General features: G+C 72.5%; 53 protein-coding genes and 1 pseudogene (1 of these 54 cut by a window edge). 23 read left to right on the top strand and 31 right to left on the bottom strand.

Annotated features, from left to right (window positions below; translation table 11 throughout):
- The 3 genes from ACGWYJ_RS20815 to ACGWYJ_RS20805 all read right to left on the bottom strand — a co-directional run.
- Positions 1-897, bottom strand: partial view of an RNA polymerase sigma factor gene (locus ACGWYJ_RS20815; protein ID WP_395107841.1) — the 5' portion only. 351 nt of this gene lie to the left of the window's left edge; the window shows 897 of its 1,248 coding nt (coding positions 1-897); its start codon is at positions 895-897; its stop codon lies beyond the left edge, outside the window.
- Positions 822-1,175: a YciI family protein gene (locus tag ACGWYJ_RS20810; protein ID WP_395107840.1), complete on the bottom strand. Its 354-nt coding sequence runs from the start codon at positions 1,173-1,175 to the stop codon at positions 822-824. The genes ACGWYJ_RS20815 and ACGWYJ_RS20810 overlap by 76 nt, the downstream gene beginning before the upstream one ends.
- Before the next feature lie 72 nt (positions 1,176-1,247).
- Complete coding sequence (locus ACGWYJ_RS20805; RefSeq protein ID WP_395107839.1) at positions 1,248-2,390, bottom strand: ROK family protein; 1,143 nt, start codon at positions 2,388-2,390, stop codon at positions 1,248-1,250.
- Positions 2,391-2,540: 150 nt separating this feature from the next.
- On the opposite strand from ACGWYJ_RS20805, the gene edd reads away from it, so the two are divergent.
- The 3 genes from edd to ACGWYJ_RS20790 all read left to right on the top strand — a co-directional run bounded on the left by edd (position 2,541) and on the right by ACGWYJ_RS20790 (position 5,718).
- The gene (edd, locus tag ACGWYJ_RS20800) at positions 2,541-4,421 is read left to right on the top strand and encodes a phosphogluconate dehydratase (RefSeq protein ID WP_395107837.1); all 1,881 of its coding nucleotides are present in this window, start codon (positions 2,541-2,543) and stop codon (positions 4,419-4,421) included.
- Between the two features lie 79 nt (positions 4,422-4,500).
- A complete protein-coding gene (gene eda, locus ACGWYJ_RS20795) occupies positions 4,501-5,124 on the top strand; it encodes a bifunctional 4-hydroxy-2-oxoglutarate aldolase/2-dehydro-3-deoxy-phosphogluconate aldolase (RefSeq protein ID WP_395107836.1) in 624 nt (207 codons plus the stop codon).
- A gap of 6 nt (positions 5,125-5,130) precedes the next feature.
- Complete coding sequence (locus ACGWYJ_RS20790) at positions 5,131-5,718, top strand: LuxR C-terminal-related transcriptional regulator (RefSeq protein ID WP_395107892.1); 588 nt, start codon at positions 5,131-5,133, stop codon at positions 5,716-5,718.
- 20 nt (positions 5,719-5,738) lie between these two features.
- On the opposite strand, the gene ACGWYJ_RS20785 is transcribed toward ACGWYJ_RS20790, so the two are convergent.
- Both ACGWYJ_RS20785 and ACGWYJ_RS20780 read right to left on the bottom strand, forming a co-directional pair.
- Entirely contained in the window at positions 5,739-6,182 is a 444-nt protein-coding gene (locus tag ACGWYJ_RS20785; RefSeq protein WP_395107835.1) for a DUF1707 domain-containing protein, read from the bottom strand.
- 2 nt (positions 6,183-6,184) lie between these two features.
- Positions 6,185-6,898, bottom strand: a complete 714-nt coding sequence (locus ACGWYJ_RS20780; RefSeq protein WP_395107833.1) for a PadR family transcriptional regulator — start codon at positions 6,896-6,898, stop codon at positions 6,185-6,187.
- 352 nt (positions 6,899-7,250) lie between these two features.
- Here ACGWYJ_RS20780 and ACGWYJ_RS20775 point away from each other — a divergent pair, with 352 nt between their 5' ends.
- The 3 genes from ACGWYJ_RS20775 (at position 7,251) to mug (ending at position 11,399) form a co-directional block, all read left to right on the top strand.
- Entirely contained in the window at positions 7,251-10,031 is a 2,781-nt protein-coding gene (locus tag ACGWYJ_RS20775) for an aconitate hydratase (protein ID WP_395107832.1), read from the top strand.
- Positions 10,032-10,116: 85 nt separating this feature from the next.
- A complete protein-coding gene (locus tag ACGWYJ_RS20770) occupies positions 10,117-10,836 on the top strand; it encodes a sulfite exporter TauE/SafE family protein (protein ID WP_395107830.1) in 720 nt (239 codons plus the stop codon).
- On the top strand, positions 10,836-11,399 hold the full coding sequence (mug, locus tag ACGWYJ_RS20765; protein WP_395107828.1) for a G/U mismatch-specific DNA glycosylase: 564 nt from the start codon (positions 10,836-10,838) through the stop codon (positions 11,397-11,399). Before ACGWYJ_RS20770 ends, mug begins: the two co-directional genes overlap by 1 nt.
- On the opposite strand, the gene ACGWYJ_RS20760 is transcribed toward mug, so the two are convergent.
- From ACGWYJ_RS20760 to idi, 6 genes are all read right to left on the bottom strand, one after another.
- Positions 11,383-12,066: a Uma2 family endonuclease gene (locus ACGWYJ_RS20760; RefSeq protein WP_395107826.1), complete on the bottom strand. Its 684-nt coding sequence runs from the start codon at positions 12,064-12,066 to the stop codon at positions 11,383-11,385. The two genes, mug and ACGWYJ_RS20760, sit on opposite strands and share 17 nt — an antisense overlap.
- Before the next feature lie 29 nt (positions 12,067-12,095).
- Entirely contained in the window at positions 12,096-12,527 is a 432-nt protein-coding gene (locus ACGWYJ_RS20755; protein ID WP_395107824.1) for a hypothetical protein, read from the bottom strand.
- Positions 12,528-12,695: 168 nt separating this feature from the next.
- Positions 12,696-13,334 carry a class F sortase gene (locus ACGWYJ_RS20750; protein WP_395107823.1) on the bottom strand — a complete coding sequence of 213 codons (639 nt, stop codon included), beginning with the start codon at positions 13,332-13,334 and terminating at the stop codon, positions 12,696-12,698.
- A 1-nt stretch (position 13,335) separates the two neighbouring features.
- Complete coding sequence (locus ACGWYJ_RS20745; protein WP_395107821.1) at positions 13,336-13,956, bottom strand: hypothetical protein; 621 nt, start codon at positions 13,954-13,956, stop codon at positions 13,336-13,338.
- Between the two features lie 236 nt (positions 13,957-14,192).
- Positions 14,193-14,645, bottom strand: a complete 453-nt coding sequence (locus tag ACGWYJ_RS20740; protein WP_395107818.1) for a hypothetical protein — start codon at positions 14,643-14,645, stop codon at positions 14,193-14,195.
- A gap of 53 nt (positions 14,646-14,698) precedes the next feature.
- Positions 14,699-15,274 carry an isopentenyl-diphosphate Delta-isomerase gene (idi, locus tag ACGWYJ_RS20735; RefSeq protein ID WP_395107817.1) on the bottom strand — a complete coding sequence of 192 codons (576 nt, stop codon included), beginning with the start codon at positions 15,272-15,274 and terminating at the stop codon, positions 14,699-14,701.
- A 217-nt stretch (positions 15,275-15,491) separates the two neighbouring features.
- Between idi and dxs the strand changes: the two genes are divergently transcribed.
- On the top strand, positions 15,492-17,402 hold the full coding sequence (gene dxs / locus ACGWYJ_RS20730; RefSeq protein WP_395107815.1) for a 1-deoxy-D-xylulose-5-phosphate synthase: 1,911 nt from the start codon (positions 15,492-15,494) through the stop codon (positions 17,400-17,402).
- 173 nt (positions 17,403-17,575) lie between these two features.
- Positions 17,576-18,202 (top strand): hypothetical protein, encoded by a 627-nt coding sequence (locus ACGWYJ_RS20725; RefSeq protein WP_395107814.1) that lies wholly within the window; start codon positions 17,576-17,578, stop codon positions 18,200-18,202.
- Positions 18,203-18,211: 9 nt separating this feature from the next.
- Here ACGWYJ_RS20725 and ACGWYJ_RS20720 read toward each other — a convergent pair whose 3' ends face one another.
- From ACGWYJ_RS20720 to ACGWYJ_RS20695, 6 genes are all read right to left on the bottom strand, one after another.
- Positions 18,212-18,577, bottom strand: coding sequence for a hypothetical protein (locus tag ACGWYJ_RS20720; RefSeq protein WP_395107813.1), 366 nt, complete (start codon positions 18,575-18,577; stop codon positions 18,212-18,214).
- Positions 18,578-18,692: 115 nt separating this feature from the next.
- Positions 18,693-20,039 carry an FAD-dependent oxidoreductase gene (locus tag ACGWYJ_RS20715; protein WP_395107812.1) on the bottom strand — a complete coding sequence of 449 codons (1,347 nt, stop codon included), beginning with the start codon at positions 20,037-20,039 and terminating at the stop codon, positions 18,693-18,695.
- A gap of 34 nt (positions 20,040-20,073) precedes the next feature.
- Positions 20,074-21,594, bottom strand: coding sequence for an amino acid permease (locus ACGWYJ_RS20710; protein ID WP_395107891.1), 1,521 nt, complete (start codon positions 21,592-21,594; stop codon positions 20,074-20,076).
- A 152-nt stretch (positions 21,595-21,746) separates the two neighbouring features.
- On the bottom strand, positions 21,747-23,837 hold the full coding sequence (locus tag ACGWYJ_RS20705; protein ID WP_395107810.1) for a 3-hydroxyacyl-CoA dehydrogenase NAD-binding domain-containing protein: 2,091 nt from the start codon (positions 23,835-23,837) through the stop codon (positions 21,747-21,749).
- On the bottom strand, positions 23,834-25,036 hold the full coding sequence (locus tag ACGWYJ_RS20700; RefSeq protein WP_395107809.1) for a thiolase family protein: 1,203 nt from the start codon (positions 25,034-25,036) through the stop codon (positions 23,834-23,836). Before ACGWYJ_RS20700 ends, ACGWYJ_RS20705 begins: the two co-directional genes overlap by 4 nt.
- 36 nt (positions 25,037-25,072) lie before the next feature.
- Positions 25,073-26,053, bottom strand: coding sequence for a helix-turn-helix transcriptional regulator (locus ACGWYJ_RS20695; protein ID WP_395107808.1), 981 nt, complete (start codon positions 26,051-26,053; stop codon positions 25,073-25,075).
- A gap of 61 nt (positions 26,054-26,114) precedes the next feature.
- Here ACGWYJ_RS20695 and ACGWYJ_RS20690 point away from each other — a divergent pair, with 61 nt between their 5' ends.
- Positions 26,115-28,346: an ATP-binding cassette domain-containing protein gene (locus tag ACGWYJ_RS20690; RefSeq protein WP_395107807.1), complete on the top strand. Its 2,232-nt coding sequence runs from the start codon at positions 26,115-26,117 to the stop codon at positions 28,344-28,346.
- Here the strand turns inward: ACGWYJ_RS20690 and ACGWYJ_RS20685 are convergent.
- From ACGWYJ_RS20685 to ACGWYJ_RS20675, 3 genes are read right to left on the bottom strand one after another with little or no spacing between them, the layout of a single operon-like run.
- Entirely contained in the window at positions 28,283-29,557 is a 1,275-nt protein-coding gene (locus tag ACGWYJ_RS20685) for a sensor histidine kinase (protein WP_395107806.1), read from the bottom strand. The two genes, ACGWYJ_RS20690 and ACGWYJ_RS20685, sit on opposite strands and share 64 nt — an antisense overlap.
- Positions 29,554-30,216: a response regulator transcription factor gene (locus ACGWYJ_RS20680; protein WP_285695249.1), complete on the bottom strand. Its 663-nt coding sequence runs from the start codon at positions 30,214-30,216 to the stop codon at positions 29,554-29,556. The genes ACGWYJ_RS20685 and ACGWYJ_RS20680 overlap by 4 nt, the downstream gene beginning before the upstream one ends.
- A gap of 51 nt (positions 30,217-30,267) precedes the next feature.
- Positions 30,268-31,167, bottom strand: coding sequence for an SMP-30/gluconolactonase/LRE family protein (locus ACGWYJ_RS20675; RefSeq protein WP_395107805.1), 900 nt, complete (start codon positions 31,165-31,167; stop codon positions 30,268-30,270).
- A 202-nt stretch (positions 31,168-31,369) separates the two neighbouring features.
- Between ACGWYJ_RS20675 and ACGWYJ_RS20670 the strand changes: the two genes are divergently transcribed.
- The 6 genes from ACGWYJ_RS20670 (at position 31,370) to ACGWYJ_RS20645 (ending at position 35,741) form a co-directional block, all read left to right on the top strand.
- The gene (locus ACGWYJ_RS20670; protein WP_395107804.1) at positions 31,370-31,891 is read left to right on the top strand and encodes a hypothetical protein; all 522 of its coding nucleotides are present in this window, start codon (positions 31,370-31,372) and stop codon (positions 31,889-31,891) included.
- Between the two features lie 5 nt (positions 31,892-31,896).
- Entirely contained in the window at positions 31,897-32,946 is a 1,050-nt protein-coding gene (locus tag ACGWYJ_RS20665) for a peptidoglycan-binding protein (RefSeq protein WP_395107890.1), read from the top strand.
- A complete protein-coding gene (locus tag ACGWYJ_RS20660) occupies positions 32,939-33,646 on the top strand; it encodes an ABC transporter ATP-binding protein (RefSeq protein ID WP_395107802.1) in 708 nt (235 codons plus the stop codon). The genes ACGWYJ_RS20665 and ACGWYJ_RS20660 overlap by 8 nt, the downstream gene beginning before the upstream one ends.
- The gene (locus ACGWYJ_RS20655) at positions 33,643-34,851 is read left to right on the top strand and encodes an ABC transporter permease (RefSeq protein ID WP_395107801.1); all 1,209 of its coding nucleotides are present in this window, start codon (positions 33,643-33,645) and stop codon (positions 34,849-34,851) included. Before ACGWYJ_RS20660 ends, ACGWYJ_RS20655 begins: the two co-directional genes overlap by 4 nt.
- A 162-nt stretch (positions 34,852-35,013) precedes the next feature.
- Positions 35,014-35,376: a hypothetical protein gene (locus tag ACGWYJ_RS20650; RefSeq protein WP_395107800.1), complete on the top strand. Its 363-nt coding sequence runs from the start codon at positions 35,014-35,016 to the stop codon at positions 35,374-35,376.
- A gap of 41 nt (positions 35,377-35,417) precedes the next feature.
- Entirely contained in the window at positions 35,418-35,741 is a 324-nt protein-coding gene (locus ACGWYJ_RS20645) for a tetratricopeptide repeat protein (protein WP_395107799.1), read from the top strand.
- A 7-nt stretch (positions 35,742-35,748) separates the two neighbouring features.
- Here the strand turns inward: ACGWYJ_RS20645 and ACGWYJ_RS20640 are convergent, their stop codons facing one another.
- From ACGWYJ_RS20640 to ACGWYJ_RS20630, 3 genes are all read right to left on the bottom strand, one after another.
- On the bottom strand, positions 35,749-37,095 hold the full coding sequence (locus tag ACGWYJ_RS20640; RefSeq protein WP_395107889.1) for a ribonuclease D: 1,347 nt from the start codon (positions 37,093-37,095) through the stop codon (positions 35,749-35,751).
- 235 nt (positions 37,096-37,330) lie between these two features.
- Complete coding sequence (locus ACGWYJ_RS20635; RefSeq protein ID WP_395107798.1) at positions 37,331-37,957, bottom strand: DUF3000 domain-containing protein; 627 nt, start codon at positions 37,955-37,957, stop codon at positions 37,331-37,333.
- Between the two features lie 136 nt (positions 37,958-38,093).
- A complete protein-coding gene (locus ACGWYJ_RS20630) occupies positions 38,094-38,327 on the bottom strand; it encodes a hypothetical protein (RefSeq protein ID WP_395107797.1) in 234 nt (77 codons plus the stop codon).
- 184 nt (positions 38,328-38,511) lie between these two features.
- On the opposite strand from ACGWYJ_RS20630, the gene hemE reads away from it, so the two are divergent.
- Complete coding sequence (gene hemE / locus ACGWYJ_RS20625; protein WP_395107796.1) at positions 38,512-39,570, top strand: uroporphyrinogen decarboxylase; 1,059 nt, start codon at positions 38,512-38,514, stop codon at positions 39,568-39,570.
- Between the two features lie 34 nt (positions 39,571-39,604).
- Here the strand turns inward: hemE and ACGWYJ_RS20620 are convergent, their stop codons facing one another.
- Complete coding sequence (locus tag ACGWYJ_RS20620) at positions 39,605-40,468, bottom strand: DUF4349 domain-containing protein (RefSeq protein ID WP_395107794.1); 864 nt, start codon at positions 40,466-40,468, stop codon at positions 39,605-39,607.
- Positions 40,469-40,650: 182 nt separating this feature from the next.
- Here ACGWYJ_RS20620 and hemG point away from each other — a divergent pair, with 182 nt between their 5' ends.
- The gene (gene hemG / locus ACGWYJ_RS20615) at positions 40,651-42,117 is read left to right on the top strand and encodes a protoporphyrinogen oxidase (protein ID WP_395107793.1); all 1,467 of its coding nucleotides are present in this window, start codon (positions 40,651-40,653) and stop codon (positions 42,115-42,117) included.
- Entirely contained in the window at positions 42,071-42,775 is a 705-nt protein-coding gene (gene hemQ / locus ACGWYJ_RS20610; RefSeq protein ID WP_395107792.1) for a hydrogen peroxide-dependent heme synthase, read from the top strand. The genes hemG and hemQ overlap by 47 nt, the downstream gene beginning before the upstream one ends.
- Before the next feature lie 21 nt (positions 42,776-42,796).
- Here hemQ and msrB read toward each other — a convergent pair whose 3' ends face one another.
- Complete coding sequence (gene msrB, locus ACGWYJ_RS20605) at positions 42,797-43,198, bottom strand: peptide-methionine (R)-S-oxide reductase MsrB (protein WP_395107791.1); 402 nt, start codon at positions 43,196-43,198, stop codon at positions 42,797-42,799.
- Between the two features lie 89 nt (positions 43,199-43,287).
- Between msrB and ACGWYJ_RS20600 the strand changes: the two genes are divergently transcribed.
- Both ACGWYJ_RS20600 and ACGWYJ_RS20595 read left to right on the top strand, forming a co-directional pair.
- Entirely contained in the window at positions 43,288-44,376 is a 1,089-nt protein-coding gene (locus ACGWYJ_RS20600) for a DNA polymerase domain-containing protein (RefSeq protein WP_395107789.1), read from the top strand.
- A gap of 21 nt (positions 44,377-44,397) precedes the next feature.
- Positions 44,398-45,171: an MBL fold metallo-hydrolase gene (locus ACGWYJ_RS20595; protein WP_395107788.1), complete on the top strand. Its 774-nt coding sequence runs from the start codon at positions 44,398-44,400 to the stop codon at positions 45,169-45,171.
- 75 nt (positions 45,172-45,246) lie between these two features.
- On the opposite strand, the gene ACGWYJ_RS20590 is transcribed toward ACGWYJ_RS20595, so the two are convergent.
- Complete coding sequence (locus tag ACGWYJ_RS20590) at positions 45,247-47,220, bottom strand: Xaa-Pro dipeptidyl-peptidase (RefSeq protein WP_395107785.1); 1,974 nt, start codon at positions 47,218-47,220, stop codon at positions 45,247-45,249.
- A gap of 268 nt (positions 47,221-47,488) precedes the next feature.
- Between ACGWYJ_RS20590 and ACGWYJ_RS20585 the strand changes: the two genes are divergently transcribed.
- Positions 47,489-47,683: a DUF4236 domain-containing protein gene (locus tag ACGWYJ_RS20585; protein ID WP_395107784.1), complete on the top strand. Its 195-nt coding sequence runs from the start codon at positions 47,489-47,491 to the stop codon at positions 47,681-47,683.
- Between the two features lie 14 nt (positions 47,684-47,697).
- Here the strand turns inward: ACGWYJ_RS20585 and ACGWYJ_RS20580 are convergent, their stop codons facing one another.
- The 3 genes from ACGWYJ_RS20580 to ACGWYJ_RS20570 all read right to left on the bottom strand — a co-directional run bounded on the left by ACGWYJ_RS20580 (position 47,698) and on the right by ACGWYJ_RS20570 (position 52,949).
- Positions 47,698-49,140, bottom strand: a complete 1,443-nt coding sequence (locus ACGWYJ_RS20580) for an aldehyde dehydrogenase family protein (protein WP_395107782.1) — start codon at positions 49,138-49,140, stop codon at positions 47,698-47,700.
- Between the two features lie 78 nt (positions 49,141-49,218).
- Positions 49,219-51,654 carry a HelD family protein gene (locus ACGWYJ_RS20575; RefSeq protein WP_395107781.1) on the bottom strand — a complete coding sequence of 812 codons (2,436 nt, stop codon included), beginning with the start codon at positions 51,652-51,654 and terminating at the stop codon, positions 49,219-49,221.
- A gap of 209 nt (positions 51,655-51,863) precedes the next feature.
- Complete coding sequence (locus tag ACGWYJ_RS20570) at positions 51,864-52,949, bottom strand: ATP-dependent DNA ligase (RefSeq protein WP_395107780.1); 1,086 nt, start codon at positions 52,947-52,949, stop codon at positions 51,864-51,866.
- Between the two features lie 63 nt (positions 52,950-53,012).
- Between ACGWYJ_RS20570 and ACGWYJ_RS20565 the strand changes: the two genes are divergently transcribed.
- On the top strand, positions 53,013-53,714 hold the full coding sequence (locus ACGWYJ_RS20565) for a dihydrofolate reductase family protein (RefSeq protein ID WP_395107778.1): 702 nt from the start codon (positions 53,013-53,015) through the stop codon (positions 53,712-53,714).
- Here ACGWYJ_RS20565 and ACGWYJ_RS20560 read toward each other — a convergent pair.
- The gene (locus tag ACGWYJ_RS20560) at positions 53,693-54,451 is read right to left on the bottom strand and encodes a pyrimidine reductase family protein (protein WP_395107777.1); all 759 of its coding nucleotides are present in this window, start codon (positions 54,449-54,451) and stop codon (positions 53,693-53,695) included. The two genes, ACGWYJ_RS20565 and ACGWYJ_RS20560, sit on opposite strands and share 22 nt — an antisense overlap.
- A gap of 222 nt (positions 54,452-54,673) precedes the next feature.
- Between ACGWYJ_RS20560 and ACGWYJ_RS20555 the strand changes: the two genes are divergently transcribed.
- The gene (locus ACGWYJ_RS20555) at positions 54,674-55,030 is read left to right on the top strand and encodes a hypothetical protein (protein WP_395107774.1); all 357 of its coding nucleotides are present in this window, start codon (positions 54,674-54,676) and stop codon (positions 55,028-55,030) included.
- 26 nt (positions 55,031-55,056) lie between these two features.
- On the opposite strand, the pseudogene ACGWYJ_RS20550 reads toward ACGWYJ_RS20555, so the two are convergent.
- Positions 55,057-55,519 (bottom strand): annotated as a pseudogene (locus ACGWYJ_RS20550) (glycogen debranching enzyme); the annotation flags it as partial.

Below are 55,519 nucleotides of genomic sequence, written 5' to 3'. Positions count from 1 at the left end.
GCCGGGACGGCCGCGGCGCAGGCAGCGGCGGACGAGCGCGCGGCCCTCGGCGATCTGGTCCCGGTCCCACAGCCGGCGGTCCTGGTCGGCCAGCAGCACCAGGCCGCCGTCGGGCGCGGTGCGGGCGTCCCGGCGCGAGTCCTGGAGCAGCATCAGCGCCAGCAGGCCGATGACCTCGGGCTCGTCGGGCATCAGCCCGGCCAGCAGGCGGGTCAGCCGAATCGCCTCGGCGCACAGCGCGGGACGGTGGTCGGTGTACCCCGCGTTGAAGATCAGGTACAGCACGGCCAACACCGTGCGGAGCCGGTCGGGCAGGTCGGCCTCGCGCGGCACCCGGTACGGGATCCGGGCGTCCCGGATCTTGTTCTTGGCGCGGACCAGGCGCTGCGCCATGGTCGGCTCCGGCACCAGGAAGGCCCGCGCGATCTCGGCGGTGGACAGCCCGCCCAGCAGCCGCAGCGTCAGCGCGACCTGGGTCTCGGGGGCCAGCGCCGGATGGCAGCAGGTGAAGATCAGCCGTAGCCGGTCGTCGCGCACCGGGCCCTTCTCGATGGGGTCGCCGGCGGCGTGCAGGAGGGCGGCCCGCGCGTGCCGGTCCGCGCGGGACGCCTCGCGGCGGAGCCGGTCGATCGCCCGGTTGCGCGCGGTGGTGATGATCCAGCCCGCGGGGCTGGGCGGGATCCCGTCGGACGGCCACCGCGCCGCGGCCACCGCGAAGGCGTCCTGGACCGCCTCTTCGGCGATGTCGAGGTTGCCGAAGTGGCGGGCCAGGACGGCCACCGCGCGCCCGTACTCCTCGCGGTAGACGCGTTCGATCTCGGTCAGCGGGGGTCCCCGTCGTGCATGGGCCGCACCTCCACCGGCAGCGTGGTCGCGCGGGACAGCCTGCGGCCCCATTCGAGGGCGGCGTCCAGGTCGGGGGCCGAGACGATGGTGAACCCGCCGAGGACCTCCTTGCCCTCGGTGAACGGGCCGTCGGTCAGCAGCGGCTCGCCGTCCTTGGTGCGGATGACGGTGGCGGTGCTCGGGTCGTGCAGGCCCCCGGCGAACACCCACGCGCCGGCCTCCCGCATCTCGGCGTTGAGCGCCTCCAGATCCCGCATGATCGGCTCCAGCACCTCGTCGGAGGGCGGGGGCCCGGCGGGCTGGTAGATGCTCAGCATGTAGTGCGTCATGGTTCCTCCTTCTTCCACCCTCTACACGAACGGCCCCCGCCCGTATCGACAGCGGGCGCAAAGAATTCGTGGTCAGGAGCCGCGGAGGCTTCCGGAGGCGAGGAGGGTGTCGACGGCCTCGGGGGCCAGGACGTGGTCCAGGACGAGCGCGGCGCACCCCGCCAGGCCCGCCTCGTCGCCGAGCAGGCTGGGCTCGATGCGCAGCCGCCGGGTCGCCGCGGCGGTGGCGCGCTGGTAGACGGCCTCGCGGACGCCCGCCATCAGCGGCTCCTCGGCGCCGGTGAGGTCGCCGCCGAGCACCACCACGGCCGGGTTGAGCAGGTTGACGGCGCCCGCGACGACCTCGCCGATCCGGCGGCCCGCGTCCCGTACCAGGGTCACGGTGGCGGGGTCGCCCGCGCGGGCGAGCGCCGCGAGCTCGGCCAGGTCGGCGGCGGGGGAGCGGGCGAGGAGCGCGGCGCCGCCCGCGACGGCCTCCACGCAGCCGAGGTTGCCGCAGCGGCAGCGGACGGTCCCGTCGTCGTCGCCCGCCGGGATGTGCCCGATCTCGCCCGCGGCGCCCAGCGCGCCGCGCTGCACCCGGCCGCCCAGGATGATCCCGGCGCCGATGCCGGTGGACAGCTTCACGAACAGCAGGTCGTCCACGTCCCGCCGGAACCGCGACCGGTACTCGCCGAGCGCGGCGGCGTTGACGTCGTTGTCCAGGAAGCACGGGACGGCGGCGCCGAAGCGCTCGGCGATGGGCGGGCCGATCGGGGTGCCGTCCCAGACGCCGGTGCCGGGCTCGACGGTGTCGGGGACGGCGACGCCCGCGCCCCGCACCGGCGGCGAACCGCACGCGTCGAGCAGCGCGGACCACTCGGGGAGCAGCCGCCGCAGCGTGGCGCCGGGGTCGGGACCCGGCGTGATCGCGGTGGTGGCGAGGATCGTCCCGGACAGGTCGGTGACGGCGACCTGGCCGCGCGATTGGCCGAGGTTGGCGATCAGGACGGCGCCGCCCGAGGCGTCGAACGCCAGCCGGGACGGGGGACGGCCGCCGGTGGAGGGGCCGTCGGCGCGCTCGGTGACCAGCCCGTGCGCGATCAGCTCGTTGACCCGCAGGGCCACGGCCGGCCTGGACAGGCCGGTGCGGCGGCCCAGCTCGGCCCGGGTGGACACGCCGCCCTCGCGGATGAGGCGCAGCACGTCGCCGCTGGTCGAGGGCCGCCGGGTCATCGGGACAGTGTCGCATCGACGCCTGCCTGCCACAAGTGGGCCCTCTTTTGTTAGTTTGCGTGCATAAGTCGGTTGTGATTCTTGCCCTAAGAGCGCTAGTTTCGCCGGAGTCGATCAGGAAGTCACCCCGCCGAGAGCAGGAGCGTCCCGTTGACACCCCCACTCCATCCCGTCGTCGCGCGGGTCACCGAGCGCATCGCCGAACGCGGCGCCGACCGCCGCGCCGCGTACCTGCGACGCATCGCCGAGGCCGCGTCCGCGTCATTCTGGGGGGACGACCCCCCAGAGCCCCCGGCACAAGCCGGGCGGACATCCCTCGCTCCGCTGCGGATGTCCGCCGCTCCCGCCCGCAGCGCGCTCGGCTGCGCCAACCTCGCGCACGGCTTCGCCGCCTGTAGCCCGGCCGACAAGCTCCGGCTCAAGGGGACGGCGGTGAAGAACATCGCGATCGTGTCGTCCTACAACGACCTGCTGTCGGCGCACCAGCCGCTCCGCGACTACCCGGAGCTGCTCAAGGCCGCGATCCGGGACGCGGGCGGCACGGCCCAGTTCGCCGGGGGCGTCCCCGCCATGTGCGACGGCATCACGCAGGGACGGGCCGGCATGGAGCTGTCCCTGTTCAGCCGGGACGTCGTCGCCATGGCCACCGCGGTCGCGCTGTCCCACGAGCTGTTCGACGGGGCGCTGCTGCTGGGGGTCTGCGACAAGATCGTGCCGGGCCTGGTGATGGGCGCGCTGTCGTTCGGGCACCTCCCGGTGATCCTCGTCCCGGCCGGTCCGATGCCGTCCGGGCTGCCCAACGCCGAGAAGGCGCGGGTGCGCAAGCGGTTCGCCGCGGGCGAGATCGGACGCGACGAGCTGCTGGAGGCCGAGGCCGCCTCGTACCACGCCCCCGGCACCTGCACCTTCTACGGGACGGCCAACTCCAACCAGCTGCTCATGGAGGTCATGGGCCTGCACCTGCCCGGCGCGAGCTTCGTCCCGCCGGGCACCGGGCTGCGCCGCGCGCTCACCGAGGAGGCGGGACGGCGGGTGCTGCGGCACGCCGCCCCGATCGGGGAGGTGCTGGACGAGCGGGCGTTCGTGAACGGGGTGGTCGCGCTGCTGGCCACCGGCGGGTCCACGAACCACACGCTGCACCTGGTGGCCATGGCCGCCGCCGCGGGCATCGAGCTGACCTGGGACGACTTCGACGAGCTGTCCACCGTGACGCCGCTGCTGACCCGCCTCTACCCGAGCGGCACCGCCGATGTGAACCACTTCCACGCGGCGGGCGGCACCGCCTTCCTCATCGGCGAGCTGCTCGACGCGGGCCTTCTGCACGAGGACGTGCGGACCGTCGCCGGGGAGGGCCTCGCCGCGTACCGGAGGGCCCCGGTGCTGACCGAGGACGGCCTGGACTGGCGTCCCGCCCCGGAGACCTCGGGCGACCTCACCGTGCTGCGCCCGGCCGCCGACCCGTTCGACGAGCAGGGCGGCCTGCGCACGCTGCGCGGCAACCTCGGCCGCTCCGTGATCAAGGTCTCGGCCGTCCGCGAGGAGCACCGCGCGATCGAGGCCCCCGCCCGGGTGTTCGACTCCCAGCACGACCTCCAGGACGCCTTCGCGGCCGGAGAGCTGGACGGCGACGTGGTCGCGGTCGTCCGTTTCCAGGGGCCGCGCGCCAACGGCATGCCCGAGCTGCACAAGCTCACCCCGCCGCTGTCGGTCCTCCAGGACCGGGGCCATCGCGTGGCGCTGGTCACCGACGGCCGGATGTCGGGCGCGTCCGGCGCCGTCCCCGCCGCCATCCACCTGTCGCCCGAGGCGGCCGACGGCGGGCCGCTGGCACGCGTCCGGGACGGCGACCTCATCCGCCTCGACTGCGGCAAGAACCTGCTGGAGGTGCTCGTCCCGGACGAGGAGTTCGCGGCGCGCGAGCCCGCGTCCCCGCCCGCCGGTGGCCACGACGGCACCGGAAGGGAGCTGTTCGGCGCCTTCCGGCAGGCCGTGGGCGCGGCCGAGCGCGGCGCCGCGGTGGTCCTGTCATGATCGTTACGGTGGGTGCGGGTATCCTGCCGCAGGCTTTCCCGCGGCCCGTGCCGCCTACCCGACCAACGCTGGAGTTCGCATGAAGGCCGAAGAACTGGTGGACCTCGCCCCGGTCATCCCCGTCGTGGTGCTGGACGACCCGGACGCCGCCGTCCCCCTGGCGCGGGCGCTGCTGGCGGGCGGCCTGCCGGCGATCGAGGTGACGCTGCGCACCGAGTCGGCCCTGGAGTCCATCGAGCGCATCGCCGCCGAGGTGCCGGACGCCGTCGTCGGCGCGGGCACGATCGTCACGCCGGAGGACGCGGAGCGGGCGGCGGGCGCCGGGGCGCGGTTCCTGGTCAGCCCCGGCGTGACCGACACCCTGCGGCGCGCGATGAACGCGACGGGGCTGCCGTTCCTGCCCGGGGTCTCCAGTGCGTCCGAGGCCATGGCGTTGCTGGAGCACGACGTCACGGTGATGAAGTTCTTCCCCGCCGAGCAGTCCGGCGGAGCGGCCTGCCTCAAGGCGCTGTACGGGCCGCTGCCGCAGATCACGTTCTGCCCGACCGGCGGCATCACCACCGACAACGCCCCCAAGTATTTGGAGCTGCCCAACGTGGCCTGCGTCGGGGGAAGCTGGCTGACCCCGCCCGACGCCGTCCGCAAGGGCGACTGGGGCCGCATCGAGAAGCTCGCCAAGAACGCCGCCGCGCTCACCCGGTAGCTCACTCTGTGGCTACTCGGTGGCCATGGCGCGGAGGATGTCCATGCGGGCGGCGCGGCGTGCCGGCACGGCGGCGTCGACGGCCTGACCGCCATCGAACGCATCGCCGCCCACCGCGACCCGCCCGTCATCGTCGCGCTCACCACCTTCGACGCCGACCACTACGTCATCAGGGCGCTGCGCGCGGGCGCCGCCGGATTCCTGCTGAAATCCACCCCGCCCGACGACCTCGTCGACCTCGTCCGCGTCGCCGCCGACGGCCACACCGTGATGTCCGCCGCCGCCACCCGCCGCCTCGTCGCCACCGTCACCGGACAGCAGACCGCACGCGACCGCTCCCGCGCATTACTCGACGACCTCACCGAACGTGAAACCGACGTCCTCGCCTGCCTCGGCGAAGGACTCACCAACGCCCAAATCGGCGAACGCCTCTGCCTCAGCGAGGCCACGGTCAAGGGGTACGTGTCGCGCCTGCTGGACAAACTGCAATGCGCGAACCGAACGCAAGCAGGACTACTAGCTGTTTCATTGTGGGGGAGTGACCCCCCACACCCCAGGCGGGGCCAGCGGCCCCCGCCCGGGGATGACCGCTGACCCCTGCCTTCCGAGGGTGGTCAGCGGGAGTGGGATCGGGCTGCTTGGGCTGCCTTCACCACTGCTCTGACCAGGAAGATCAGCAGGGCCACCTTGAGGACCGCCAGGACGGCGGCGCCGACGCCGCCTGTGAAGGCGACCACCGTGAACACGATCAGCAACAGGGGGAAGGCCGAGAACGCGCCGGGGCGGTGGTGGCGCGTCGGCATCCCGTGGTGGTGAGCGTGGTGGGGGTGGCGGTGCCCGTGCTTGGTCTTGGGCGCTGGTTCGGGCAGGCCGTTGGAGCCGGGCAGGTCCCCTACGATCGCCTTCAGGTCGCCCTGGGTCTTGGACGCCAGGGTCGCGTCCAGCCGCTCGTCGAGTTCCTCGCGGTCGAGGCGGCCCGCCGCGAAGTGCTCGTGGAGGGCCGAGGCCACCGCGTCCCGTTCGGCGTCGCCGATCCGCATGTCGTCCGGCTGGGTCACCGTCACTCCTCGGGTGCTTCGCGGGTCGTGGGGCCCGCGTCCTCGTCGTCCTCGGCGAGGATCAGGTAGAGGCGCCGCCGGGCGTCCGCCAGCGCCGACGTGGCCCGCGCGACCTGCTCGGGGGTGCCCGAGTGGACGATCTGCATCACCGCGGCGCCCGTCCGGGCCGCCTCCTTGAACAGGTCGGGGACGCCCTCGCCGAAGTCGGGCGCCATCGCCGCCCACGGCTCGTCCACCTCGTCGGGGTGCTCGGCGATGTGGGCGCGGCCCTCGTCGGTCAGGTGGAAGGTGCGGCGGCCGCCGTCCTCCTCGCCGCGGATCAGGCCCTCGTCCACGAGCTGCTGCAAGGCCGGGTAGACCGCGCCGGGGCTGGGCTTCCAGCCGCCGCCGCTGCGTTCGTTGATCTCCTGGATGATCTGGTAGCCGTTGCGCGGCTCCTCGGCCAGCAGCGCCAGGATGGCCGCGCGCACGTCCCCCTTGCGGGCCCTCGGTCCGCGTCCCTTGCGGCCCTTCGCCCACGGCGGGGCGCCCCGTCCCCAGGGGCCGGAGGGCGAACCCCATGGACCTGCGCCGCCGAAGAACCAGCCGGGAACCTCGCCGCGCGGGCCGCATCCCCAGCTCCAGTCGTGGGAGCGCCTGTGCGCCATCTTCGCCCCGAGCGCCGCCGCGGCGAACGCCCAGCCCAGGTCCGGTCCAGGACCGTGCCGCGTCCCCATGTGCTCCACCGCCTTTCAAGATCTCTCTTTGATCTCTCGCGATACGACAACGATATATCGAAGACGTACGGAGCGGCCAGGGGGTTCCCGGCAAAGTAACTTGATATCAAGACAAATCAGGGATAGCTTGATGTCGAGAGAAAACCTGCGGAAGTTAGGCGGCCCCGATTCTCGAGCAAGGCCGTCACTAGGGCAGGATTCAGGGGGATGGTGCACCGCCCCGCCCGGGTCTCCGCCCGCCTTTCCCCCCGCGACCGGCGTGGCGCTGGATATCCGGGCATATCGGAATATGAGGCAGTACGTCGCGCTCCCGTGCAGCACCGGACGCGCGGCGGTGACGGAGGAGGAGTCCGTGTCCGCGAACAGCTTCGGCAGCCGCAGCACGCTGCAGGTCGGCGAGACGTCGTACGAGATCTACCGGCTGGACGCCGTCGAGGGCTCGGCCCGGCTCCCGTACAGCCTCAAGGTGCTGCTGGAAAACCTGCTGCGCACCGAGGACGGCGCCAACGTCACCGCCGAGCACATCCGCGCGCTGGCCGGCTGGGACCCCAAGGCCCAGCCCAGCAAGGAGATCCAGTTCACCCCCGCCCGGGTCATCATGCAGGACTTCACCGGCGTGCCCTGCGTCGTCGACCTGGCCACCATGCGCGAGGCCGTGCGCGACCTGGGCGGCGACCCGTCCCGGATCAACCCGCTCGCGCCCGCCGAGATGGTCATCGACCACTCCGTCATCGTCGACTACTTCGGGTCGCCGGACGCCTTCGAGCGCAACGTCCAGCGCGAGTACGAGCGCAACGGCGAGCGCTACCAGTTCCTGCGCTGGGGCCAGACCGCCTTCGACGAGTTCAAGGTCGTCCCGCCCGGCACCGGCATCGTCCACCAGGTCAACATCGAGCACCTGGCCCGCGTCGTGTTCGACCGTGACGGCGTCGCCTACCCCGACACCTGCGTCGGCACCGACTCCCACACCACGATGGAGAACGGCATCGGCGTGCTCGGCTGGGGCGTCGGCGGCATCGAGGCGGAGGCCGCGATGCTCGGCCAGCCCATCTCGATGCTGATCCCGCGGGTGGTCGGCTTCAAGCTCACCGGCTCGCTGCCCGCCGGCACCACCGCCACCGACCTGGTGCTGACCGTCACCGAGATGCTGCGTCAGCACGGCGTCGTGGGCAAGTTCGTGGAGTTCTACGGCGAGGGCGTGGCCGCGCTCCCCGTCGCCGACCGCGCCACCATCGGCAACATGAGCCCCGAGTTCGGCTCCACCTGCGCCATCTTCCCGATCGACGGCGAGACCCTGTCGTACCTGCGCCTCACCGGCCGGAGCGAGGAGCAGATCGCGCTGACCGAGGCGTACGCCAAGGCGCAGGGCATGTGGCTGGACCCGTCCGTGGAACCGGAGTTCTCCGAGTACCTGGAACTGGACCTGTCCACGGTGGTCCCGTCCATCGCCGGGCCCAAGCGCCCGCAGGACCGCATCTCCCTCTCCGAGGCCAAGGAGACCTGGCGCCGGGACGTCCGCAACTACGTCTCCGCCTCCGACGTCTCCGACGGCATCGAGGGCCCGGCCGACGAGGCGTCCGCCGAGTCGTTCCCGGCGTCCGACTCCCCGGCCATCTCCCACGACGGCAACGGCGACAGGCCCCGCGAGCACGCCGCCAACGGCTCCTCGCGGCCGCACGACCCGACGCGGGTGACGCTCGCCGACGGCACGTCCTTCGAGCTCGACCACGGCGCCGTCGTGATCGCCGCGATCACCTCCTGCACCAACACGTCCAACCCGTACGTCATGGTCGGCGCCGGGCTGCTGGCCAAGAAGGCGGTGGAGCACGGGCTGACCCGCAAGCCCTGGGTCAAGACCTCGCTGGCCCCCGGCTCCCAGGTCGTCACCGGCTACCTGGAGCGCTCGGGCCTCGCCCCGTACCTCGACAAGATCGGCTACAACCTGGTCGGGTACGGCTGCACCACCTGCATCGGCAACTCCGGCCCCCTCCAGGAGGAGATCTCCAAGGCCGTGAGCGACGCCGACCTGGCCGTCACCTCCGTCCTGTCGGGCAACCGCAACTTCGAGGGCCGCATCAACCCCGACGTGAAGATGAACTACCTGGCCTCGCCGCCGCTGGTGGTCGCCTACGCGCTCGCGGGCACGATGGACATCGACATCCTCAACGACCCCATCGGCGAGGGCACCGACGGCCCGGTGTACCTGCGCGACCTCTGGCCCTCCCTTGAGGAGATCAAGGAGATCGTCGAGGGCTCGATCGGGCAGGAGATGTTCGTGCGGGACTACGCGGACGTCTTCAAGGGCGACGCGCGCTGGCGCGAGCTGGCCATCCCCACCGGCGACACCTTCGAGTGGGACCCGGACTCCACCTACGTCCGCAAGGCCCCGTACTTCGACGGCATGGGCATGGAGCCCGAGCCGGTCTCCGACATCCGCGGCGCCCGCGTCCTGGCCAAGCTGGGCGACTCGGTCACCACCGACCACATCTCCCCGGCCGGCGCCATCAAGGTGGGCACCCCCGCCGCCCAGTACCTCCAGGACCACGGCGTCGGGCCCAAGGACTTCAACTCCTACGGCTCGCGCCGCGGCAACCACGAGGTCATGATCCGCGGCACGTTCGCCAACATCCGGCTGCGCAACCAACTGCTGGACGGGGTCGAGGGCGGCTACACCCGCGACTTCACCCAGGACGGCGCGCCCCAGTCGTTCATCTACGACGCCGCGCAGAACTACGCCGCGCAGGGCACCCCGCTGGTCGTCATCGCGGGCAAGGAGTACGGCTCCGGCTCGTCCCGCGACTGGGCCGCCAAGGGCACCGCGCTGCTCGGCGTCCGCGCCGTCATCGCCGAGTCGTACGAGCGGATCCACCGCTCCAACCTCATCGGCATGGGCGTCCTGCCGCTGCAGTTCAAGGACGGCGAGTCCGCCGAGTCCCTGGGCCTGACCGGCACCGAGACCTTCGACATCACCGGGGTCGACAAGCTCAACGACGGCCCCGTCGGCGAGGTCACCGTCAAGGCGGACGACAAGGAGTTCAGGGCGATCGTCCGCATCGACACGCCGGGCGAGGCCGACTACTACCGCAACGGCGGCATCATGCAGTACGTCCTCCGCAACCTGCTCCGCAAGTAACCCGCGTCGCCATGGGCCGCCTCCGCCCCCCGGGAGGCGGCCCATGTTTTCTGGTCGGGAACTATGGGATGTAACGTCCCCGCACGTGCCCACAACGGACTTCCTCGTGGTCGGCGGGCTGGCCGCGCTGATCGGCTCCATCGTGCAGGGCAGCGTGGGACTGGGCGTGGGCCTGGTCGCCACGCCGATCGTCACGATGCTGTACCCCCACCTGATGCCCGGCGCCATCCTGGTCGCGGCGACCGTCCTGCCTCTGGCCACGCTGACCCGCGAGGTCCGGCACGCCGACCTCGGCGGCCTCGGCTGGGCCTTCGGCGGGCGCCTCATCGGCACCCCGCTGGGCGTCTGGGTGGTCGCCGCCGTCCCCACCCGCGTGCTCGGCGTCCTGGTCGGCGGGATGGTGCTGGCCGCGCTCGGCGCCGGCCTGTGGTCGGGACGGGTGCCGCGCAACCGGGGCACCCTCACCACCGCGGGGCTCGTCGCGGGCGCCACCGGCACCGCCTCGGCCATCGGCGGCCCCCCGCTCGCCCTGCTCTACCAGCACGAAAGCGGCCCCAAGGTCCGCGCGACGCTCGCGGTCTTCTTCACCATCGGCGCCGCCCTCTCCCTGACCACCCTCGCCGCCGCGGGCCAGCTCCCCGGAGAGCAGGTCACCGCCGGCCTGGCCCTCACCCCGTTCGTCCTGACCGGTTTCCTGATGGCGGGCCCGGTACGCCGGTACGTGGACGACGGCCGCATGCGCCAGGCCATCCTCATCGTGGTGGGCGCGTCCGCCGTCACCCTGATCGTCCGTAGCCTGATCTGATGCGCCCCACCAAAGAGGACCTGGAGGCGGCCCGGGACCGCGTCATCCCCGACGTCCTCCCACCCGACGGCGAACCCCTGCGCGTCCTGTTCTGCGGCATCAACCCGGGCCTCTACTCCGGCGCCACGGGCCACCACTTCGCCCGCCCCGGCAACCGCTTCTGGCCCGCCCTGCACCTGTCCGGCTTCACCCCGCGCCGCCTGGCCCCGTCCGAACAGCACCTGCTGCCCTCGTACGGATTGGGCATCACCAACCTCGCGCACCGCACCACGGCCCGCGCCGACGAACTCACCCCCGAGGAACTACGCGAAGGCGGCCTGCGCCTGCGCGCCCTCGTCGAACGCCACCGCCCCGCCTACCTGGCCGTCGCGGGCGTCACCGCGTACCGCACCGCCTTCGGCGCCCCCCGCGCACAGATCGGCCCCCAACCCGAAACCTTCGGGCCGTCCCGCCTGTGGATCCTCCCCAACCCCAGCGGCCTCAACGCAAGCTGGCACCTGACCAGAATCGCCGCCGAATTCACCCGCCTGCGCGCCTCCGCCACCCTCAGAACTCCACCATGACACCGGGGTCGAAGCTCACCTCGACGGGCACGTCCGCATGGATCACGGCCTGGAACACCGAGCCCCGCCTGGTCACCGAATCCGCCCGATAGGTGCCGGCCTCCTCGTCCAGGATCATGAGATGCACCAGGGGAACCGGCGTGAACTCGGCGATCCAGTACTGGGGGATGCCGAGCATGGCGTATTCCTTGAGCTTGCGTACCTTGTCCGTGCGCTCGCTGGAACTGCCGGGCGAGATCACCTCGATCGTCAGCAGCGCCTCGCCGCCCGGGATCGTGATGGGGTCGCGGTGGACGATGGAGGCGCGGGCCACGTCCTTGGGAACCACGAAGACGTCTGGCTTGCGAATGCCGGCGGGCGTGCTGATCTCCCATTCGCCGCCGCCGCCGGCGACGAAGGCGCCGGCGCCCGCCTCGCGCACGGCGTCTTTGATCAGATCTCGGAGCGTGTCCACCGCCCACTGGTGCGGCGCGCTCGGGGCCAACTCGACCAGCCACCCATCCTCAAGCTCAAGGCCCTTACCGTCATCCGCTCGGGCGTGCAGGTCCTCGATCGTGTACGGGCCGAAACCGCCATGGTCATGCACCCGCTGACTGCGCATGGCCCGCTCCCGTCGGTGGCGTGGTGGATCAACGTCGGTCGCGGACAACGTTACCCCTGCCGCCATGGCGACTTATCGTAGCTGATCGATTGCGCTCAGGAAGGGTGTTGGGTGGGGGTGAGCATGGATTCGACCTTGGTCAGCAGGGTTTGGGTGGGTTCCCAGAGTTCGGGGCGGCCGAGGGCGACGATGGGGCGGGGGAGGGGCCGGATGCCGGTCAGGCGCCAGTGGTGGGCGCCCGGCTGGGACCAGGGGCCGCAGTCGCAGGGGCCTTCGATCAGGGCCCTGGAGCAGACGTCGTCCAGGCGGGCGACGGCGATGACGGCGCCGATGGTGGCGAGCGGGTCGCGCGGGTCCCAGCCCGCGGAGCGGATCAGGGGATGGTCGCACGCCTTGAGGTCGACGCGCATGGAGGCGTGGATGAGCAGGGGGCCGCGGTAGGCGGTCGGCAGAGCCTGGTTGGCGATGGCCTTGCTGCTGCGGGCGATCCCGAAGGCCCAGGGCTGCTGCACGCTGATCGCCTGCACACGGACTCCAATCCGCTTCGGCCGTCTCCCGGTCGGGCCGCGACCGAGGACGGTACGGCGCGCGACGTAGAGATTTTCCCTCCATTCGCCCCGTTCGGCAAAACGGCTGCGGCCCCACCGGGTCGTTTCCCCTCCGGGAGGGGGGTGACCGGAGGGGAAACGGGCCGATCAGACGCCCTGGACCAGCTTGGCGTACACGATGATGTTGTTCCTGTAGTGGCCGCTGGACGGGTCGAAGGCGCCGCCGCAGGTCACCAGGCGCAGGGACGAGTAGTCGATCTGCTCGCCGAAGACCTTCTTGTGCGGGAACGCGTCCTTGTCCACGCTCTGGAGGCGCTCCACCGCGAACGTGGCGACGGAGCCGTTCTTCCGGGAGACCTGGATGAGGTCGCCCGGCTTCAGGTCCTTGAGCCGGTAGAAGACGGCGGCCTTCTTGTTGGCGTCGACATGGCCGAGGATCACCGCGGGCCCGGCCTCGCCGGGTGTGACCCCCTCCTTGTACCAGCCGGTGTAGTTGGGACGGCTCAGCGGCGGCTCCTCGATGCGGCCGTCGGGACGCAGCCCGATCGTGCCGACCGGGGCGGACACGCCGATCTTGGGGATCTTGATGGTCTCGGGCAGGGACTCCGCGAGCGGCGGCGCCTCCTTCAGCGTCCCCTGGGCGGCCGAGGCCGGAGGGGACGACGCGGAACCGCGGACGGTGGGCGTCCCATCACCGCCGCAGGCGCCGATCAGGAGCCCGGTGAGCAGCACGCCGGCCGCCGCGCACGCGGCGCGGCGACCGGCGATGGTGATGCGCTGGGGCAATTCAGGAACTCTCCCGCCCGGCCCGGCGGCGCAGCGCGAGCGCGCCCAGCCCCGCGGCGGCCAGCGCGGCGGCCGAGCCGCCGGCCAGCAGCGGCACGCCCGGGCCGCCCTGGGTGCTGCCGTCACCGGTGTCGATCCGCCCGCTGGGGATCTTGCCGGTCGGCTTGCCGGGCTTCATCTCGCCCTTCTCCGGGTTGGTGGTGAACGTGACCGTGCCGTGGTCCTTGCAGGTCACCCGCGCGATGGACGGGTTGGGCAGGGACGACTTGAAGGTGCCGGTGCCGGTCCAGGTGTCGTCGCCGGTCTTGCTGACCGGAAGCGGGTTCTGCGTGTAGGCGTTGCTGGTGATGGTGACCTCGGTCGGGCAGGTCACCGTGAACGTGGTCTTCCCGCCGGGCACGACCCGCGTCGTCGACAGCTTCACGTCATCGAAGCCGAACTCGAACGTCGGCGGCTCGCTCGGGTCCGGGTCCGTCGGGGTCGGGGAGTCCGACGGGTCGGGGGCCTCGGTGGTCGGCGGGCTGCTGGGGTCGTCGTTGGGCGTCGCCAGGGCAGGGCCCGCCATGCCCATGACCAGTAGTGCGGCGGCGGCGCCGGCGGCCGCCAGTCGGGTGGGATGCATCTCGCTCTCCTCGAAGAGGGAAGGGGCTTCCGCTCCCGCCCTCCACGATGCGTGTTGGCGGGGTTGCGCCGCGCTCGGCACGGGGAACACGCCCGGCCCTGCCGCGGTGTCGCGGAATCGCCGGGAGGGAGGGAACGAAAGCCAGATATCGGGCCGTGAGCCTATCCGCGTTTTCCGCCGGAAACACCGGTCGGAATGATCTCTGGCCTGTTCCGGCCGATCAGGAAACCAATGGGCTATTTCGCGCGTCGGGGGCGTTTTCCGCGTGTCATCCCTTGAGGGCTCCTGCCATCAGGCCGCGCATGAAGAACCGTCCGAGCAGCAGGTATACCAGCAGAGTGGGCAGTGAGGCGAGCAGAGCCGAGGCCATCCGCTGGTCGTACTGTACGGCGACCGCCCCCGACCCGGACGGCGCGGATGGTGCCGACCAGTTCCATATCGGTCAGTAAACCCGCCAGCGGGATCATCACCGCCTGGTACGGGATGAACATGCCGAAAAGGAACAGCGTGAACACCGCGTCCGCGCCGGGAAAGCGCCACTTCGACAGGACGTAGCCGTTGAGCGAGCCGAGCATCGCCGAGATCGGCGAGCCGGTGACGGCGATCTTGACGCTGTCCTCCAGCCCGCCGCGCAGCGACCCCCAGGCCGCCGACCAGCCCTGCGCCCTCCACTCTCCGGAAGGTTCCACGCGTCGCAAGAGCAGCAGCAGCCCGGGAAGCCGGCGCCGGGAACGTCCCGGCCCTACCAGGTCAGGAAGGGGGGAAGGCCCTCGACGCCCGCGTCGGGCCACTCCAGCGGGTCGCCGAGCGGCACCAGTTCGGCCATCTGCAGGCGGAACCAGGGGGACGCCTCGGGACGGGAGGCCAGTTCCTTGCACCGTTCCCACGTCCACCACTGGGCGTCCTCCACCTCGTCGGGGTCGAGGTGGACGGTGTCGGTCGCGGCGATGGCGCGGACCACCGGGCACCGTTCGTTCTCGACGGTGCCGTCGGCCGCCGTGGCCTGGTAGCGGAAGCCGGGCAGGATCGAGGTGAACTCCCGCGCCTCGACGCCCAGTTCGTCGCGGAGCCGGCGGGCCACGGCGGCGCGCAGACCCTCGCCCGGACCCGGGTGGCCGCAGCAGCTTCCGGTCCACACACCGGGGAACGTCCGTTTACCGAGCGCGCGACGGGTGATCAGAACCTTACCGGAGGTGTTCAGCAGGAAACACGAGAAGGCGAGGTGATAGGGGGTGGTGCGGTGGTGGCTCGGCACCTTGGGTGCCGAACCGATGGCCTCGTCGGCCTCATTGAGCAGCACGATCTCTTCGACACCCATGCCCCCTTCTTACCCCACGGCCCCCTTCCCTCGCGCGTGAGGATTTCGTGCGTGTGGCGCGAGGGAAATGAGGCCGGGCCACGCGGCGGGCAAACCGGGACTAAACTCGGAACGGCCCGCGGACCAGGGTCAGAGTCGCCCCTGGGGCGGACCCCCAGCCCTCGGGGGCTTCGCCCGAAGAGCGACGGCAGGGCCCCTGATGGAGGAGTTGACGCGCGTGTCTCTGCTGGAGTCGATCCGGAGTCCGCAGGACCTCAAGCGACTGGACGCCACGGAGCTGCCCCTGCTCGCCGAGGAGATCCGTGAGTTCCTGGTGGACGCCGTGGCGAAGACCGGCGGGCACCTCGGACCCAACCTGGGAGTGATCGAACTCACCATCGCGCTGCACCGCGTGTTCGACTCGCCCCGCGACAAGATCCTCTTCGATACCGGCCACCAGTGCTACGTGCACAAGCTGCTCACGGGCCGGCACGATTTCTCCTTGCTGAAGCAGCGCGGCGGGCTGTCGGGCTACCCGAGCGGAGCCGAGTCCGAGCACGACGTCATCGAGAACTCGCACGCCTCCACCGCGCTCTCGTACGCCGACGGGCTGGCCAAGGCGTTCGAGCTGCGCGGCGAGACCGACCGCGTGGTGGTCCCGGTGGTCGGGGACGGCGCGCTGACCGGCGGGATGTGCTGGGAGGCGCTGAACAACATCGCCGAGGGGCGCGACCGCCGCGTCATCATCGTGGTGAACGACAACGGCCGCTCCTACTCGCCCACCATCGGCGGGCTGGCCCGCCACCTGGCCGACCTGCGGGTCACCTCGACCTACGAGCACGCGCTGGAGCTCATCAAGAAGACGGTGCCGCGCGCTCCCGTCGTCGGCAACGCCGCGTACGAGACGCTGCACGGCATCAAGAAGGGCTTGAAGGACATCCTGCAGCCGCAGGCGATGTTCGAGGACCTCGGCCTGAAGTACGTCGGGCCCATCGACGGCCACGACGAGCAGGCCGTCGAGCACGCCCTGCGCAAGGCGCACGACTTCGGCGGCCCGGTGATCGTCCACTGCATCACGCGTAAGGGCAACGGCTACGCGCCCGCGGAGAACGACGACGAGGAGCAGTTCCACTCGCCCGGCCCGTACGACCGCAAGACCGGCGTGCAGAAGCCCAAGGGCCGCATCTGGACCAACGTGTTCAGCGAGGAGATGGTGGCGCTCGGCGCCGAGCGCGACGACATCGTGGGGATCACCGCGGCGATGCTGCACCCGGTGGGGCTGGCCGCGTTCGCCGAGGCGTACCCGGACCGGATCTACGACGTGGGCATCGCCGAGCAGCACGCGGTGACCTCCGCGGCCGGGCTGGCGCTGGGCGGCCTGCACCCGGTGGTGGCGATCTACGCCACGTTCCTCAACCGGGCCTTCGACCAGGTGCTGATGGACGTGGCGCTGCACAAGCAGGCGGTCACGTTCGTCCTGGACCGTGCCGGGGTGACCGGCGACGACGGCCCCAGCCACAACGGCATGTGGGACCTGTCGATCCTGCAACTGGTGCCGGGCATGCGGATCGCGGTGCCGCGCGACGGCGCCCGCGTGCGCGAGCTGCTGCGCGAGGCGGTGGCGGTCGAGGACGGCCCCACCGCGCTGCGCTTCCCCAAGGGCCCGGTGGCGGACGACGTCGAGGCGGTCGGCGCGCTCGGCGGCATGGACGTGCTGGCCCGGCACGACGGTGCCAACGGCACCCGGGTGCTGGTGGTCGCCGTGGGCGCGATGGCCACCCCCGCGGTCGAGGTGGGGGAACGGCTCGCCGCGCAGGGCATCGGCGCCACCGTGGTCGACCCCCGGTGGGTCAAGCCGCTCGACCCCGAGCTGGTGCAAGCCGCGGCCGGGCACAGCATGGTCGCGGTCGTCGAGGACAACGGCAGGGTCGGCGCCGTGGGCGACGCGGTGGCCCGGCTGCTGCGCGACTCGGGCGTGGACGTGCCGGTCCGTACGTTCGGCATCCCGCAGGAGTTCCTCGACCACGCCAAGCGGGCGATGATCCTGGACGATCTGGGGCTGACGCCGCAGGCGCTGGCCCGCGACATCATCGCCGCCGTGAGCCGGATCGCCTCGTCCGAGGCACGCGAGCCCGCCCCGTCCGACTGACCACGCCCCAGGCCGTCTCCGGCCCGCGGGAAAGACCGTCTCATGTCCGCGTCATGGGAAGGTCGCCTCCCGTGTGCCGGAGCGTCGTCTCCCGATCGCCGCCGATTACGTTGTGCGAGCGTACCGAGGCTCTAGGTATCCGGCCTCTATGGATCGGCAGGACGGGGGAGCACATGGGTGACAACACGAACCTGGGGGTTGGCCTGCGCCGCACCATGCCGGTGGTGGTGCTGGCGGCCGTGACCGCGATGTCCTCGGCGGCGACGGCGGCGCCCGAACGGCCGCGGCGGCAGCAGGCGTCCGCGGGGCAGTCGCCGCAGACACGGCCGGCGCAGCCGTGGACGGCCGCGCCCGACGACGAGGCGGTGGCGCACGTGCCCTGCGCGCGCGGCGCCGCGGACACCGCGCTGGCCCGCGCGATCAGGGCGGGCGGCCGGATCGCGCTGGTGCCCAACTGCACCTACGTCGTGACCAAGCGGCACGGCAAGAACTCCGCGCTGCCGCCGATCACCAGGGACACCGTCATCGAGGGCCGCGACTCCGTCATCACCTGGGGCGGACGGGACCGGGTGCCGGCGCTGATCGAACTCGCCGGGCAGAACGTACGGTTCGTCCTGCGCGGCGTGAGTCTCAAGCGCGGCCAGGCCATGACGACCATCCGCACCAAGCCCGGCTCGTCCGGCTCTGTCGAGAGCTACGGCAGCAACCAGGCGTTCGGCGACGGGGCCGCGTCCGTGCTCGCCTCGTGGCTGGCGACGGGGGCTGGAGGACCGTCGGACAGAGACGGCCGGCGGAAATAGCGGACGCGGCTACACGCCCTCCGCCGAGCCCAGCTGCCAGTAGTGGGTGATGGTCGCCGTGGCGGTGCCGAGGTCGCGGCCGGAGTAGGTCCACCGGCCGCGCAACCGCCATGGGCGGCCCGCCCCGTCCTGGACGAACACCTGCAAGGGGAACGACGCGTCGTGCGCGCGGATGACACCGGTGGTGTCGACGGTGGCGCGTAGCTCTGGATCTCCCTCGCACCGCACGCCCATGACGCGCGTGCCGGGATCCTGGCGCAGCAACCCCTGCGTCAGGTCGTAGACGAGTACGGACACGTAGTCGGGGCCGAGCCACCGCAGATCGGGCAGCCGCTCCGGAGGGGGGAATCCGTACAGCTCTGGACCGCCGGTCACACGCGCACCGTAGCGCTCTGTAGAGGTCTACGTCACTAGTTCAAACATGCGATCCTGCGCAGGACCATGCTCTGACCCGCGCCGACCCGCGCCGATCTCCCTTTCACGGGGGCGGTCACTCCGGATGGCAGGCCGCGCACATCGCGTCCCAGCGCGCCAGCTTCACCCGTTCGCCGCGGCTCAGGGAACGGGCCAGCTCGATCTCGGCGGCGTCGAGGTTGAGCCAGTCGTCGTAGGTGACGACCCGCAGCCCGCGCGACTCCAGCAGGTCCTCGATGGTGCCGCCGGGACGCGGGCCGTCGGGGTCGAAGTCCTCCAGCAGGTTGCGCACGGTCTCGGCGGCGTCGGACTTGTTGGTGCCCACGACCCCGGTGGGTCCGCGCTTGATCCAGCCCGCCACGTACTCGCGCGGGATCGGCGCGCCGTCCGGCCCGAGGATCCGCCCGGCCGCGTTCGGGACGACGGAGGCGCGGTCGTCGAACGGGACGCCGTCCAGCGCCACGCTCTGGTAGCCGACCGACCGCAGCACCAGGCCGACGGGCAGCGTCTCGTGCTCGCCGGTGCCGCGGACACGTCCCGACTCGTCCAGCGTCGTGCGCTCCAGCCGCAGGCCCTCCACCCGCCCGGTGCCGAGGATCTCCGCGGGCGCGCGCCAGAACCGCACGTCGATGCGGCGGGGGAGGGCCGGGTCGGGCTCGGCGGTCCAGCCGTTCAGGACCTTGACGTTGCCGCGCGCCTGCCGGTCGGACTCGGCCAGCCGCGCGCTCGCGGGGTCGAGGTCCATGTCCTCAGGACGGACGTGCACGCCGACGCCGGGAAGCTCGCCCAGCTCGCGCAGCTCCTTGGTGGTGAACTTGGCCTGCGCCGGGCCGCGCCGCCCGATCATGTGGATCCGCGTGACCCGGCTGGCCGCCAGCGCGTCCAGCACGTGCTCGGGGACATCGGTCTCGCGCAGCTCGTCGGCGGTCTTGGCCAGGATCCGCACGACGTCCACGGCCACGTTGCCGACGCCGATGACCGCGACCTCCTCGGCGGTGAGGTCGAAGACGTGGTCGGCGGCGTCGGGATGGCCGCAGTACCAGTTGACGAAGTCGGTGGCGGCGACGCTGCCCGGCAGGTCCTCGCCGGGCACGCCGAGGCGCCGGTCGACCATCGCGCCGGTGGAGTACAGCACGGCGTCGTAGCAGCCGAGCAGGTCGGCGCGGGTCAGGTCGCGGCCCAGCTCCACGCAGCCGAAGAACCGCACCGCGGGGTTCTCCAGCACCCGCTGCAGGTACCGGGCGATCGACTTGATCGACTTGTGGTCCGGGGCGACGCCATATCTGACCAGGCCGTACGGCGTGGGCAGCCGGTCGAAGACGTCCACCCTCACGTTCCCGTCGGTCTGCTTGACCAGGGCCTCGGCGGCGTACAGGCCCGCGGGCCCGGAGCCGATCACTGCGACACGCGGAGGAGCAGCCATGCGGGCCATTGTGCCTCAGCCGATCGGCGGTCTCTCAGGCGACGGGATCTTTAGGGCCGATCACCGGGCCTTCGCCCATCTTGGCGGCGGTGTCCAGATGGCTGTGCCGGCGGCCGTAGAAGAAGTAGACGACGAAGCCGACGCCCAGCCAGACCAGGAACCGTATCCAGGTCTCCACCGGCAGGTTGACCATGATGAACAGGCAGCCCAGCACCGCCAGCGCCGGCACCACGGGGACGAGCGGCGCGCGGAACCCGCGGTGGAGGTCGGGACGGGTGCGGCGCAGCACCACGACGGCGATCGAGACGACCAGGAACGCGAACAGCGTGCCGATGTTGACCAGCTCCGCCAGCGCGGCCAGCGGGATGAACCCGGCCAGCACGGCGGCGATCACGCCCATCAGGATGGTGGACCGGTACGGGGTGCCGAACCGCGGGTGGACGGCCGACAGCCATTCGGGCAGCAGCCCGTCCCGGCTCATCGCGAAGAACACCCGGCTCTGCCCGAGCAGCAGGATCAGCACCACCGTGGTGAGCCCGGCCACCGCCCCGATGCTGATCACGGTGGCGAAGCCGGGGCTGCCGACCGCCTTGAACGCGTCGGCGAGCGGGGCGGCGTCGCTCAGCCGGGTGTAGTTCTGCATGCCGACCACCACCAGCGACACCAGCGCGTACAGGACGGCGGTGATGACCAGCGAGCCGATCAGGCCGATGGGCAGGTCGCGCTGCGGGCGGCGGGCCTCCTCGGCGGCGGTGGCGACGATGTCGAAGCCGATGTAGGCGAAGAACACCACGGCGATCGCGGCGAACACGCCGAGCCAGCCGAAGCTGACCGGGGTGATGCCGAACAGCACCTGGATCAACGGCGCCTTGCCTCCCTCGACGTTGGGGGTGGACTGCGACGGCGGGATGAACGGGGTGTAGTTGTCGGCCTTGACGTAGAACATCCCGGCGACGATGACCAGCAGCACCACGAACAGCTTGACCGCGACGATCAGCGCGTTCACCCGCGAGGAGATCTTCACCCCGGCCACCAGCACCGCGGTGACGGCCAGCACCAGCAGGATCGCGGGGACGTTGAGGATCCCGCCGGCCTCGCCCGGCGGGTTGGCCCAGTCCGCCGGGATGGTCCAGCCCCAGGAGTCCAGCAGCGAGGCGGCGTATCCGGACCAGCCCACCGCGACCACGGCGGCGGCCAGCGCCAGCTCCAGGATCAGGTCCCAGCCGATGATCCACGCAGGCAGTTCGCCGAGCGTGGCGTAGGAGTAGGTGTAGGCCGAGCCCGCCACCGGGACGGTGGAGGAGAACTCGGCGTAGCACAGCGCGGCCAGCCCGCACACGATGGCGGCGAGGATGAACGACAGCGCGACCGCCGGTCCGGCCTTGTCCTTGGCGACCTGGCCGGTCAGGACGAAGATCCCGGTGCCGATGATCACCCCGATGCCGAACACGGTCAGGTCCGCGGCCGACAGCTCCCGGCGCAGCCGGTGCTCGGGGCTCTCGGCCTCGGTGTCGCGTATCGAGTCCTCGACGCTCTTCGTGCGGAACAGGGACACGCCGTCCTCCTCGGCGGGGGCCAGGTACGCGCCTATGCTCACCGATTGTGAGCGGTCGAAACCCCCCACCGGCCGCTTTGGGAGGAAGACACGACAAGGGCGTCCCGAAGGTGACATCCGGAACGCCCGTGTTGTCGTGAAACGCCTGGTGGTCAGCGCGGTAGCGAGGCCACGCCCGGCTCCAGGAAGCGGGCGCCGTTCACCCGCTCGCTCACTCCGGCGCGGTCCAGGTACGGGGTGATCCCGCCCAGGTGGAACGGCCATCCGGCGCCGAGCAGCAGGCACAGGTCGATGTCCTGCGGCGCGGCCACCACGCCCTCGTCCAGCATGATCCGGATCTCCTCGGCGAGGCCGCGCAGCGCGCGGTCCAGCACCTGCTCCTCGGTGGACGGCGAGGTCCCGCCGCTGAGGATCTCGACCGCCTCGGGGTCGAGGGTGAGGTCGGGACGGTAGACGCCGGTCTTGCCCGAAGCCACGAACTTGGCGAACCGCTCCGACAGCGGGAACCGTTCGGGGAAGGCGGCGTGCAGGGTCTCGTTGACGTGCAGCGCGACGGCCGGTCCGACCAGGCCCAGCAGGACGAACGGCGGCATCGGCAGCCCGAGCGGGGCGACGGCGCGCTCGGCGACCTCGATCGGGGTGCCCTCCTCCACGGTCTGAATGATCTCGACCATCAGCCGCAGCAGGATCCGGTTGACCACGAACGCGGGCGCGTCCTTGACCAGCACGCAGGACTTCTTCAGCCGCTTGCCGGTCTCGAACGCGGTGGCCAGGGTCGCGTCGTCGGTCTCCGCGCCGCGCACGATCTCCAGCAGCGGGAGCACGGCCACCGGGTTGAAGAAGTGGTATCCCACCACCCGCTCGGGGTGCCGGAGCCCGGAGGCCATCTCCGTGACCGACAGCGAGGAGGTGTTGGTCGCCAGCACGCACTCGGGTGAGACGTGCTCCTCCAGTTCGGCGAACACCGCCCGCTTGACGTCCAGGTCCTCGAAGACGGCCTCGATGACGAGGTCGGCGTCGGCGAAGGCGTCCTTGGTCAGCGACCCGGTGATGAGCGACGTGAGGCGGTTGGCCTTGTCGGGCGACAGACGTCCCTTGCCGAGCAGCCTGCCGATCTCGGCGTGCGCGTGGCCGACGCCGTTGTCGAGGCGTTCGCGGTCGAGGTCGGTGAGCACGACCGGGACCTCCAGGCGGCGGGCGAACAGCACCGCGAGCTGGGAGGCCATCAGACCGGCGCCGACCACGCCGACCTTGGTCACGGGACGGGCCTGGTCCTTGGGAGGCGCCCCGGCGGGCCGCTTGGCGCGCTTCTGGGTGAGGTCGAACGCGTACAGTCCCGCGCGAAGCTCGTCGCTCATGATGAGGTCGGCCAGGGCCTCGTCCTCGGCGGCGAAGCCCTCGTCGCGGGTCCGGTCTTTGGCGGCCTCGACCAGGTCGAGGGCGCGGGTGAAGGCCGGGGCCGCGCCGTGCAGCCTGCCCTCAACCGTCCAGCGGGCCTGCGCGACGGCGTCGTCCCACGCCTTGCCGGTGTCGACGGGCTCGCGCTCGACCGTCAGCTCGCCCCTGAGGACGGTGGCGGTCCAGGCCAGCGACTCCTCCAGGAAGCCGGCCGAGTCGAGGAGCGCGTCCGCCATGCCCAGCTCGTACGCCTGCCCGCCCGTGAGCGTCCGGTTCTGGGCGAGCGGGTTGTCGATGATGACCCGCAGCGCCCCGGCCGCGCCGATCAGGCGCGGGAGCAGGTACGTCCCGCCCCATCCGGGCACCAGGCCGAGGAAGGTCTCGGGCAGCGCCACCGCGGGGACGCCCGAGGAGATCGTCCGGTACGTGCAGTGCAGCGCGACCTCGACGCCGCCGCCCATCGCCGCGCCGTTGACGTAGGCGAACGACGGCACGTCCAGCTCGCCCAGGCGCCGGAACACGTCGTGGCCCAGCCTGGCGATGGCCTTGGCGTCCTCGCGGGTGCGGATCAGCGGGACGCCCTTGAGGTCGGCGCCCACGGCGAAGACGAACGGCTTGCCGGTGATGCCGACGGCCACGATGTCGTCGCGGGCGGCGACCGTGTCGAGGGCGGCGTTCAGCTCGGCCAGCCCGGCGGGCCCGAAGGTGTTGGGCTTGGTGTGGTCGTGCCCGTTGTCGAGGGTGATCAGCGCCAGCGTGCCCGCGTCGCGCGGCAGCGTCACGTCGCGGACGAGCGCGCGGGTCACCACCTCGCCGGAGAAGAGCTCGTTGACCGCGGTGCTCACTTGGCGCCCTCCCAGTTGGTGTTCTCCCAGAGGACGGTGCCGCCCATCCCCATGCCGACGCACATGGTGGTCAGCCCGTACCGGACGTCCGTGCGCTCCTCGAAGAGCCGGGCGAGCTGGTTCATCAGCCGGACGCCGGAGGAGGCCAGCGGATGGCCGACCGCGATCGCGCCGCCCCACGGGTTCACCCGGGGATCGTCGTCGTCGATCTTGAAGTGCTCGCAGAACGCCAGCACCTGGACGGCGAACGCCTCGTTGATCTCGATCAGGCCGATGTCGTCCATGGTGAGCGCGTTGCGGGCGAGCAGCCTCTCGGTGGCCGGCACCGGGCCCACGCCCATCACCTCGGGCTCCACCCCCGCGAACGAGAAGTCGACCAGCCGCATCCGCGGGGTGAGGTCCAGCTCGCGGGCCTCGTCCTCGGCGGCGATCAGGCAGGCGGTGGCGCCGTCGTTCAGCCCGGCGGCGTTGCCCGCGGTGACGTTGCCGTGCACCCGGAACGGCGTCTTCAGCCCGGCCAGACCGTCCATCGTGGTGTCGGGACGCGGCGGCTCGTCCTCGGTGGCCAGCCCCCAGCCCCGTTCGGACGACCGGACCGCGACGGGCACCAGGTCGGGCTGGATCTTGCCCGCGGCGTAGGCGGCGGCCAGCTTGTGCTGGCTGCGCACCGCGTAGGCGTCGGCCCGCTCCTTCGTGATCTGCGGGAAGCGGTCGTGCAGGTTCTCCGCGGTCGAGCCCATGACCAGTGCGGACGGATCGACCAGCCGGTCGGCCAGGAACCGCGGGTGGGGATCGACGCCCTCGCCCATCGGATGCCGGCCCATGTGCTCGACGCCGCCGGCGATGGCCACGTCGTAGGAGCCGAACGCGATTCCCGCCCCGGCGGTGGTCACGGCCGTCATCGCGCCCGCGCACATCCGGTCGATGGCGTAGCCGGGCACGCTCGTGGGCAGCCCGGCCAGCACGGCGGCGGAGCGGCCGATCGTCAGGCCCTGGTCGCCGGTCTGGGTGGTGGCGGCGATGGCGACCTCGTCCACCCGCTCCGGCGGGAGGGACGGGTTGCGGCGCAGCAGCTCGCGGATCGCGCGGACCACCAGGTCGTCGGCGCGCGTCTCCGCGTAGATCCCCTTGGGTCCTGCCTTGCCGAACGGTGTGCGTACGCCGTCGACGAACACGACGTCACGTGCGGTACGAGGCACGGCGCGCCCTCTCTACTCGGGAGTAACAAGCCAATCCTACTCGTCAGTAATCGCTGATTCCGAACGCGTGCCCGCGATCAGGCGCTCGCCGAAGGCGGCCAGGGCGGTCCGGAACCCGGCCGGCTCGTGCACGGTGAAGTCGGCGCCGAGGAAGGCCAGGCTCGGCACCAGCCATTCCCATGTGTCGAGCCTCAGAACGGCCTCCGTCCGGCGGTCGCCCCTGGCGGTGAGCTCGGCGTCCTGGTGCCGGAAGGCGTCGGCGACCGCGTGAAGGGGCGCCTCGATGGTGAGCACGACCCGCGTGCGCGGCTTGTTGAGCCCCTGCCTCAGGTAGTCCAGCGCGCTCTCGGCGGGCAGCGGGCGTGGCGTGAAGGTGGTGGTGGACGTCTGAAGGCGGTTGATGCGGTCCACGCGGAAGATGCGCCAGTCGTCCTTGCCGGTGTCCCAGGCCAGCACCGACCACCGCAGGCGGTAGTGGACCACGCGATGCGGCTCGACCCTGCGGGACGTGACCGCGCCGTCCTTGCCGAAGTAGTCGAAGGTGACGACCAGGCGGCGCTGGATGGCCTCGGCCAGGTCCGCCAGGTGCCCGGCGCTCGTGCTCGGGGCGAACGAGGTGCCGATCTCCAGGCTCTCCCGCAACTGGGCGGCCCGGTGGCGGAGGCGCTTGGGAAGGTACTGGTCGACCTTGCCGTAGGCGCGGGTCGCCGCCTCGTCCACGCTTCCGCCGGCGGAGCCGCCGGTGGACGCGAGGGTCGCCAGGCCGAGCAGCGTCGCGATCGCCTCGTCGTCGTCCAGCGCGAGCGGCGGCATGGCGGTGCCCGCGGTCAGCCGGTAGTGACCGCCGGGACCCGGCCGCGTCTGGACGGGGTAGCCGTAGGCCCGCAGGCGGTCCACGTCCCGGCGCAGCGTGCGCGGGCTGACATCGAGGCGTGCCGCCAGTTCCTCGCCGCTGAACGACCGTCCCGTCTGAAGGGTGGTGAGCAGGGCGAGGATACGCTGGGTGATGTCCGCCATACGTCCAGTATCTCGTAATCGCGGTCAGATTCTGACCGCATCCGGATCTAGCGTCGATGGCATGGCAACGCGAACGATCCGGATCCGGCGCGCCCGGACCAACAACCTCAAGGCGCTGGACGTGGACGTCCCGAGGGGCAGGCTCGTCGTGTTCGCGGGCGTGTCGGGGTCGGGCAAGTCCTCGCTGGTGTTCGACACGATCGCGGCCGAGGCCGGGCATCAGCTGAACGAGACGTTCCCGCCGTTCACCCGCAACCGGCTCCCGCGCCGGCCCCGTCCCGAGGCGGACGAGATCAGCGGGCTGTCGCCGGTGGTGGTCATCGACCAGCGCAGGATCGGCGGGAACGCGCGCTCCACGGTCGGCACCATCACCGGCACCTGGACCTACCTGCGGCTGCTGTACTCACGCGCCGGCACGCCGCACGTCGGCGAGTCGAACCGCTTCTCGTTCAACGACCCGGCCGGCATGTGCACCACCTGCTCCGGGCTGGGCCAGGTCGTGGTGAGCGCCGTCGACCGGTTCCTCGACCTGGACAGGTCCCTGGAGGAGGGCGCGATCCTGCTGCCCGGGTTCGGCAACGGCGGCTACTGGTACTCCAAGTACGCCGACATCGGCACCTTCGACGTCCGCACCCCGCTCCGTGACTGGACCGAGGACGAGCGCCGGGCCCTGCTCTACGGCGGGGAGCACGCGGCGCGCCTGGGCACCAGACCGGCCGCCGACTACGAGGGCATCGTCGAGCGCTTCGAACGCATCTACCTGCACACCTCCGACAACCTGTCGGAGAGCAAGCAGGAGACCATCGCCCGGTTCACCCGTTCGCAGCAGTGCCCCGAATGCCACGGCGACCGGCTCAACGAGCCCGCCCGCACCGCCACCGTGCTCGGGCACACCATCGGCGAGCTGGCCCGCATGGAGATCACCGAGCTGGCCGGGCTGGTCGAGCGGGTGACCGACCCCGCCGTCGCCCCCGTCGTCGCGGCCCTGCGGGACCGGCTCGCCGCCATGATCACGATCGGGCTCGGGTACCTGCACCTCGGCCGCGCCACCACGAGCCTGTCCGGCGGCGAATCGCAGCGGATCAAGACCGTCAAGCACCTCGGCAGCAGCCTCACCGAGATGCTGTACGTGTTCGACGAGCCGACCGTGGGCCTGCACCCGCACGACGTCGCGTCGATGACCGCCCTCCTGCTGCGGCTTCGCGACCAGGGCAACACCGTGCTCGTCGTCGAGCACGACCCGGCGGTCATGGCCATCGCCGACCAGATCGTCGAGATCGGGCCCGGCGCGGGCGGCGACGGCGGGGAACTGGTCTTCCAGGGCACCTTCGACCAGCTGAAGACCGCGCGCACGGCCACCTCCGCGGCCCTCGCCACGCGCAGGCCCGCCCGTACGCGCCGGCGCGAGGCCACCGGCGCGATCACGGTGCGCGACGCCACCCGCAACAACCTCAAGAACCTCACCGTCGACATCCCCGCCGGGGTCTTCACGGTGCTCACCGGGGTCGCGGGGTCGGGCAAGTCCAGCCTCGCGGCGGAACTGGTCGCGCAGCACGGGGCGATCCTGATCGACCAGAGGCCGGTCAGCGCCAACCGGCGCTCCACGCCCATCACCTACACCGGCATCGCGCCGCCCATCCGCCGGCTGTTCGCGAGGCGGAGCGGCCTGCCCGCCGGCTGGTTCAGCGCCAACTCGGAAGGCGCCTGCCCCGGATGCAGGGGACTCGGCGTGATCCACACCGACCTGGCCTTCATGGAAGGTCAGGAGACCGTCTGCGAGACGTGCCAGGGACGGCGCTTCACCGCCGAGGTGCTGCGCCACCGGGTCAACGGGCTGTCCATCGCCGACATCGACGAGCTGACGATCGGCGAGGCGCTCGGACGGCTGCCCGACGACGGGATCGCGGCGGCACTGGGGTGGCTCGACCGCGTCGGGCTCGGCTACCTGCGCCTCGGGCAGCCGCTGACGACCCTGTCGGGCGGCGAGAGCCAGCGGCTCAAGATCGCCAAGGAGCTGCGGGACGCCACCGAACCGGCCCTGTACGTCCTGGACGAGCCCACCACCGGCCTGCACCTGCGCGACACCGCCGGGCTGCTGGACGTCCTGGACCGGCTCGTCGACCGGGGCCACACCGTGGTCGTCATCGAGCACGACGTCGACGTCATCCGGCACGCCGACTGGATGATCGACCTCGGACCCGGCCCCGGCGCGCACGGCGGCCAGATCCTCTACCAGGGACCGGTCGCCGACATCGCGGGCACCGCCACCGCCGACGCGCTGCTCGCCACGTAGTCCGGGAACGCGATGGTGATCGCCAGGCCGCCGTCCTGGCGCGGCACCGTCTGGATCGTCCCGCCGTGCGCGTCCACCACGGCCCGCACGATCGACAGGCCGAGCCCGGCCCCCTGAGCCGAGCCGACCCGGTCGGTGCGCAGCCGCTGGAACGGCTCGAAGATCCGCTCGACCTCGTAGGACGGCACCGGCCTGCCGGTGTTCTCGACGCTGAGCACGGCGAGCCCGGAGCGCCTGCCGGTCCGCACCCACACCCGGCCGCCCGGCACGTTGTACTTCACCGCGTTCTCCAGGAGGTTCACCGCGCACCGCTCCAGCAGCACCGGGTCGCCCCCGACCGTGCCCGCATCCAGCTCGGCCTCCACCTCGATGCCGGTCGGCGGATCCTCCATCTGGTCGAGCGCGCTGCGCACCACGTCGGCCAGCGGGGTCGGCGTGCGCGTCGACAGCTCGCGCTCGGAACGGGCCAGCGTCAGCAGCCCCTCGATCAGCCGCTCGTGCCGGGCGGTGTTGCCCAGCAGCACGTCCGCCAGCGCCTTGGTCTCCGGCGGGTTCTTCCGGCTCGCGATCGCCACCTCCAGCACCGTGCGGTTGATCGTCAGCGGGGTGCGCAGCTCGTGCGAGGCGTTGGCGACGAACCGGCGCTGCGCGTCGAACGCCCGGCTCAGCCGGTCCAGCATCCGGTCGAAGGTGTCGGCCAGGTCCTTGATCTCGTCCTGCGGGCCGTCCAGCGCGATCCGCTCGTGCAGGTTGGACTGCGACAGCCGGTGCGCCGTCGCGGTCACCCGGTGCAGCGGACGCAGCATCCGGCCCGACACCACGTACCCGACCAGGACGGTCAGCGCGCCGAACACCAGCAGCATCAGCAGCGAGGTCTGGAGGAGCTGCGCCAGCACCTCCCGCTTCTGCTCCTCCAACTGGCGGTTCAGCTCCTCCCTGGCCTCGATCAGCGCGGCCGCCCGGTCGCTGTCGCCCAGGAGCCGCTCCAGCACCCCCGGACGGGGCTGGATCGGCGACAGCGTTCCCCCCACCCGCTCGTCGATGGCGCGGGCGGTCAGCACATAGCTGACCGTGACCAGCACCGCGATCGAGACGAGGAACAGCGACCCGTACACCAGCGTCAGCCGCGCCCGCACGCTCAGCCGCGGCGGACGCCGACGCGCCACGGTCCTCAGCAGCATCCGTGCCGGAGCCTTCAGCAGGGCGATCACGGCGTTCCCTCCAGCCGGTACCCGGCGCCGGTGACCGTCTCGATCACCGGCGGGTCGCCCAGCTTCTTGCGCAGGGTCGCCATCGTCACCCGCACGATGTTGCTGAACGGGTCGATGTGCTCGTCCCAGGCGCGGTCCAGCAGGGTCTCCGCGCTGACCACGCCGCCGTCGGCGCGCAGCAGCTCCTCCAGGACCGTGAACTCCTTCTTGGTGAGCCGCAGCGGCCGCCCGTCCCGTTCCACCGTCCGCCGGTGCGGATCCAGCCGCACCCCCGCCCGTTCCAGGACCGGCGGGACGGCCGGCGCCGAGCGCCGTCCCAGCGCCCGCACCCGCGCGACCAGTTCGCTGAACACGAACGGCTTGGGCAGGTAGTCGTCGGCGCCCAGCGCCAGCCCGTCCACCCGCGCGGCGACGTCCCCGGCCGCGGTCAGCATCAGGATGCGGCCGGGGTGGCGCCCCGCCAGCTCACGGCAGACCTCGTCGCCGTGCACGGTGGGCAGGTCCCGGTCCAGGACCACCACGTCGTACCCGGTGTGGGAGGTCCGCTCCAGGGCGTCGTCGCCGTCGTAGACCACGTCGACGGCGATCGCCTCCTCGCGCAACCCCTCGGCGATGGTGTCCGCGAGGATCCGCTCGTCCTCGACGATCAGTACACGCATGTCCCGGAGCATGCCCGAGACGTCGTTAAACGTGGGTAAGCCCGCGGGTCCTCAGGGCTTGACCGAGACGACGTCGTAGGGGGTCTCCGGGGTCGGCGGCGTGGTGAACCGGGCATTGGGCAGGTAGAGCCGCCCGCCGAACCGGGCCACGGTCGCCGGCACGTCGAAGTCCGGATCGGTGATCCGCTCCACGACCCGCGCCTTGCGGCCGTCCTTGGCGACCTTCAGGACGGCGATCACGTTGTCCCGGTTCTGGACGACGTACAGCGTGCTGCCGACCAGCAGCATCCCGTCCCCGAACTGGAGGGACTCGCCGTCCAGGTCGACCAGCCTGGCGTGGCCCGTCCTGGGGTCCACCGTGAACAGCCGCCCGGTGTTGGACTGGACGACCAGCAGCGACCTGCGGTCGGGGGTCTGCACGATCCCGTTGGCGTTGGTGCCCTCCTCCTGGACCCAGTCGCCGCTCAGGGGCACCGACGTGGCCTTCCCGTGGACGCCCAGCGGCAGCCGGTACAGCACCGGGTTCGCCGAGTCGGTCACGAACGCGCCGGACCGGGTGAGCACCAGGTCGTTGATGAACGCGGTGCCGGTGGTCAGCACGTGCCGCCTGAGGATCTTCCCGGTGCGCAGGTCGATCACCCGGGCGTCGCCGCCGGTGCCGCCCGCGACGTACAGGAGCCCGTTGCCGATCTTCAGCCCGAGCGACGGCGTTCCGGGACCGGGGCTGAACACCGTGCCCTTCCCGGTGCGCAGGTCGGCCCGCCAGATCCGGCCGTCCACCCGCGACCCCAGGTAGGCGTAGGTCTTGTGCCCGGTCGCGATTCCTTCGGGCTGGAACCCGTTCGGCAGTGGGATCCGGTCGGGGAGCCTGCCACCGCTCGCGTGCGCGGCGCCGCCCACGGGGACCACGAGCCCGGCCATCAGAGCGAGAAGCATCAGTCGCGATCTCATGTTGCCAAGATTGCGCGTAGCGGCCCCTCCGCACAGGCCCATGGCCCCCCGCCGTCCTGGCGACAACAGGCCAGCCACAAGTTGAACCTTCAAGCGTTTTGATCCGTGCGCCCGCCCCTCCGGCACCTAATGCGGGCTTAACCCCCTGGTGGCTGCAATGGGGGGCCGCCGGGGGCGCCGTGCTCCCGGCGGGGAGGTGGACATGAGAACTCGGGCATGGTCGCTGTGCCTCATCGTTGCGTTGCTCGTCGGGCTCGCCGGGTGCGGTGGTGAGGAGGACGGTGGCGGGGTGGCCAGCGCGGACGGAACGGCGGCCAGGGCGTCGGCCCAGGCGTCGGCGTCGCTCAGGCCGGAGGACGCGCGGCTGAAGTTCGCGCAGTGCATGCGGAGGAACGGGATCGACATGCCCGACCCGCAGCCCGACCGGAACCTCCGGACGGATCTGCGACCCGGGGGCGACCGGCGGAAGCTCCAGGCCGCGCTTGAGGCATGCCGCCATTTCCTGGAGGCCTCCGGGATGACCATCGACCCGGACGACCCGGAGATCAGGGACGCGATGGTGAAGTTCGCGCAGTGCGCCCGCCGGAACGGCATCGACATCCCCGACCCGAAGCCCGGCGAGGGGTTCGGGGGACTGCTGGGCCGCGACCGCGCGGCGTTCGAGAAGGCGCGCCCGCTGTGCGGCCACCACCTCCAGGAGATCCGCCGGAAGGTGGGCCGGTGAGGCGGATGCTCGCGGTCGGGGCGGCCGTGACGGTGGTCGCCGGGGGCGGTGCCGCGTTCGCCCTGATCGGGGACGACGGTGACGCGCGGGCGCAGGGCGGCGACGTGCGGTTGTCGACGGCCCTCGTCACCAAGGGGGACCTGGTCGACACCGAGAAGGTGGACGGCACCCTGACCTTCGAGGGAGAGCGGGACGTGTGGGTCGGCGCCTCCGGCGTGGTCACCTGGGCGCCGTCGCAAGGCGCCGTCATCGAACGCGGCGACCCCCTGGTGCGCGTGCAGAACCGGCCCGTCACGCTGATGTACGGCGGGACGCCCATGTACCGGACGATCGGGCCGGGCGTCTCGGACGGGGCGGACGTCAAGGCCCTGGAGTCCAACCTGAAGGCCCTCGGGTACGGCGACGGCCTGACGGTGGACGGCGAGTTCACCGTCGCCACCGAGGCCGCCATCAAGGAGTGGCAGGACGACAGGGGCCTGGAGGAGACGGGGCGCGTGGACGCCAAGCAGGTCGTGTTCCTGCCCGGCGCCGTGCGCGTGAAGACCGTCAAGGCCCCGGAGGGCAAGCGGGTCGCCTCCGGGCAGCCGGTGATGACGGTGGCGGGGACCCGGCGGATCGTGCACATCAACCTGGACGCCGACAAGCAGGACATGGCGGTCAAGGGCGCCAGGGTGTCGGTCGAGCTGCCCGGCGGCACGGTCGTCGCGGGCCGCATCGCGTCGGTGGGCACGGTCGCGGAGGAGACCGGCACCGAGCAGAATCCCAGGACCACGGTGGACGTGGAGATCACCCTCGACCGGAACGCCGACGCCGGGCGGCTCGACCAGGCGCCGGTGACGGTGGAGCTGGAGAGCGAGCGGCGCGAGGGCGTCCTGTCCGTCCCGATCGAGGCGCTGCTGGGCCTGCGCGAGGGCGGCTTCGGCGTCGAGGTGGTCGAGGGCGCGGGCAGGCGGATCGTCCCGGTGACGACCGGCGCGTTCGGCGGCGGCCGGGTCGAGATCAGCGGGCCGGGGCTGGCCGCGGGCATGAGGGTCGGGGTGCCCGCCGGTGAGTGAGCCGATCGTCGAGCTGGCCGGGGTCGCCAAGACGTACCCGGGCGGCGTGCGGGCGCTGCGCGGCGTGGACCTGGTGATCGGACGCGGGGAGATGACCGCCATCGTGGGGCCGTCCGGGTCGGGCAAGTCGACCCTGCTGCACCTGATCGGGACGCTGGACCGGCCCAGCGAGGGCGCCGTCCGCATCGCCGGGTACGAGGTCGCCGAGCTGCCGGACCGGGAGCTGTCGGCGCTGCGCGCGAGGCACATCGGGTTCGTGTTCCAGCAGTTCCACCTCGCGGTCGGGGTCAGCGCGCTGGACAACGTCGCCGACGGCCTCCTCTACGGAGGGAACGGCGGTTCGCGCAACACGTTGCGGCAGCGCCGGGAGCGCGCCGCCGCCGCGCTCGAACGGGTCGGGCTCGGGCATCGCACCGGGCACCGTCCCGACCAGTTGTCGGGAGGCGAGCGGCAGCGGGTCGCGGTGGCGCGGGCCGTGGTCGGCGAGCCGGACCTGCTGCTGGCCGACGAGCCGACCGGCAACCTCGACACCGCGTCCGGGACCGAGGTGCTGGACCTGCTGCGCGACCTGCACGGCACCGGCACCACCGTCGCGATCATCACGCATGACACGGAGGTCGCGGCCGCCGCGCCGCGCCGCGTCCGGGTGCGGGACGGGCGGATCGTCGCCGACGAGCGGGCGGAGGTGACGGCCCGATGAGCCGGGTGACGCCGCTGCCGCCGCTCGTCCCGGCGCGGCTGAGCGGACGGGACGTGGTCCGCACGGGCCTCGGCGGGCTGCGCGCCAGGCCGGCCCGGGTGGTGCTGTCCGCGCTGGGCATCGCCATCGGGATCGCCACGATGGTCGCGGTCATCGGGATCTCCTCGTCCAGCAAGGAGGACCTGATGCGGCGGCTGGACCGGCTCGGCACCAACCTGCTGACGGCCAAGCCGGGCAGCACGCTGTTCGGCGAGGCGGCGCGGCTGCCGGAGTCGGCGCCCGCGATGGTCGCCCGGATCGGCCCGGTCACCGAGGTCGGCGCGCTCGGCACGGTCGAGGCGACCGTGCGCCGCACCGACCGGATCCCGGACGAGATCACGCACGGGATCTCCGTGCGGGCCGCCTCCACGGGGCTGCTCGCGACGCTGGACGTGCCGGTGCGGCACGGCGCCTGGCTGAATCCCGCCACCGCGCGCTACCCCGGCGTGGTGCTGGGCGCGGAGGCGGCGCGGCGGCTCGGCTTCGACCGGGCGGGCGGGCGCGTGTGGATCGGCGGCCGGTGGTTCACCGTGCTCGGCGTGCTCGGCCCCGCCGAGCTGGCCCCCGAGGTCGACCGGTCCGCGCTGGTCGGCTGGGAGGCGGCCAGGACCTACCTCGGGTTCGACGGGCATCCCACCACCGTGTACGAGCGGTCGGCCGACGACGCGGTGGAGGACGTCCGCGCCGTGCTGGGACGCACCATCAACCCGCGCAACCCCGAGGAGGTGGAGGTGAGCCGCCCATCGGACGCGCTGGAGGCCAGGGCGGCGGCAGCGGGCGCGTTCACCAACCTGCTGCTGGGGCTCGGCGCGGTCGCGCTGCTGGTCGGCGGGGTCGGCGTCGCCAACACGATGGTGATCTCCGTCCTGGAGCGGCGCCGGGAGATCGGGCTGCGCCGCTCGCTGGGCGCCACCCGCGGCCAGGTGCGCGTCCAGTTCCTGGCCGAGTCGCTGCTGCTGTCGGCGCTGGGCGGCGCGGCCGGGACCGTCCTCGGCACGGCGGTCACGGTGGCGTTCGCGCTGTACCGGGGGTGGCCGCCGGTCGTCCCGTTGTGGGCGCTCGGAGGCGCGCTCGCCGCGACGCTGGCGATCGGCACGATGGCCGGGCTCTACCCGGCGATGCGCGCGGCGCGGCTGGCGCCGACCGTGGCGCTGGCGGGCGTGTGAGACTGCCGTAGGAGGTGGGGCGTATGAGGTGCACAGGGCCCCTGTGCGGCCCTGTGCGCGGCGGCGTGGCGGCCGTGCGGCCGACGCTGGCGATGATCTCAGGGAGCGGTGCATGATTGATTCGGTCGAGGAGACCCGTCCCCGGGGGAGGTTCCCGCCGCCATGCCGGTCCCACGCCCGTTGCGCGACCGATGCCGGGAGTTCCTGGGCATCGAGAGGGAGATCCGTTACATCTTCCCCGCGATGACGTACGGGGGCGGCGCCGGGTTCATCTTCGTGGTGACCGACGAGCAGATCGCGGTGATCTCCACCGGGTCGCTCGGCGGGGCCAGGCCGCGCAGCGTGTGGGGCACCTACCCGCGGGGCACCAGGATCGGCCCGGTGGAGACGGGCAGCGGCGCGTCCTTCGAGTTCGCGGGGGCGTTCTTCGCGGTGGACGACGAGTACGTGCCGGTCATCAACGCCGCCGACACCGAGATCTTCGCCCGGGACAGCCTGCCCCGCGACCCCCTCCCCGATCTGTGAGCCCGCGGAATACGCGGAGGGCGCGACCGGTTGCGCCGGGCATGGAGCAGCTTTTCGAGACCTACGAGAGGGCCAGGCTGTACTTCGAGATGCGCGATCCCGCCGAGGCGGCGCGGATCCTGGAGCCGCTGGCCGAAGAGCAGCCCGGCAACCGCAGCGTGATCGAGCTGCTCGGCCGTGCCTACTACCACTCCGCCCAGCTCTCGCGGGCGGAGGCGACGTTCCGCCGGCTGGTGGAGCTCGACCCGTGCAACGCCTGGGCGCACGAGGTGCTGGCCAGGACGCTGGAGCGGCAGAGCCGCGCCGACGAGGCCGCGCCCTTCCGCAAGCTGGCCCTGGCCATGGGAGGCAAAACCGCCTTCTGAACGCGGGCTAGCGGTCGCGCTCGCACTCCACCCGTTGCAGGGCCTTCGCCAGGGGCTTGGCGACGAGACCGACCTGCCAGGCGCGCGCTCCGAGGGTGAGCAGCGCCGAGCGGATCGCCTCGGTCGTGCACTCTTCCGGCGGCGTCCACGCCAGCCTGCGGACGAAGTCGGGCTGCAACAGGTTCTCGCTGGGCATCGTGTGCTCGTCGGCCAGGGCCGACACCACGGCGCGGGCCGCGGTCAGCCGCTTGGCCGCCTCGGGGTCGCGCTCGGCCCACCGGTGCGCGGGCGGCGGCCCGTCACCGGGCAGGTTGGCCTCGGGCAACGCCCGGTCGGGCAGCGCCCGTGCCCGGGACACCGCCCGCAACCAGGCCGACTGGTGACGGCGGGCGCCGCGATTGCGCAGCGCGGGCAGGGCTTGCAGCTCGGCCGTGTTCTTCGGCGTGTTCAGGGCCAGCTCGACGATCGCGGCGTCCTGGAGGACCCGCCCAGGGGACAGGTCCCGCTCCTGGGCGATCCTGTCGCGGGTCTCCCACACCTCGCGGACGACCGCCAGCGCCCGGCGGTTGCGCACGCGGTGGATGCCGGACGTGCGGCGCCACGGGTCCGGACGGGGCGCACGTGGCGGTGTGGCAAGGATCGCCGCGAACTCCTCCAGCGCCCACTCCAGCTTGCCCGCCGCGCGCAGCCGGGCGTCCAGCTCGTCGCGCAGCTCCACCAGCAGCTCGACGTCCAGCGCCGCGTACCGCAGCCAGTCCTCCGGCAGCGGACGGGTGGACCAGTCGGCGGCCGAGTGCCCCTTCTCCAGGACGAAGCCGAGGATGTTCTCCACCATGGAGCCCAGCCCCACCCGGGGGTAGCCGAGCAGCCGTCCGGCCAGCTCGGTGTCGAACAGCCGCCGCGGCACCAGGCCGACCTCCGCCAGGCAGGGCAGGTCCTGGTTGGCGGCGTGCAGCACCATCTCGGCGTCTTCGAGCGCCGCGTCCAGCCCGGACAGGTCGGGCAGCGCGATCGGGTCGATCAGCGCGGTGCCGGCGCCGGCCCGGCGGAGCTGGATGAGGTAGGCGCGCTGCCCGTACCGGTAGCCGGACGCCCGCTCGGCGTCCACCGCGACCGGGCCGGACCCGGCGGCGAACGCCTCGATGACACGTTCCAAACCCGGGACGTCGACGACCACCGGCGGGACGCCCTCACGCGGTTCGAGCAGCGGAACGGCGGCGGGCCTCCCCGGCTCGGCGCTCGCACCGGCGGCCTTGGCGGCCTCGTCCGCCCCGGCGGCCGTCGCCTCGCGCACCGCCTGGGACGCGGGGGCCGCAGGGGGCGCGGTGGCCGGGCCCGGCGGGGTGGACGCCATGGACGGGGTGGTCGGGGCGGGCGTCGCCTTGGGGCGTGCGGGTCCCTGCGGTGCCGAAGGGGATTCCCGGTCTGAGGTCTGGCCGTTCCCGGCGGGGTCGATGGACTGGTCTGTCGTGGCGTACTCCTCGGACATCACGGCGGGCCTGCCGGCCCGCGGACGAGACGGCCGCCGGCACCCTCCGGCCGCCTCGGTCTCCGGCGCTGTGCTTCCCACGCTCCCTACCGTACGTGCCTCAGGGCGCGCCGCCGCCGGGGCGGTCGGGCAGCGCGGTGACGCCCGTGGGCGGCAGCCCCGCCGTGGTGCACATGACCTCGCACCAGGCGGCGATGTGGCCCGCCAGGTCGTCGCTCGTGGGGGACCAGGAGGCGCGCAGCTCCAGCTCGGTGGTGGACGGCTCGCCGGCCTTGTCGCCGAAGCTCTCGGAGACGGCGCGGGTCACCGTGCCGGACTCGCCCGAGTACCCGGCGGGCTCCAGGGCCTCCAGCAGCCAGTCCCACGCCACCGAGCCGATCAGCTCGTCCGCGGCGATCTCCGGCTCCAGGTCGGCCCGGATGTAGGCCACGATCCGGAAGCCGCCGCTCCACTCGGCGCGGCCGTCGGGGTCGTAGAGGACGATCAGGCGGCCCATCGCGACCTCGGTGTCGTCCTCGCGGTAGACGCTGCCGGAGATGGCCGCGGCGTACGGCGCCAGCCGCTGCGGGGCGGGCATCTCCTCAAGGTCGAGCTCGGGCCGTAGCGGGGGTCCTTCGAGGAACGACTTGAGCGTGTCGAGGGCGCGCTGGAACGGGGCGGGCACGGCGGGCGGAGAGGCCGACGCCGCCGGGTCGTCCTGGGGCGGGGTCTGCGCCGCGGGGCTCATGACAGGACCGGCCGGTGTGCGGGCGCACACCACCGGAACGCGGTGGGCGCAGGCGGGGCCTGGACTGGGGGCGGTCGATGCCGTCGGTGGGGAAGGTGGCACAGCACAGGTGGTTTCGATTCGGGAGCCGGGCCGGTCAGGCCACGGCCCGCAGGGACGCGGCCCGCTCGGGCCGGGGGGCGCCGGATGCCGTGGGACGCGCGCTCGCCGCCACCGTCACCGGAACCGGCGGCGGCGCGTTCAGCGGAAGCCCGACCAGGATGGCCGCGCCGCACGCCACGCAGGCCCGTTCGGGACAGTCGGAACCATGCCCGTCCGGACACGGCGGCCGCTCGACATCGCGCTCGTCGCCGCAGGTGGAACAGTACAAGGGGGACCTCCCTCGGCTATGACACGGATCACGTTCGCATGAGCGGCCGACAGAATGCGGGACTTCGCTCGGCGTGTCCGGAACTTCGCGCGTGCGTTCGAGCCGGGGCCGCCGGCGGAACCGCGACCAAGGCGGTGCGGAGGGTCGGTGCGGATCGGTGTGGCGCCCATGGGACCATCGACGGGTGGTTGTCAATGGTGATGTCCGGCACGGTGATCCCGGGCACGGGGCCTTCCTGAAGGCGTGCCGCCGCGAGCCGGTCCCGCATACCCCGGTGTGGTTCATGCGGCAGGCCGGCCGGTCGCTGCCCGAGTACCTGAAGGCGCGCGAGGGCGTGGCGATGCTGGAGGCGTGCGCCCGTCCCGACCTGATCGTGGAGATCACGATGCAGCCGGTGCGCCGATACGCGGTGGACGCGGCGATCTTCTTCAGCGACATCATGGTGCCGCTCAAGGCGATCGGGGTGGACCTGGAGATCGCGCCGGGCGTCGGCCCGGTGATCGCCGACCCGATCCGGGACGCGGCGGGCGCGGCCCGGCTGCGGCCCCTGGTGCCCGAGGACGTCCCCTATGTGAGCGAGGCCGTGCGCGGGCTGGTCGGGGAGCTGCGCGGCACGCCGCTGATCGGGTTCGCCGGTGGCCCGTTCACGCTCGCCTCGTACCTGATCGAGGGAGGCCCGTCCAAGAACCACGACCGGACGAAGGCCATGATGTACGGCGAGCCGGCGCTGTGGGCCGAGCTGATGGACCGGCTGGCCGACATCACGATCGCGTTCCTGAAGGTGCAGGTGACCGCGGGCGCGAGCGCGGTGCAGGTGTTCGACTCCTGGGTGGGCGCGGTCGCCCCCGAGGACTACCGCGCCTCGGTGCTGCCCCACACGTCGCGGATCTTCGCCGAGATCGAGGCGCTGGGCGTCCCCCGGATCCATTTCGGTGTCGGCACGGGGGAGCTGCTCGGCCTGATGGGCGAGGCCGGGGCGGACGTCGTGGGCGTCGACTGGCGGGTCCCGCTGGACGAGGCGGCCCGCAGGGTGGGGCCCGGCAAGGCGCTGCAAGGCAATCTGGACCCGGCGATCCTGTTCGCCCCGTGGGACGTGGTGGAACGCCGGGCCAAGGACGTGCTGGCGCGGGGCCGCGCGGCCGAGGGTCACGTGTTCAACCTCGGCCATGGCGTGCTGCCGTCCACCGACCCCGATGTGCTGGCCCGCCTCGCGGACCTCGTCCACGAGGCGAGCGCGCGCTAGCCCCGTGGACGACGACCGGCTCCTTGATCGACCGCTACTTGGGCGGCAGGCCGCCGCTGGAGCCGATCGGCCTGCGTGAGCGCAGCCTCCGCCACACCAGGTGGGCGGGGAACGCGAAGAGCGCGGCGAGGGCCAGGAACGGCAGCAGCCATCCGACGACGAGCGCCACGGCGGACAGGAAGGTGGTGAAGGTCGCCCAGCCGTCCTTGAGGCCGCCGACGAAGCCGCCCTCGTCCTTCTCCGGCGGCGCGTCCGGCCTGGGCGGCGTGGTGAGGACGAGCGTCGTGGTCGCGTAGCGGGTGCTGTGCTGGAGCGCCCTCTGCCGCGCCTGCAGCGCCTCCAGCTCGGCCTCCCGCTCGGCGATCTCCCCTTGCACGTTGATGATCTCCCGGACCGTCGTGGTGCGGTCGAGCAGCTTGCGGAAGGACGCCAGGACGGCCTCCGCCGACCGCACCCTGCTGTCGACGTCGGCGACCTCGCGGGCGACGTCCTCCGCGTGCTGGGACAGCGACAGCTTGCGGCCGAGCCGGCCCAGGTCGTTGAGGACGGTCGCGTGCCGGTCCGAGGGGATCTTAAGGGTGATGGTGGTGTCGCTGCCCGCGGTCGACGACTCGTTCTGGACGTAGCCGCCCGCGGCGAGTGTGATCTGCTTGGCCTTGGCCGTGGCCTGGTCGACGTTGGGGGTGCTGACGCGGAGCCTGGCCGTGTAGACGACGGACTGGTTGGTCTGCGGCTCCGGGGCGCCCTGCCGGTTGTTGGCGCCCCCGGTCCCGCGGCCGGCCTTGGCGCCGCGGTCCTGTCCGCCCTGGAGTTCCCTGGCCGCGCTGTTCGCGGTGTCGCTGCCGCCGCCCCCGCCGCAGGCGGCCAGGAAACCGGCCAGCAGCAGGACGGCGAGCACGCACGTGGCGTGTCTGACGGGTCTGACGATCCGCATGGCGCTCTGACGGGGTGATCCCGGTCACCGTTCCGGTGAGCGCGTCGCGATATGGGCACGATGAGGCCGCGCGGAGGTCACGCCGTGCCCGGCCGTACGGGTGGGGTGATGACGGGTTCCCGGGAGGTATCTGGAATCTTGGAGGCATGAGCACCTCCCATGTCGCGGTGATCGGCGCCGGGATCGCGGGCCTCGTCGCGGCGCGTGAGCTGGCCCGCGCGGGCCGCCGCGTCACCGTTCTGGAGGGTTCCCCGCGGATCGGCGGGAAGCTCAAGGTCAGCGAGGTGGGCGGCCTGCCGGTGGACGAGGGCGCGGAGGCGATGCTGGTGCGCCGCCCCGAGGGCCTCGACCTGGTCGGTCAGCTCGGCCGTGGCGGCGAGCTGGTGCACCCGGGAACGACGTCCTCGGCGATCCTGAGCCGCGGCGCTCTGCGGAGGCTACCCGAGGGCCAGGTGATGGGCGTCCCGTCCGATCTGCGTGCCCTGGCGGCCTCGCAGGTGCTGTCGGCGCAGGGGCTGGCGCGGGTGCCGCTGGACCTGGTGCTCCCGGAGACCCCGCGCGGCGCGGACGTGTCGGTGGCCGGCTACATCGGCGCCCGCATGGGCCGGGAGGTCGTGGACCGGCTGGTGGAGCCGCTGCTGGGCGGCGTGTACGCGGGACGCGCCGAGGAGCTGTCGTTCGAGGCGACGCTGCCGCAGGTGGCCACCGCGGCGCGCTCGCACCGGTCGCTGATCGGCGCCGTGCGCGGGATCCGGGCCGCCGCGCCCGCCGCCACCGGGCCCGTGTTCGCCACGCTGCCCGGCGGCCTGGGCCGCCTCGCGGAACTGGTCGCCGCCGACGTCGCCGCCGCCGGCGGGACGATCCGCACCGGGGCGATGGTGCGCGAGCTGAGGAGACGCCCCGAGGGGTGGCGGCTGACGGTGGGCCCCGCGCGCGACCCCGAGGCGGTGGCCGCCGACGCCGTGGTTATCGCCGTCCCGGCGGCGCCCGCCTCTCGCCTGCTGGCCGAGGACGTCCCGGCGGCGTCGCAGGAGCTGGCAGGCATCGAGTACGCCGGCATGGCCATCGTCACCCTCGTCTACCGCGAGACCGCGTTCCCCCGGCTTCCGCGCGCCAGCGGGTACCTCGTCCCGGCGGTCGAGGGGCAGAACGTCAAGGCGGTCACCTTCAGTTCCATCAAGTGGCCCCATCTGCGCGACGAGGGGCCCGGCCTCATCGCCGTGCGGTGCTCCATCGGCCGGTACGGGGAAGAGCACCTTCTCCAAAGAAGCGACGACGACCTCAAGGCGGCCGCGATGGCGGACCTGGCCGCGACCTGCGGCATGTCGGAGCTCCCCATCGACAGCCGCGTCACCCGCTGGGGCGGGGGGCTTCCGCAGTACAACGTGGGCCACGTCGATCGGGTGGCGCGCATCCGCGCCGCCGTGGCGCGCCAGCCGGGCCTGGCCGTGGCGGGGGCCGCCTATGACGGATTGGGCATCCCGGCCTGCATCGCGAGCGCGCGCGCCGCGGTGGCCCGGGTGCAGGAGTTCCTGGACACTACGAGCAGTCGGGGAGGATCGAGCCATGGCAGCGACGGACAAGGCGAGCAAGCCCAAGGCACGCGACCTTAACCAGATCATCCGCTACACGATGTGGTCGGTGTTCCGGGTGTCGGACACGGGCCGGATCGGGGAGCCGGACGCCGGGGAGGTGCAGGACCTCCTCGACCAGGCCGCGCAGAAGGACGTGACCACCCGCGGCCTCTACGACGTCGCGGGCCTGCGGGCCGACGCCGACTACATGTTCTGGTGGCACGCCCCCACCTCGGAGGACCTCCAGGAGATCTACTCCCGGTTCCGCCGCACCGCCCTGGGCCGCGCCAGCGAGCCGGTGTGGTCGCAGATGGCGCTGCACCGTCCCGCGGAGTTCAACAAGAGCCACGTCCCGGCGTTCCTCGCCGGTGAGGAGCCCCGCGCGCACGTGTGCGTGTACCCGTTCGTGCGCTCGTACGAGTGGTACCTGCTGCCGGACGAGGAGCGCCGCGCCATGCTCGCCGAGCACGGCCAGATGGCGCGCGGCTTCCCGGACGTGCGGGCCAACACCGTTCCCGCGTTCGCGCTGGGCGACTACGAGTGGATCCTGGCGTTCGAGGCCGACGAACTGCACCGCATCGTCGACCTCATGCGGCATCTGCGGGGGTCCACGGCGCGCCGCCACGTCCGCGAGGAGGTCCCCTTCTACACCGGCCGCCGCAAGCCGGTCGCGGAGCTCATCGCGAGCCTCCCGTAGCGCCGGCGGGCGGCCGGGCCGTCACTCGGCGGGCTCCAGGGTGAGCGAGATCGAGTTGATGCACCAGCGCTGGTCGGTCGGGGTGTCGTAGCCCTCGCCCTCGAACACGTGCCCCAGGTGGGAGTCGCAGGTGGCGCAGCGCACCTCGGTGCGGACCATGCCGAGCGAGCGGTCCTCGACGAGGGTGACCGCGTCGGAGTCGGACGGCGCGTAGAACGAGGGCCAGCCGCAGTGCGACTCGAACTTCTGCTCGGACCGGAACAGCTCGGAACCGCAGGCCCGGCACCGGTAGACACCGACGGTCTTGGTGTCGTTGTACTCGCCCGTGAAGGGGCGTTCGGTGCCCGCCTCACGCAGGACGTGGTACTCCTCGGGCGTGAGCTGGGCGCGCCACTCTTCCTCGCTCTTCTGGATCTTCGCCATGTCCTCGACGGTACCGCGCCGCGGCGGCGTTCCGCCTGCTCGGGGGCTCGTCCCGGGGGATGTCGCAGCCGTGGGCTACCGTTTCGTGCATGGCCTCGCCGTTCATCGAGATCCCGGTGGGGGATCGGCTCGTCAAGGTGACCAACCCCGACAAGGTGTACTTCCCGGAGCACGGCTACACCAAGCGGCAGCTCGTGGAGTACTACATCGCCGTGGGAGAGGGCATCCTGCGCGCCACCCGCGACCGCCCGACCACCCTGGAACGGTGGCCCGCCGGGGTCTTCGAGGGGGCCAGGATGGCCACCCGCGAGGACTACGCGCGTGGGCAGGCGGGCTTCGGGGCGGGCAAGTCGGACGCTTTCTACCAGAAGCGCATCCCCAAGGGGGCGCCGAGCTGGGTGCCGTCCGCCCGCATCGAGTTCCCCAGCGGCCGGTCCGCCGACGAGGTCTGCCCCTCGGAGGTGGCCGTGATCGCCTGGGCGGCCAACCTCGGCACGCTCACCTTCCATCCCTGGCCGGTGCGCGCCGACGACGTCGACCACCCCGATGAGCTGCGCATCGACCTCGACCCGCAGCCCGGGACGACCTTCGAGGACGCCAAGCGGGTGGCGCTGGGCCCCGCCCGCGACCTGCTGGGCGAGCTGGGCTACACCGGTTTCGTGAAGACGTCGGGCAAGGCCGGCGTGCACATCTACGTGCGGGTCGAGCCGCGCTGGACGTTCACCGAGGTGCGCCGGGCCGCGCTGGCCTTCGGCCGGGAGGTCGAGCGCCGCGTCCCCGACCAGGTGACCACCCGGTGGTGGAAGGAGGAGCGCGGGGAGCAGATCTTCATCGACTTCAACCAGAACGCCCGCGACCGGACCATCGCCTCCGCCTACAGCGTCCGTCCCGCCCCGCACGCGCCCGTGTCCGCGCCCGTGACCTGGGACGAGCTGCCGGACATCGTGCCGGAGGACTTCACGATCGCCACCATGCCGGAGCGGTTCGCCGAGGTCGGCGACCCGCATGCGGCGATCGACGACCGGGCGTTCTCGCTGGAGCCGCTGCTGGAGATGGCCGACCGCGACGAGGCCGAGCACGGCCTGGGCGACATGCCCTATCCACCGAACTATCCGAAGATGCCCGGTGAGCCCAAGCGCGTCCAGCCCAGCAAGGACCGCGACGGCCGCTCGACCTGACCCGTGCCGGAGGCCGATTCCATGACCGCTGACCTCAGCGTCCGCTACCTGGGCGGGCCCACCGCCGTCATCGAGGCCGGGGGGCTGCGGCTGGTCACCGACCCCACCTTCGACGAGCCCGGCGACCACCCGATCGGCGACCGGGCGCTGACCAAGACCATGCCGCCGTCCGCGGGGCCGGGCGAGGTGGGGCCGGTCGACGCCGTCCTGCTCTCGCACGACCAGCATCCCGACAACCTGGATCGGTCCGGCCGCGCCTACCTGGGCGGCGTGCCGCTCACCCTCTCGACCGGCTCGGCGCGCGGGCGGCTCGGCGACCCGGTCCGGGCGCTGCCCAACTGGGAGCACGTCGAGCTGCCCCGCCCGGACGGCGGGACGCTGCGGGTGACCGGGGTGCCCGCGCTGCACGGCCCGCCCGGCACCGAACACCTGGTCGGGGAGGTGACCGGCTTCGTGCTGAGCGGGTCCGGGCTGCCCACCACCTATGTCAGCGGCGACAACGCCTCGCTCGACCTCGTCCGCGCCATCGCCGGGCGCCTCGGCCCGATGGACGTCGCGGTCCTGTTCGCGGGCGGCGCGAAGACCCCGCTGGTCGGGGACGCCTACCTGACGCTCTCCAGCGAGCAGGCCGCGGAGGCCGCCCGGATCCTCGGCGCGCCACAGGTCGTCCCGGTGCATTTCGAGGGCTGGGCGCACTTCACCCAGGGGCGTGACACGCTGCTCCCCGCGTTCGAGCGGCTGGGGCTGGCCGACCGGCTGCATCTGCTCGCGCCCGGAGAGACCGTCCGGCTCTGACGCCGTTCCGGGGCGGAACGAGCCGCCCGTCCCGTGACCGGGTGCGGGCGGCTCGTTCGGCCGAGCCGGACGGTCCTACTTGAAGGTGCGCGGCTGCTTGGGCAGGACCACGTTCACCGGTCCGCGCCAGGCGCCGTCCTCCTGCGGGGCGACCAGCGTCGAGACGTCGCCGCCCGCGAACGGCACCACGGGCACGGAGATCGAGCTGCCCGCCAGGTCCACGGTCACCCGGGCGCCCGTGGGCGTCTCGGTGGTGTAGTCGGCGTCCGTGCCGGCCACGATCAGCGCCAGCCGGTGCCCCTTCTTCACCACGTACTCCTGGCTCAGCGTCTCCCACCGCACCGTGTAGTACTTGCCCGGGACGAGCGGCGACGGGTCGCTGAGCGACGACCGGTTCCGCGCGTCCAGCCAGCCGCGCGCCACCACGTTCACCGGCGAGGTGACCGTGGTCGTGCGGGTCCGCCGGTAGCAGGCGTCGTCGGCCGCCGTGCTCTCGCCGTGGCAGCTCTCGTCGGTCAGGGTCTCGATGCCCTCGCCTCTGCCGAGGTAGTCCACCCGCGTGTCCTCGCCGTAGTCGACCAGCAGGGCGGTCAGGTTGGCGGCCGGCCGGTCCGCCTTGATCCTCAGCCGGGCGGACGGGGTGCCGGAGACGCGGGCGCTCACCGGCGCCGGGCCCGACACGTACGCCAGCCGGTACGGCTTGGCCGTCGTCGGGTCGCTGACCAGGTCACTTTCGGAATGGCCGAAGCCCTGCGGCCCGGCCGCGTCGGTGTAGGCCGCGGTCACGCCCTTGGCCGCGGGCTTGAGCCCGAGGGAGCCGTCCGCGCCGGGACGCAGCGTCAGCGTGCGGGCGCCGGGGGCCGGCCAGTCCGCCTGGGTGATCCACTGGTCCGGGCCGACCTCGATGTCCGCGCGGGGCTGCCGCAGCACGTCGTTCCGCACCTTGTGCAGCTCGTGGTCGAACCACTTGTGCAGCGTCTCGACCCAGTACTCGCGGCGCGTGTCGAACGGGTCGACATGGCCACGCTGGGAGATCCACACCTTGCGGGTGACGTTGTTCCTGGCCAGGCCCCTCCACCACAGGGCGAAGTGGTTGTCCTTGACGTTCAGGTCGTTGGCCCCGTGGAACGCGAAGACGCTGGCCCGCACGTTGTTCACGGTGCCGATCGTGCCCTTGCGGTAGTTGGACTCCGTCCAGTAGGCGTTGTAGTCGCCGGTGGCGTCGTCCTCGCCCTCGTCCAGCTCGGCGCGCACCGCTGCGCACTTCTCGGGCGGGTCGGTGTCGACGAAGTCGGCCAGGAAGGGCTGCTCGTCGTTCCAGTACTTCACGCCGTTCATCCGGCTGTAGTCGTACCAGCTGCTGATCGCCGAGATCGGGACGATGGTCTCCAGGCCCTTGACGCCGGTGGCGGCCACGCCGTTGGCCAGCGTCCCGTCGTAGGACTTCCCGATCATGCCGGTGCGCCCGGTGCTCCAGGACGCCCGCACGCCGGCACCGTCGGGCCCGTACGCCTTGGCGCGGCCGTTCAGCCAGTCCACGACGGCCTTGACGCCGAGCACGTCGGGCGCGCCGCCGCTGGTGGGGCAGCCGTCCGACCGGGTCGTCCCGATCATGTCGACGGCCAGGAACGCGTACCCGCGGGGCACGAAGTAGTTGTCGTAGTACAGCGGGAACTTCACGACGTTGCCCGCCGCGTCGTACACCTTCCGCTCGGACTCGTTACCGCGCCCGGCGTTGTCGTAGTAGGGGCTCGCGTCCATGATCACGGGAACCCGGAGCCCCTTGCCGGACTCCTTGGGCCGCACGATGTCCACGCGCACCCGGTCCCGCCTGCCGTCGCGGTCGCTGTCGACGGGCGACTCGACGTACACGTGCTCGCGGATGGCGTCCTGGTACGAGAAGACCGGCTGGGTGACGCCGTTCTTCACCACGATCCTCGGCTTCGCGGCGCCGGCCTGGGCGACACCGCCCGCGCCCACCACCGTCGCGGCCGTCAGCACGGCCAGCGCGGCGGTCCGCCGGGTTCGTCGCAGGGAGCTCCTGGGCAACCCGCACCTCCGAAAAGGGTCGATCACAATGGATGATCAACTGTCTGCGAGGCACAGGTTCCTCGACCTCCGCCCTCCGGTAAAGGTGGCGAGAGTGATGACTCGGTCCGGATTTGGTCGTGAGTTGCCCTTGCGTGGTCTCCCGGGCCGCCCGCGTCCGGGCGTCCGCAACCGGCATTACGGGCGACACGCAATGGGACGGGCGCATGCCGCCCGTCCCGTCCGGGGATCGGCCACCCAGACCGCATGCCCGAGCCGAGGAGAGACCGTGGGCTGGAGCTACCGGAAGTCGATCAAGGTGGGGCCGTTCCGGTTCAACCTGTCGCGCAGGGGCGTCGGCCACAGCGTGGGTCGGCGCGGCGTCCGCTACACCAGGGCCGCCGACGGCCGCCGGGAGATGACCTTCCGCATCCCCGGCACGGGACTGTCCTGGCGGCGCCCTCTCGGGTCGCGGCGCCGCTGAACAGGCCGGCGTCTCTAGAAGTCGAACACCCCCGCCTTCTCGCGGGTGTAGGCCAGCACCGAGTCGTTGCCGTAGCCGCTGTCCTTGATGCCCTCCAGGGGGAACATGACCTTGCGGAAGGTGTTGACCCAGACCGTGCCCGCCTCCAGGTTGCGGAACATGCGCTGGGCGGTGCCGAGGTCGCGGGTCCACACCCCGGCGGCCAGGCCGTACGACGAGTCGTTGGCGATGGCGACGGCCTCCTCCTCGGTGTCGAAGGGCAGGACGACGGCGACCGGCCCGAAGATCTCCTCCTGGCAGACGCGCAGGCGGTTGTCCTCGGTGGCGAAGAGGGTGGGCTCGACCCAGTAGCCGCCGGCCAGCCTCGGGTCGCCGACGACCTCGGGGCCGAAGCGCCCCCCGAAGACCAGGTCGGCGCCCTCCTTGGTGCCCAGCTCCAGGTAGGACGTGACGCGCTCGTACTGTTCCCTGGAGACGATTGGCCCCATCGTGGTGTCGCGTGACATGGGGTCGCCCAGCGTGATGCCGGCGGCGATGGCCGTCATGCGCTCGATCATCTCGGCGTAGACGGGGCGCTGCACGAGGATGCGGGAGCCGCCGTAACAGATCTGGCCCGCGTTCGGGGTGAAGATGGCCTGGGTGGTGACGCCGGGGGCGGCCTTGTCCAGGTCGGCGTCGGCGAACACGATGTTGGGCGACTTGCCGCCCAGTTCCAGGGCGAGCGGCTTGAGCGAGTCCGCGGAGGCGCGGGTGATGATCTGGGCGGTCTCGACCGAGCCGGTGAGGCTGATCTTGTTGACGCCGCGGTGCCGGACGAGGGGGTCGCCGACCTCCTCGCCGAGACCGGAGACGATGTTGAGCGTGCCCGGCGGCAGCACCTCGCGCAGCAGCTCGCCGACCCGCAGGGACGAGACGGTGGCCTGCTCGGCGGGCTTGATGACGACGGTGTTGCCGGCGGCGAGCGCGAAGGCCGCCTTGGCGGAGAGCGTGGAGATCGGGGAGTTCCAGGGGATGATGCCGAGCGTGACCCCGTACGGCTCGCGGCGGGTCATCCCCTGGCTGGTCGCGCCGAAGTCGACGGCCCTGGCCTCGACGGCGGCGGCGCACTGGTCGGCGGCGCTGCCCCAGAGGTAGGTCATGCCGGGCAGGTCCCGCTCGGCGGTCTCGGTGATGATCCGGCCGTTGTCGCGGGTCTCCAGCTCGGCCAGCTCCGTGGCGTGCTCGGCGAAGACCCCGGCGACCTTGCGCAGGTAATGGGCCCTGGCGGCGGCGGGCAGCCGGGACCACGCCGGGAAGGCGGCGCGGGCGGCGGCCACCGCCGCGTCCGCGTCCTCGGCCCCGCTGCGGGGGACCGTGGCCCAGACCTCGCCGGTGGCCGGGTCGATCGAGTCGAGCGTGCCGCCGCCCGCCGCCTTCCGTAGCTCTCCGCCGATCAGGTTGGAGTACTCCCGTGTCATCGCCGTCCCTTCCCGGATGTCAGCACGTGACCAAGCGTACGCTTGGTCAGGCTCGGGACGGAACCCTCGCGATCGTTCTCAGCGGCCGGCCAGGGCCGGGGGCAGGTCGCCGTCGTGGACGACGGTCAGGCGGCGGGTCGGGCGCGTGATGGCGACGTAGAGGTCCTGGCCTCCGCGCGGGGACTCGGAGGTGATGCCGGCCGGGTCCACCACGATGACCGAGTCGAACTCCAGACCCTTGGCCTCCTCGGCGGTCAGGACGACGACCGGGGAGTCCAGCGCCTCGGGCGTGGCGCCCGCGGGGGCGTCCGGCAGCGCCGTGCACACGTCGGGATGGCGGGCGCAGGAGGAGATCACCGCGAGCCGTCCCTCGCCGGACCCGCCGCGGATCCGGCCCAGCTCCGCGGCGACCAGCATCGGCAGCCTGACCTCCAGGGCGGACGCGGGGATGCGCACGGCCGATGGGGGCGGGCCATCGTCGCGGACGGGCTCCGGCGGCACCTGGTCGGGGGCGACCTCCGCCAGCACGTCCGCCGCCACCTTCATGATCGCCGCCGGGGTGCGGTAGTTGATCAGCAGCCGCTGCTCGCGCCACCGTCCGGGGACGTAGCGGTCCAGCATCTGCCCCCACGAGCGGGCGCCGGCGGGGCTGCCCGTCTGCGCGATGTCGCCGACCACGGTCAGGGACCGGGTGGGGACGCGGCGCATCACCGTCCGCCAGGCCATCTCCGACAGCTCCTGCGCCTCGTCCACGATCACGTGCCCGTACGCCCACCGGCGGTCGGACGCGGCGCGCTCGGCGGTGGTCGGCGCCGGGCCGGTGTCGCGGTTGAGGTCGGCGAGGGTGGCGGCGTCCAGCACCGGCCGGCCGTCCATCATCTTGAGGTCGGCCACGCCGGTCACCTGCATGACCTCGCGGGCGTACAGCTCCTCTTCCTCCCGCTCCGCCTCGGCGCGGCGCCGCCGGATGCGCTCGGGGGTGTCGTCCTGGCCGAGCCATTCGGCGGCCTCGTCCAGCAGGGGTACGTCCGGCACCGTCCAGGGGGCGTCCGCCGCGCGGTGCAGGAGACGGCGTTCGGCCGGTGTGAGTCCCGCCTCGGCGCCGACGCGGTCGAGCGCGGCCGGGTCGGAGAACAGGTCGGACAGCAGCCGTTGCGGGCTCAGCTCGGGCCACAGCTCGTCGAGCGCGCGGCGGACGGCCGGGTCGCGCCAGAGGGCCTCCTTCGAGAGCCGCAGGTCCGTCTCGTCCAGGAGCGGTGTGTCCTCGGCCTCGTCGATCAGTTCCTGAAGCCACTCGGGGACCTGGCCGGAGGCCATCATCTCCGCCAGCGGCTCGTCGGCGATCCGGTCGTACTGCTCGGCGCGGTTCAGGGCGAGGGCGTCCAGGAGGTCGTGGATGTACAGGCGGCGCTGGATGTTGTGCGGCGCGCGAACCGCCCGCGCGCGGTCGCGCGCCTGGACGCACTTCTCGTGCGGGACGCGCAGCACCATGTCGTCCACCTCGATCTCAAGGTCGCCCTCGGGGACGCGCTGCCGGTCCCGTACGGCGGCCTCGACCACCGCCGCCATGCGCAGGTCGCCCTTGAGGACGGCCACGCCGGGCGGCTCGGCCCGGGTGGCGCGCACTCCGGGGTACAGCTCGCCGACCGTGACCAGGGCGACGTCGGTCTCGCCGAGACCGGGGAGCACCTGCTCGATGTAGCGCAGGAACGTCGCGTTCGGTCCCACGATGAGGACGCCGCGGCGTTCCAGCACGTCCCGATGGGTGTAGAGCAGGTAGGCGGCGCGGTGCAGGGCCGCGACCGTCTTCCCGGTGCCGGGGCCGCCCTGCACCACCAGCACGCCTTGCAGTCCGGAACGGATGACCTGGTCCTGTTCCTCCTGGATGGTGGCGACCACGTCGGTCATCCGCCCGGTGCGGCCACGGCGCAGCGTCGCCAGCAGCGCGGCCTCGCCGACGATCGTGCTCCGGTCGGACGCGGCCAGGCCGTCCAGGTCGAACACCTCGTCGTCCAGCCCGACCACCGTGCGCTCCCGCAGGTGCAGGTGGCGGCGGCGGGCCAGCGTGCCGGGGGAGCCCGGCGTGGCGGTGTAGAACGGGCGTGCCGCCTCGGCACGCCAGTCGATCAGCAGCGGCTCGCGGTCCTCGTCGCGCAGCCCGATCCGCCCGATGTAGAACGTCTCGCCCGGCACGCCGTCCTCGGCGCGGTGGTCGATGCGGCCGAAGCACAGGGCGCGCTCCACCGCGGAGAGCCGGGCCAGCCTGCGCGCCGCCTCGTCCGTGGTGACCTCGCGCTCGACCCGGGCCTGGAGGACCGAGCCCCCGCCCTGACCGGGACCTTCGCGCAGCGTCCTCGCGGCCCGGTCGCGCTCGGCGTCCAGCCGCCCGTAGACCCGGGTGACGTACTCCTGCTCGGTGCGCAGAGCGGCCGCGAGGGCGTCGTCGCCACCGCCGCCGGTGCCCTCGGTCGCGGAAGAAGACGCGGCCACGGGGTTGACTTGACGGGCTCCCATGCGTCCAGTACACTCCTAAACGTAAGGTGGAGTTTCGTGTGCGCGAAAGCAGCGCGCAGTCCAGCGTAGCATTCACCGGTGCGCCCCGGGTGCCCGCGCGTCAGCGCCGCCCGGGATTTTTTCTGCCCGATCCGGCTTGCGCCCTGACTGGAGCAGACCTATTTGCGGCCCTGCCGAGGCCGGCCGCGCCGCTGGAGGTGGGGCAGGGCCTACTGGTGCTGGTGCGGGCCGGCGAAGATGTCGTCCAGGTCGTAGTCGACCGGCACCTCAAGCTGGTCGTAGGTGCAGGACTCCGGGGTGCGGTCGGGGCGCCAGCGGCGGAACCGTGCGGTGTGCCGGATGCGCTCGCCCTCCATGCCCTCGTAGGCGACCTCGGCCACCAGCTCGGGACGCAGGGCCACCCAGCTCAGATCCTTCTTGCCGGTCCAGCGGGAGACCGCGCCCGGCATCCGGTCGCCGGTGGCCTCCGGGTCGGCCTGGCGGGCCCAGTTCTCCCAGGGATGGCCGGTGTAGTCCTTCATCCGGTAGGGCTCGAGCTCCTTGACGAGCTCGGCGCGGCGCTTCATCGTGAACGACGCCGCGACCCCGACGTGTTGCAGGTGGCCCTCGGAGTTGTAGAGGCCGAGCAGCAGCGAGCCCACGATCGGCCCGGACTTGTGCCACCGGAAGCCCGCCACCACGCAGTCGGCGGTGCGCTCGTGCTTGACCTTGAACAGCACCCGCTTGTCGGGCTCGTAGACCAGGTCGAGCGGCTTGGCGATCACGCCGTCCAGGCCGGCGCCCTCGAACTCCTCGAACCAGCGCAGCGCCGTCTCGTAGGAGTCGGACGCGGGCGTGACATGGATCGGCGCGTTCACCGACCCCAGCGTGTCGACCAGCCGCCGCCGCCGCTCGCCCAGCGGCACGTCCATCAGCGACTCGTCGCCCAGGGCCAGCAGGTCGAAGGCGAGGTAGGACGCGGGGATCTGCTCGGAGAGCAGCTTGATCCGGGACGCGGCCGGGTGGATGCGCCACTGGAGCCGCTCGAAGTCGAGCTGCGAGCCGTTGCGCAGCACGATCTCGCCGTCCACGACGCAGCGCTCGGGCAGCTCCCGCTTGACCGCCTCGACGAGCTCGGGGAAGTAGCGGGTCAGCGGGCGCTCGCCGCGGCTGGACAACTCCACCTCGTCGCCGTCGCGGAACACGATGCACCGGAAGCCGTCCCACTTCGGCTCGTACAGCACATCGCCCTTGGGCATGGTCTTGACCGCCTTGGCCAGCATGGGCGGCAGCGGCGGGCTGATCGGCAGGTCCATGGCCCCATCTTGCTCCCTACCACTGACGATGTGCCTCCCCAGGGCGCCCTAAGATCCGATTCCATGCGCCGACTGCTGCCCGAGCCTCCCGCCCGCACCGACCCGTGGGAGGCGTACGCGGACGTCCCGGGCGTGCGCGTCGGCATGGTGATGAGCGTGGACGGCTCGGCCACCGACGCCGAGGGCTGGACCGACGGGCTGGGCGGGGAGGCCGACTTCCGGGTGTTCCGGACGCTGCGGGCGCTGGCGGACGTGATCCTGGTCGGCGCCGGCACCGCCCGCACCGGCAGGCTCGGCCCGGCACGGCTGGGGCGCGGGCTGCGGGACCGGCGCGGCGGCCCGCCCGCTCCGATCGCCGTGGTGAGCCGGTCGCTGGACCTGGACTGGACGCTGCCGCTGTTCACCGCGGCCGAGACCCCGACGATCGTGGTGACCTCGCGCGCCGCCGCCGCGGCGTCCCGGGTTTCCGGGGTTGTGCGGGTCGTGACGGCGGGTGAGGAGGACGTCGATCTCCGGGCGGGCGTGCAAGCCCTCCGGGCCGAGTATCCGAGGCTGCTGTGCGAGGGCGGGCCGTCGCTGGTCGGCTCGCTGCTCAAGGAGGGCCTGGTGGACGAGCTGTGCCTCAGCGTCGCCCCGGCCCTCCTGGGCGGCGACCACCACACCCGGCTCGTGAGCGGGCTCCCCGCCGAGGTCGCGCTGGACCCCGCCGCCGTCTACCTGGACGAGGGCGTGCTGTTCCTGCGTTACGCCGTCGCCCGCAGGTAGCGGAGGAAGAGGAAGCCTTCGTCCTCGGCGTCCACGAGGGCGTGGACCAGGCGCAGCCCGGCGCGGGCGCCGGGAAGGGGCGGCCCGTTCAGGACGCGCTGAGAGGCGCCCGCCGCCAGGACGGGGCTCAGCGTCAGGCACAGCTCGTCCAGCAGGCCCGCCGCCGCGACCCGCGCGAGGACATGCGGCCCGCCCTCGCAGAGCAGCCGCCCGTACCCGCGTTCGGCCATCTGGGCGAACGCGGAGCCGAAGTCGACACTCCCGGTGCCCGCGACGATGACCTCGGCGTGCTCGCGGGCGGCTTCGAGCCGCGCGGGGTCGGCGCCCTGGACGGTCAGCACCATCGTCGGGGCGTCGGGGGCGGCCTCGGTGAAGATGGGGGAGACGAAGTCGAGGTCGAGCGACCTCGACACGATGGCGATCGCGGGCGTGGCGGGGCGCCCCTCGCGCAGCCGCCCCCAGGACGGGTCGGGACGGGCCGGGCCGTAGCCCTCCGCCCGTACCGTCCCGGCTCCCACGACGACCGCGTCGCACAGCCCGCGGAGCAGGGCGAACAGCTCCCGGTCGGCCGCGCAGCCGAGCCCCCCGCTGCGTCCTTCCAGGGCCGCGGCGCCGTCCGCGCTCGCGATCATGTTCGCCCGCACCCAGGTCCCGTCCCGGGACGCGCCGGGCGGGTAGGCGTAGGCCGCGGCCACGTCGACCGTGCTCGGATCAGGGGACAGCCGCCGCATCCGCATGCGCGTCAAGCTACTGCACCAGGCCCCCGCGCCGAGGATCCGTGTACGCAACGGCCACATTTCATAACGGTCTGTGGTGTGTTCCGTGCGTTTCCGGCATGTCGGTGGACGATTGGGAGGACACTACGGCCAGGGGACGGACAACCGCACCGAAGGGGGAACGGGGTGGAGTTCGTGGCGCTCGGCGCCTGGATTCTCGCCGCTGTAGGAGGAACGCGTCTGATGGCCGCCCGGACGGCGCAGGGGGGACTGTTCCGGCATCCGACGAAGGTGACGCCCTTCCCGTTGCTGGTCACGGTGGGACATCCCGCCGCGGCGCTGGTCGGGCTGGCGGCGTGGGTCGCCCTCCTGGTGACGGGGCGGTCCTGGTGCGCCTGGGTGGCCTTCGCCGCCCTGGTCGTCGTCATCATCGAGGGGTTCATGCTGTTCACCCGCTGGCTCGTGGGCCAGACCGGCGGGCGCCACGCCAAGGGCACCGACGAGGTCTTCCCCGCCACGGCCGTCGCCGTCCACGGCATCGCGGCGGCGGCGACGCTCGTGCTGGTGTTCCTGACCGCCATCCGCGTCGGGACAGGGTGAGACGGTCGTGAGGCGGGCCGCGGGCGTCAGGCGACGCGGCGGAGCACGGTGAGGGACCGACCGGCGACGGTGACCTGGTCGCGCGCCTTGACCCGTGGCCGTTCGCCGGTGCCGCGCGGGTCGGCCGTGTCCAGCGTGAACTCCCAGCGCTCCCCGTACTCCGCGCCGGGCAGCACGAAGTCCACCGGCTCGGAATGCGCGTTGAACAGCAGCACGAACGAGTCGTCCTCGATCGGGCGGCCCCGCGGGTCGGGCTCGGTGATCGCGTCGCCGTTGAGGAACACGCCGAGCGACTTGGCGAACCCGGCCTGCCAGTCGTGGTCGGTCATCGGCTCGCCCGCGGGGGTGAGCCAGGCGATGTCCGGCGCGTCCCCGGCGGGGCCGCCGGCGCCGCCGGTGAAGAAGCGGCGGCGGCGGAACACGGGGTGGTCGCGGCGCAGCCGCGACAGGGCCCGGACGAACTCCAGCTCGGTCTCGGCGATGTCGCCG

Origin of the sequence: Actinomadura sp. SCN-SB, assembly GCF_043906805.1 — a bacterium.
In the GTDB taxonomy this organism is placed as follows: domain Bacteria; phylum Actinomycetota; class Actinomycetes; order Streptosporangiales; family Streptosporangiaceae; genus Spirillospora.
This window is presented reverse-complemented; position numbering and strand designations above follow the sequence as displayed.

What these genes read in the sequence shown, in the direction of transcription:
- ACGWYJ_RS20810 (WP_395107840.1), bottom strand. Translation starts at nt 1,175, where the DNA reads ATGACGCACTACATGCTGAGCATCTACCAGCCCGCCGGGCCCCCGCCC.
- ACGWYJ_RS20805 (WP_395107839.1), bottom strand. Translation starts at nt 2,390, where the DNA reads ATGACCCGGCGGCCCTCGACCAGCGGCGACGTGCTGCGCCTCATCCGC.
- eda (WP_395107836.1), top strand. Translation starts at nt 4,501, where the DNA reads ATGAAGGCCGAAGAACTGGTGGACCTCGCCCCGGTCATCCCCGTCGTG.
- ACGWYJ_RS20780 (WP_395107833.1), bottom strand. Translation starts at nt 6,898, where the DNA reads ATGGGGACGCGGCACGGTCCTGGACCGGACCTGGGCTGGGCGTTCGCC.
- mug (WP_395107828.1), top strand. Translation starts at nt 10,836, where the DNA reads ATGCGCCCCACCAAAGAGGACCTGGAGGCGGCCCGGGACCGCGTCATC.
- ACGWYJ_RS20760 (WP_395107826.1), bottom strand. Translation starts at nt 12,066, where the DNA reads ATGGCGGCAGGGGTAACGTTGTCCGCGACCGACGTTGATCCACCACGC.
- ACGWYJ_RS20745 (WP_395107821.1), bottom strand. Translation starts at nt 13,956, where the DNA reads ATGCATCCCACCCGACTGGCGGCCGCCGGCGCCGCCGCCGCACTACTG.
- idi (WP_395107817.1), bottom strand. Translation starts at nt 15,274, where the DNA reads ATGGGTGTCGAAGAGATCGTGCTGCTCAATGAGGCCGACGAGGCCATC.
- ACGWYJ_RS20725 (WP_395107814.1), top strand. Translation starts at nt 17,576, where the DNA reads ATGGGTGACAACACGAACCTGGGGGTTGGCCTGCGCCGCACCATGCCG.
- ACGWYJ_RS20715 (WP_395107812.1), bottom strand. Translation starts at nt 20,039, where the DNA reads ATGGCTGCTCCTCCGCGTGTCGCAGTGATCGGCTCCGGGCCCGCGGGC.
- ACGWYJ_RS20695 (WP_395107808.1), bottom strand. Translation starts at nt 26,053, where the DNA reads ATGGCGGACATCACCCAGCGTATCCTCGCCCTGCTCACCACCCTTCAG.
- ACGWYJ_RS20690 (WP_395107807.1), top strand. Translation starts at nt 26,115, where the DNA reads ATGGCAACGCGAACGATCCGGATCCGGCGCGCCCGGACCAACAACCTC.
- ACGWYJ_RS20680 (WP_285695249.1), bottom strand. Translation starts at nt 30,216, where the DNA reads ATGCGTGTACTGATCGTCGAGGACGAGCGGATCCTCGCGGACACCATC.
- ACGWYJ_RS20675 (WP_395107805.1), bottom strand. Translation starts at nt 31,167, where the DNA reads ATGAGATCGCGACTGATGCTTCTCGCTCTGATGGCCGGGCTCGTGGTC.
- ACGWYJ_RS20670 (WP_395107804.1), top strand. Translation starts at nt 31,370, where the DNA reads ATGAGAACTCGGGCATGGTCGCTGTGCCTCATCGTTGCGTTGCTCGTC.
- ACGWYJ_RS20665 (WP_395107890.1), top strand. Translation starts at nt 31,897, where the DNA reads ATGCTCGCGGTCGGGGCGGCCGTGACGGTGGTCGCCGGGGGCGGTGCC.
- ACGWYJ_RS20655 (WP_395107801.1), top strand. Translation starts at nt 33,643, where the DNA reads ATGAGCCGGGTGACGCCGCTGCCGCCGCTCGTCCCGGCGCGGCTGAGC.
- ACGWYJ_RS20650 (WP_395107800.1), top strand. Translation starts at nt 35,014, where the DNA reads ATGCCGGTCCCACGCCCGTTGCGCGACCGATGCCGGGAGTTCCTGGGC.
- ACGWYJ_RS20645 (WP_395107799.1), top strand. Translation starts at nt 35,418, where the DNA reads ATGGAGCAGCTTTTCGAGACCTACGAGAGGGCCAGGCTGTACTTCGAG.
- ACGWYJ_RS20640 (WP_395107889.1), bottom strand. Translation starts at nt 37,095, where the DNA reads ATGGCGTCCACCCCGCCGGGCCCGGCCACCGCGCCCCCTGCGGCCCCC.
- ACGWYJ_RS20635 (WP_395107798.1), bottom strand. Translation starts at nt 37,957, where the DNA reads ATGAGCCCCGCGGCGCAGACCCCGCCCCAGGACGACCCGGCGGCGTCG.
- hemG (WP_395107793.1), top strand. Translation starts at nt 40,651, where the DNA reads ATGAGCACCTCCCATGTCGCGGTGATCGGCGCCGGGATCGCGGGCCTC.
- hemQ (WP_395107792.1), top strand. Translation starts at nt 42,071, where the DNA reads ATGGCAGCGACGGACAAGGCGAGCAAGCCCAAGGCACGCGACCTTAAC.
- msrB (WP_395107791.1), bottom strand. Translation starts at nt 43,198, where the DNA reads ATGGCGAAGATCCAGAAGAGCGAGGAAGAGTGGCGCGCCCAGCTCACG.
- ACGWYJ_RS20600 (WP_395107789.1), top strand. Translation starts at nt 43,288, where the DNA reads ATGGCCTCGCCGTTCATCGAGATCCCGGTGGGGGATCGGCTCGTCAAG.
- ACGWYJ_RS20595 (WP_395107788.1), top strand. Translation starts at nt 44,398, where the DNA reads ATGACCGCTGACCTCAGCGTCCGCTACCTGGGCGGGCCCACCGCCGTC.
- ACGWYJ_RS20580 (WP_395107782.1), bottom strand. Translation starts at nt 49,140, where the DNA reads ATGACACGGGAGTACTCCAACCTGATCGGCGGAGAGCTACGGAAGGCG.
- ACGWYJ_RS20575 (WP_395107781.1), bottom strand. Translation starts at nt 51,654, where the DNA reads ATGGGAGCCCGTCAAGTCAACCCCGTGGCCGCGTCTTCTTCCGCGACC.
- ACGWYJ_RS20570 (WP_395107780.1), bottom strand. Translation starts at nt 52,949, where the DNA reads ATGGACCTGCCGATCAGCCCGCCGCTGCCGCCCATGCTGGCCAAGGCG.
- ACGWYJ_RS20565 (WP_395107778.1), top strand. Translation starts at nt 53,013, where the DNA reads ATGCGCCGACTGCTGCCCGAGCCTCCCGCCCGCACCGACCCGTGGGAG.
- ACGWYJ_RS20560 (WP_395107777.1), bottom strand. Translation starts at nt 54,451, where the DNA reads ATGCGGATGCGGCGGCTGTCCCCTGATCCGAGCACGGTCGACGTGGCC.
- ACGWYJ_RS20555 (WP_395107774.1), top strand. Translation starts at nt 54,674, where the DNA reads ATGGCCGCCCGGACGGCGCAGGGGGGACTGTTCCGGCATCCGACGAAG.